This window comes from Arthrobacter paludis (assembly GCF_056782315.1).
The window spans coordinates 1-55,947 of sequence record NZ_JBXAEW010000014.1; the positions used below are offsets into that span (position 1 = coordinate 1).

Genomic DNA, 55,947 nt, shown 5'->3' on the forward strand with positions numbered 1-55,947 from the left:
CCTAGTACGAAAGTAGGTGGGTCATGCTGCGACGGTGGGGCTGAGGGTGACGTTGTAGCCGAGGGCCTTCAGGTGCCTGATCGCGTTGTTCTTGGCCCTGGCGGGATCCATCCTGGTGAGGGAGTCCGATCCGGGGTCTTGGTAGCACTCGCCTTGGGCGAGCATGTGCCAGGCGGCCTCGAGGATGGCGTGCTCGGTCGCGACGAGGGCCTTGGTCCGGCCGCGGCGGGCGGCGATCCGCTTGTAGCGGGCGCCGAGGTAGGTGTTTTTGGGGTGTCGGGCGATCGAGAGCGCGGCGGTGCCGAGGGCGCCCTTGAGGTAGCGGTTCCCGGGCCGGGTCTTGCTGGACTTGACCCGTCCGGCGGATTCGTTGTGGCCTGGGACGAGCCCGGCCCAGGAGCAGAGCCGGCCCGGGGTCTGGAAGCGGCTCATGTCGGCCCCGGTTTCCGCGACGACGGTGTCGGCGACGGTGGTGGAGACCCCGGGGATGGTGGCGAGGAAGTCCCTCGCGGCGCGAAAGGGGGACATCGCCTCCTCGATGCGGGCGGTGAGCTGGTCGATCCATTCCGTCATCGAATCGATCCGCTCCAGGTGCATCCGGCAGATGAACGCGTGGTGGTCCGTGAAGCGGCCGGTGAGGGCCTCGACGAGTTCGGGGAGCCGCCGGCGAAGGGTGCCCCGGGCCAGGTCCGCCAGGACCTGCGGGTCGCGTTCGCCGGCGACGAGCGCCTCGAGCATCGCGCGGGCCGAGACCCCGGTCAGCTCCGAGGCGGTCGAGGAGAGCTTGATTCCGGTGGACTCGAGGAACTTCTCCAGCCTGTGGATCTCCCGGGTGCGGTCCTGGGTCGCCAGCGTCCGTGCCCGGGTCAGGTCCCGCAGCTGCCGGACCGGCTCGGGCGGGACGAAGCAGGCGCGCAGCAGCCCGTGCGCGCCGAGCTGGGCCAGCCATGCGGCGTCGGAGACATCCGTTTTGCGGCCCGGGATGTTCCGGGCGGCCTTGGCGTTGACCAGCATCACCGGCAGCACGTCCTCGAAGAGGTAGTAGAAGGGCTTCCAGTAGTCGCTGGTCGCCTCCATCACCACCGTCGTGACCCGCTCGGCCAGCAGCATCTCGCGCAGGGCCAGGATCTCGTTCGTGGTCGCTCCCCAGGTGGTGACTGTGGTGGTGAAGGTCCCGGGCCGTTTGCCCGGGGCGCGGATGGCGACCTTCGCGTCGCGCTTGGAGATGTCGATCCCCGCGGACCTCTCGTGGATCAAATCCATGATGGCGAACCTCCCCTGACAGCAGTGGTCTTCGGTTGTGCGCCTGCCGTGGAGAGGGCTGTTGGGATTCAGGAATCTAGTACTCGTGCTCGAGGCAACAATCCACGGTGCCCGTGGGGGCCCTCCGCGCCACGCTAGCCCACGGGCCAAACCGATGCACCAAGGACGGACCGGCGTCACCGCGGCAGACACCACCATCATCGGTCCCAAACCGGCCCCGGCGATACGCCACGGGCGAGCCGAACCGGAACTTTCGACCGCCACGGCGCGCAGCGGCGCTGGCTCGCTAGCCCGGGGTCCACGGGGCGCCGCAGACGCCGGCGGCCCGGCCCCCGCGTGGGGGCCGGGCCGCGGGCCGCCGTGGCGGCGGTGGATGCGCGCGCTAGATGCTGTACTCCGGGGCCGCCCACACGACGACCTCGGGGTGCTCGTAGAAGCGGTACCCCTGGCCGCGGACGGTGCGCACCGTGTTCGCGAGCCGGCCGAGCTTCGAGCGCAGGCGGCGGATGTGCACGTCGATGGTGCGCTCGTTGGGGATCTCGTCCGCATTGCGCCACAGGTTCCCCAGCAGCTCCTCGCGGCCCACGGTGCGCGTGCCGTTCTCCACGAGGTAGTTCAGCAGCTCGAACTCCTTGAACGTCAGGTTCAGCGCCTCGCCGTCCAGCTGGACCTCGCGCCGGGACAGGTCGATCAGGACGCCGGAGGCGTGCTGGCCCGACTGCTGGCGCGACGGCGTCTCCGGGCGGGGGCGGCGGGCGACCGTCGGGTCGCCGAGGGCCTGGCGGACGACGTCGATGCTGTCGCCGGTGGCGTTGGCGGGGGCCAGCGCGACGGCGGCATGGGTCTGCGCCTCCGGGGACAGCGTCTGGAGGAACGCCCTCACCTGGGTCGCGAGCTTGCCCAGCGACGTGCCCTGGGCCTGCGCCGCCGCCTCGTCCAGGCCGACGTAGAGCACGAACCCGCGCGCCGTGGTGTCGCCGGAGACGGCCTGCGGCCCCGGGGTGCCGTTGGGGGCGACGACCGGCGTGGGCGCCGTCATCGGGTGCCGCTCCTGGGTCGGGGCGACGGCCTGCAGCGGGCGGTGCGCCTGCGGGGAGCGGTGGCCGGCACGGGCGGCGGCGGCCTGGCGCTGGGCCGCGGCGGCGCGGTTCTGCGCGTTGCGGACGGAGATGTGGACGTATCCGGAAGAGACGGACATGGGGTACCTCGTAACTGGCTCGTGCTGGTGAACGGAGTGGAATGCCGAGGGAACCGGGCGCGGCGCCGGATCGGGCGCCTGCCGGGCGGGCCTGGCCTCCCGGGGTGTGGGGCTAGACCGGCATTCGACAACAGCCATGCCACTCGACGGCCCCCCGGCCGCGCGGCGCTACTGTGGCGGTGACTGCTGTCGTCTTGTTCACAGTCCAAGCATGGTCGTAATAAATGGAACTCGCAAGTAATAATCCCCACCGGTGTCCGCATCGTGAGACACTTCGGGCTTTTTGTGAGGCACGTCATACTTGGGCACATTTTTGGAGTGCCCGCTTGAGGCGCCCCCAGTTGTTCAACTTTCCGTCGCGCGTTCGTCAATCTGACCAATCGGTCGGCCGGGAATGGGCAGGGGGTCGGTCTCGGACGTGCGCCGGCGCGTCCGGCAGGCGGGACCGCCGGCTTGACTCGCGCGCACGGAACGCCCACGCTCCCGCCTCCACAGCCGTTCCACAGCGCCGCCACAGGCGCCCCGTGCCGCGTGTGAGCACAATGGGGGCATGACCCAGGAGCCGTTCACGCCCGCGCAGCTGCCCCGCCTCCAACACGCCGACGGCACGCCCATCCGCGCGCTGGTCGTCGACGACGAGCCCTCCCTGGCGGACCTGGTCGCCATGGGCGTGCGGATGCTGGGGTGGGAGGCCCGTACGGCGCACGACGGGCCCAGCGCCGTGGAGGCCTCCAGGGAGTTCGTCCCGGACGTGCTCGTCCTGGACTGGATGCTCCCGGGCTTCGAGGGGCCGGAGGTGCTCCGCCGCGTCCGGTCGCGCCAGGCCGGCGTCCCGGCCCTGTTCCTCACGGCCAAGGACGCCGTCGAGCACCGCATCGAGGGGCTGGCGTCCGGCGGGGATGACTACGTGACGAAGCCCTTCAGTCTGGAGGAGGTCCTGCTGCGCCTACACCGCCTCGTCTCGAGGTCCGGGGCCACGGAGGCGAATCCCGCCCACGTCGCCGTCGGCGACCTGGTCCTGGACCTGGACCTCCACGAGGCCCGGCGCGCCGGCGAGGCGATCCCGCTGACCGCCACGGAGTTCGAGCTGCTGCACTACCTGATGGACAACGCCCGCCGCGTCGTGAGCAAGGCCCAGATCCTGGACAACGTCTGGGGCTACGGCTTCGACGGGCAGGCCAACATCGTCGAGCTGTACATCTCCTACCTGCGCAAGAAGATCGACGCCGGCCGGGAGCCGATGATCCACACGGTGCGCGGGGCCGGCTACATCGTGAAACCCGCGCCGTGACCCACCCCCGCCGCCGCCTGGCCCTCAGCACGCGCCTGCTGGGCGCCGTCGTCGCGCTCCTGGCCCTGATCTGCCTGCTCATCGGCCTGGCCACGCACGCGGCCATGCGGACGAGCCTGTACAACCAGCTCGACGTCGAGCTGCGCCAGGCCAGCGCGCGGGCGGCGGCGTTCGGGACGCCGTCGGGGGCCACGGACCCGCTCGACGCCCCCGGGCAGGCCTCGGGCACGCTCAACGCCCGCGTGGTCGGGCGGCTCGTGCTCGACGGCGGCGTCCTGGACACCGAATCCGGCGAGCGGCGCGGCCTCGAGGAGCGGGACGCGGCGGTCATCGCCGGCGTCCGCCCGGGCAGCGGCCCCGTGGATGCGGCCCTGTCCCTGGGCCCCTACCGCCTCGTGGCGGTCGACGACGGCCGCGGCCAGGGCTACCTCGTCACGGGCCTGCCCCTGGCGCCGCTGCGGGACACGCTCCAGGCGCTGGACGCCACGATGCTGCTCGTCTCGGCCGGGGGGCTCGCGGCGACGGCCCTGGCCGGCACGGTCGTCGTGCGCCGCTCACTCCGCCCGCTCGAGCGGGTCTCCGCCGTCGCCGCGTCGGTCGCGTCGCTGCCGCTCGAGGCCGGGGAGGTGGACCGGCTGCAGCGCGTCCCCGCCGAGGACGCCGTCCCCGGCACGGAGGCCGGCGACGTCGGGCACGCCCTCAACGCGCTGCTCGAGAACGTGGAGTCGGCGCTGGACGTGCGCCGGGCGACCGAGGAGCGGATGCGCCGGTTCGTCGCGGACGCGTCCCACGAGCTGCGCACCCCGCTCTCGGCGATCCGCGGCTATGCCGAGCTGCTCGCCGCCACGGAGCACCTGAGCGGCGACGGCCGGCGCTCCATCGAGCGCGTGGTGGGCCAGGCGCGGCGGATGGGCACGCTCGTGGAGAACCTGTTGCTGCTGGCGCGGCTGGACGAGGGCGCGGCGCCGCGCCGCGACGACGTCGACCTCGTTCGCCTGCTGGCCGACGCCGTGCGCGACTTCGAGGTCGCCGCGCCGGACCACGCGTGGCGCCTCGAGGCGCCCGGGGAACCGGTCCGCGTGCGCGGGGACGCGGACCAGCTCGCGCAGGTCGTGGCGAACCTGCTGGCGAACGCGCGCAAACACACCCCGGAGGGCACGCGGGTGACCGCCTCGCTGCGGGTGGCGGACGGCGGCTCCGGCCGCGCCGTCGTCGCGGTGGCCGACGACGGCCCCGGCATCGATCCGGACTTCCTGCCCCGCGTCTTCGAGCGCTTCACGCGGGCCGACGGCGCGCGGTCCGGCGCGGACGGGACGACCGGGCTCGGGCTGCCGATCGCCCGGGCCATCGTGCGGGCCCACGGCGGGAGCGTGGATGTGCGCAGCCGCCCGGGCGAGACGGTCTTCGAGGTGGCGCTGCCGCTGGCCGCGGCGGCGGTCCCTCCGCGGCCGGGCCGCGCGCCGCGGGTCGCGGGCCCCGCCGGGCCGGACCGGACGGGCCCGGGCGGCGGCGGGCCCCAGTAGACGAACTCAGTAGACGAACAGCGGGAAGACGCTGCGGTCGTGCGCGTGGACGATCGCGAGGAAGACGACGGCGTCGAACAGCAGGTGGATGAGGACCACGTACGTGAGCGACTTCGTCTTCGTGAAGATGTAGCCCTGCAGCAGCGCGAACGGGACGGTCAGCGCCGGGCCCCACGCCCGGTAGCCCAGCTCCCAGAGGAACGAGACGAAGATCGTGGCCTGCAGGAGGTTCGCCTGCCACAGCGGGAAGTGCCGGCGCAGCAGCGCGAAGCAGACGCAGATGAAGAACAGCTCGTCCCACAGCCCGACGGCGTTGACCCCGACGAAGAACCGGCCGAACTCGCTGGGCGCCCCGATCGCGGGCCAGTTCCGGTAGGCGCCGGAGTGGATGAAGTAGCCGGGCAGGATCAGCCACCCGAGCAGGGGCACGGCCACCAGGTACGTCCACTGCAGGCGCGTCCAGCGCCGCCCGGTCCGCCAGGGGAAGCGGATCGCCCGGCGCCGGTAGCCGTAGCGGTCCAGCAGGACGGGGACGGCGACGGCGGCCGCCAGGACGAGGCCGAGCCGGAAGAACATCGGCCAGCTGATGTCCGCCTCGACGGACGTGGTGGACACGATGGCCAGCCCGAGCGCGATCGGCAGCAGGTCCTTCGCCAGGGACCGGTCGGAGAACCACGCGGCCGCCAGGCTCGCGGCCAGGACCGCGTAGCTGGCCAGGCCGGCCTGCAGGCCGAAGAGCAGGACCGCGGAGACCGAGACCCCGGCCGCGGGCAGCAGGGGCGGAACGGTCGCGGGGGCCACGGGCCCCTCCCCTAGTGCGCCAGGCCGTACAGCCGGTCGCCGGCGTCGCCGAGGCCGGGGACGATGTAGGCGTGCTCGTCGAGCCGCTCGTCGAGCGCGGCGAGGACGAGGCCGACCCGGTCGTCGGCGCCGTGGGTCTGCTCCAGGCGCGCCAGGCCCTCCGGGGCGGCGATCAGGCAGAGGCACGTGACCTCGGCCGCGCCGCGGGCGAAGAGGAACTCGATGGCCTCGGCCAGGGTCCCGCCGGTGGCCAGCATCGGGTCCAGCACGAACACCTGGCGTCCGGTCAGGTCCTCGGGCAGGCGCTCGGCGTAGGTGACGATGTCCAGCGTCTCCTCGTTGCGGGCCATCCCCAGGAACCCGACCTCGGCGGTCGGCACGAGCCGGGTCATGCCCTCGAGCATGCCCAGCCCGGCCCGCAGGATCGGCACGACGAGCGGGGTCGGCTTCGCGAACGCCGTCCCGGTGGTGTGGGCGACCGGCGTCTCGACCTCCACCTGGACGGTCTTGACGCCCCGCGTGGCCTCGTAGGCCAGGAGCGTGACGAGCTCGTCCGTCAGCTGCCGGAACACCGGCGACGGCGTGCGGCGGTCGCGCAGCACGGAGACCTTGTGGGCGACCAGCGGATGGTCCACAACCTGAACTCGCATGGCGTCCAACCTACCAGCCGGCGCCCCGCGCACCCGGGCCGCTCGGTAGGGTGTTCGCGTGAAACACGACGCGTCCGCCCACGAGGCCTGGATGGGCCTGGCCCTCGACGAGGCGCGCGCCGCGCTGGGCACCGGGGACGTGCCGATCGGCGCCGTCGTCGTCGGCCCCGACGGACGCGTGCTGGCCACCGGCCGCAACGAGCGCGAGGCCCACGCCGACCCCACGGCCCACGCCGAGCTGGTGGCGATCCGGCGCGCCGCCCGGGCGCTGCGCGAGTCCGGCTCCGGGGACGGGTGGCGGCTCTCCGACTGCACGCTTGCGGTGACGCTCGAGCCGTGCGCCATGTGCGCCGGGGCGATCGTGCTGGCGCGGATCCCGAGGGTCGTCTTCGGCGCCTGGGATCCGAAGGCCGGCGCGTCCGGCTCGGTCTTCGACGTCCTGCGCGAGCCCCGCCTCAACCACTGGGTCCAGGTCTTCCCGGGGGTTCGGGAGGCCGAGTGCGGGCGCCTGTTGACGGAGTTCTTCCGCGCCCACCGCGAGGGGCGCGGGGACCCGATTTGAGCGCCCATCCCGCCCTCCGCTAGAGTGGACCAGTCTGGTGACGTGTCCGAGCGGCCGAAGGTGCAACACTCGAAATGTTGTGTACGGTAACCCCGTACCGTGGGTTCAAATCCCACCGTCACCGCGCATGAACGGAAGGCGCCCCTCCCCCTCGGGACGGGCGCCTTCGGCGTTCCTCCCCTCCCCGGCTGGGAGACTGGTGCCATGGCACTGCGCATCCTCACCGTCGGCAAGAAGCACGAGTCCTGGGTCGCCGAGGGCATCGAACGCTACGGCAAGCGGATGAAGAAGCCCTTCGACACCACGTGGCAGCTCCTCCCCCACTCCTCCCGCGAGGGCGACGCCGCCCGCGCCGAGGAGTCCGCCCGCATCCTGTCCAAGGTCCAGGACCGGGACTACCTCGTCCTGCTGGACGAGCGGGGGCGCAACATCGACTCCCCCGCCCTGGCCGCGACGCTGCAGCGCCCGCTGGACACCTCCCGCCCCGTCGTCCTGGTGATCGGCGGGGCCTACGGGGTCGACGACACCGTCCACGCCCGCGCGGACTTCACGTGGAGCCTGTCCAAGCTCGTCTTCCCGCACCAGCTCGTGCGCCTCATCCTCGCCGAGCAGCTCTACCGGGCCCAGGAGATCGCCGGCGGCCGGCCGTACCACCACGAATAGGGGTCACAAGACGGCATCGGACGCCGCCGGAACCGGCGCGGCGCGTTATCGTGGCTGGTACAAAGCGTCCACGCCGAGGGGGACCCCATGATCCGCGCACCACGCCCCACCGCCCTGCTGATCGCCGTTCCGCTGCTGGCCCTGGCCGCCTGCGGCACGCCCGCGCCGGAGGAGGCCCCGAGCCCGGGCACGCCGAGTTCCCAGGCATCGTCCCCGGCGTCGTCGTCCCCTGTGACGGCGTCGCCGTCGTCCTCCCCGGCGTCCGGTTCGTCGGCGGAGACCCCGTCCGGGTCGGCCTCCTCGCCGTCGCCCACGGCCTCCCCGACCCAGACCCGGTCCGGGAAGGCGGCCGCCGCGGAACCGTGCCACATCACCGATCTGGCCCTGTCCCTCGACCCCGTCCGGGGCGGGGCCGACGCGCAGGCGTCGACGAGCACGCTGTCGTTCGCGAACGAGGGCCCGGACTGCACCCTCTCCGGGCACCCGATCCTGACCTACCAGGAGGCCGAGGGCGACATCCTCGGCGCCCCGGCCCGCCACGCGGGCTCCGGCGGGAACTTCACGCTCGCGTCCGGCGCCACGGCCACGGCCGAGGTCCGGGCGGCGCAGGCGGGCAAGTTCGGCCCCGAGTGCGAGCCGGCCGAGGCCCACCTCCTGGCGGTCGCGCTGCGCGACGGCGGGGCCACCAAGTACCTGGACCACGAGGCCACGGCGTGCCGCTCCGCGGACGCGCCCCTGCTGGAGGTCGGGCCCTACACGCGGTAGACCTCCGCGCCGGGGCCGCCACGGTGGGACCCACCGCGGCGGCCCCACCCGCAGCCGCTAGGAAGACCGACGGGCCTCCGCCGCGCGCGCGATGTCGGCGAGGTCCCCGGCCAGGCCCTTGCGGGTGGCCCGCAGCGCCAGCGGGGCGAGGACGGCCAGCATGGCGCGGGAGAGGGGCCCCTCCCGGACCGGTTCCCCGCCGAAAACGGACTCCAGCCGCGTCGCGGACCCGTGGGGCGTGAGGACAAACGACGTGTCGTAGCGCATGCCGTGGGACTCGGCCCTGACGAGCGTCCGCCGCGGCGGCTCTGCCGTCTCGACCCACATCTCCTCGGTAGCCTGCCGGCCCATCATGGTCCGCGTCTCCCGCCACCGCACCCCGGGCGCGTAGCCGGTTCCGGCGAGCCGTTCAACGGAGTCCACGCCGCCGAGCGTCTCCGGGGCGCGGTCCAGATCGGTGATCACGTCCCAGACGGTCTCCGGCGGGGCCTCCACGATCCGCTCCACGCGCACTTCCCGACGCCCCATGGCCTGTCCTCTCCTCCGGCGGTGGTTGGCGCCAGTGTAGGCCCAACGCGTCGGGGGCCGGGCGTAGGCTGAGGCCGATGGCTGCCTCACCGGACACCGCAGCGGTCCTGGACCGGTTCACGCCCGCGACCCGCGAGTGGTTCACGGGCGCCTTCACCGCGCCGACCGCCGCGCAGGTCGGCGCGTGGGACGCGGTCTCGGCCGGGGACCACGCGCTCGTCGTGGCGCCCACGGGCTCCGGCAAGACGCTCTCGGCGTTCCTGTGGGCCCTGGACTCTTTCCTGCGCGCGGACCCTCCGTCCGACGGCGCGCCCGGCACGCGGATCCTCTACGTCTCGCCGCTCAAGGCCCTCGGCGTGGACGTGGAACGGAACCTGCGCTCGCCCCTGATCGGCATCACGCAGACGGCCCGGCGCCTGGGCCAGCCCGCGCCGGAGATCAGCGTCGGCGTCCGCTCCGGCGACACGCCCCAGGGAGAGCGGCGGCGCCTGCTGGCCCACCCGCCGGACATCCTCATCACCACGCCCGAGTCCCTGTACCTGATGCTCACGTCCCGGGCGCGGGAGACGCTGGCGGGCGTGCACACGGTCATCGTCGACGAGGTCCACGCCGTCGCCGGGACCAAGCGCGGCGCGCACCTGGCCGTGACCCTCGAGCGCCTCGACGCGCTGCTCCAGGAACCCGCCCAGCGGATCGGGCTCTCCGCGACCGTGGAGCCGCACGCGGAGGTCGCGCGCTTCCTCGGCGGCCCGCGCCCCGTGTCCGTCGTCGTGCCGGGCTCGCCCAAGGTCTGGGACCTGACGGTGACCGTCCCCGTCGAGGACATGACGAACCTGCCGGCCGCCGCGGCGGCACACGAGCTCGGCCCGGCCTCCGGGCTGCAGCCGCAGGCGAGCATCTGGCCGCACGTCGAGGAGCGGATCGCCGACCTCATCGAGGCCAACCGCTCCACGATCGTGTTCGCCAATTCGCGCCGGCTGGCGGAACGGCTCACGGGCCGGCTGAACGAGATCCACGAGAAGCGGCTGGCGGCGTGGGAGCCCGACCCCGGCCCGCCCGGCCCCGACGCTCCGCCGCGGCCCGGTCCCCCGGCGGAGATCATGGCCCAGGCGGGCTCCGTCTCCGGGGCGGAGCCGGTGCTGGCGCGCGCGCACCACGGGTCCGTGTCCAAGGAGCAGCGGGCCCGGATCGAGGACGACCTGAAGTCCGGCCGCCTGCGCTGCGTCGTGGCCACGAGCTCGCTCGAGCTCGGCATCGACATGGGTCTGGTGGACCTCGTCGTCCAGGTCGAGTCACCGAACTCCGTGGCGTCCGGGCTGCAGCGCGTCGGCCGCGCCGGCCACCAGGTCGGCGCCCCGTCCGTGGGGGTCTTCTTCCCCAAGCACCGGGCGGACCTGGTGAACACGGCCGTCGCCGTCGAGCGCATGCTGGCCGGAGCGATCGAGCCGCTCGCCATCCCCGCGAACCCGCTGGACATCCTCGCCCAGCAGACCGTGGCGGCGGCCGCCCTGGGCGAGGTCGATGTGGAGGAGTGGTTCGACCTGGTGCGGCGCAGCGCGCCGTTCGCGTCGCTGCCGCGCTCCGCCTTCGAGGCCACGCTGGACCTGCTGGCCGGAAAGTACCCCTCCGACGAGTTCGCGCACCTGCGCCCGCGCATCACGTGGGACCGGGACGCCGGGGTGTTCTCCGGGCGCCCCGGCGCCCAGCGCCTGGCCGTCACGTCCGGGGGCACGATCCCGGACCGGGGCCTGTTCGGCGTGTTCCTGGCCGGTGCCGAGGACACCGCGAAGGGCGGGCGACGCGTCGGGGAGCTCGACGAGGAGATGGTCTACGAGTCCCGGGTCGGGGACGTCTTCGCGCTCGGGGCCACCAGCTGGCGGATCGAGGACATCACGCACGACCGCGTCCTGGTCTCTCCGGCGTTCGGCCAGCCCGGCAAACTCCCGTTCTGGAAGGGCGACGCGGCCGGGCGCCCCGTCGAGCTCGGCCGGGCCGTGGGCGCGTTCCAGCGCGAGCTCGCCGACGCCGCGCCGGGCGCCGCCGAGGCCCGCCTGCGCGGCGCCGGCCTCGACGCGTGGGCCGCCGCGAACCTCGTCGCCTACCTGGCCGAGCAGCGGGACGCCACCGGCGCCGTCCCCAACGACCGCACGCTCGTCGTCGAGCGCTTCCAGGACGAGCTGGGCGACTGGCGCGTGGTGCTCCACTCCCCGTTCGGCCTGCCCGTGCACGCCCCGTGGGCGCTGGCCGTCGGCGCCCGGCTGCACGCCCGCTACGGGCTCGACGGGTCCGCGATGGCGGCCGACGACGGCATCGTGCTGCGCGTGCCCGCCATGGAGGACGAGCCCCCCGGCGCGGAGCTGTTCCTCTTCGACCCGGACGAGCTCGAGGAGACGGTGACCGCGGAGGTCGGCGGCTCCGCCCTGTTCGCGGCCCGGTTCCGCGAATGCGCCGCCCGGGCCCTGCTGCTGCCCCGCCAGAACCCGGCGAAGCGCACGCCGCTGTGGCAGCAGCGCCAGCGCTCCGCCCAGCTGCTCGACGTGGCCCGCAAGTACCCCACGTTCCCGATCGTCCTGGAGACGGTCCGCGAGTGCCTCCAGGACGTGTACGACCTCCCATCGCTGCGCGCCCTCGCCGGGGACGTCGCCTCGCGCCGGATCCGAATCGTGGAGACCGCCACGCGCCAGCCCTCGCCCTTCGCCCAGGCGCTGCTGTTCGGGTACGTGGCGCAGTTCCTCTACGAGGGCGACTCGCCGCTGGCCGAGCGGCGCGCCGCGTCCCTGTCGGTGGACCCGGCCCTGCTCAACGACCTGCTCGGCCGGGCGGAGCTGCGCGAGCTGCTGGACGAGCGCGTCATCGCCCGCACCGAAGCGGAACTCCAGCGCACGGCCCCGGACCGCCGGCTGCGCGGCATCGAGGGCGCCGCCGACCTGCTGCGGCTGCTCGGGCCCCTCACGGCCGCCGAGGCGGCCGAGCGGCTGCAGGCGGAGGACCGGGAGCCGGGCGGGGCGGACGACGGCGGCGCCCACTCCGGGGCGGACGACGGCGGGGCCGCCGGTCCCGCCGGCCCGGAGGCGGCCCGCGCCCACCTCGAGGCCCTCGTCGGCGCGAACCGCGCGCTGCGGCTGCGGCTCGCCGGCCGCGAGGCGTACGCCGCGATCGAGGACGCCTCCCGGCTGCGCGACGCCCTCGGGGTGCCGCTGCCGATGGGCGTGCCGGTCGCCTTCGTCGAGCCGGTGCGCGACCCGCTCGGCGACCTCGTCGGCCGGTACGCGCGCACGCACGGCCCGTTCACGGTGGCCGAGGCGTCCGACCGGCTGGGACTGGGCACCGCCGTCGTCGCCGCGGCCCTGCGCGCGCTGGCGGGCGAGGGGCGCGTGGTCGAGGGCGAGTTCCGGCCGACGGCCTCCGGCTCGGCCGCGGGCGCGGCCGCGCCGAGCGAATGGTGCGACGCGGAGGTCCTCCGCCGGATCCGGCGCCGGTCCCTGGCCGCCCTGCGCTCGGAGGTCGAGCCCGTCGACACCGCGACGTTCGGCCGCTTCCTGCCGGCCTGGCAGTCCGTGGGCGAGAACCTGCGCGGCATCGACGGCGTGGCCGCCGTGGTCGACCAGCTCTCCGGGGTCCCGGTCCCGGCGAGCGCCTGGGAGACGCACGTGCTTCCGGCCCGCGTCGCCGACTACCGGCCGGGGATGCTGGACGAGCTCATGGCCACCGGCGAGGTCCTCTTCTCGGGGGCCGGGGCGCTGGCCGGCAACGACGGCTGGCTCGCCCTCCACCTGGCCGAGCACGCGCCGTTGACCCTGGCCCCCGACCCCGACTTCCTGCCCGGGGACCTGCACGCCCGCCTGCTGTCCGCCCTCTCCGGCGGGGGCGGCTACTTCTTCCGCCAGCTCTCCGGCCTGCTCGCCGCCGGCCCGGACCCGGCCCCCACGGACGCGGACCTGCTGGCCGCCCTGTGGGACCTGGTCTGGGCCGGCCGCGTCGGCAACGACACGTTCGCCCCCGTGCGCGGCCTGCTCGGGGCCGGCCGCACCGCCCACAAGCGCCGCGCCCCCACCCCGCGGGCGCGGGCCGCGCGGTTGGGCCGCCTGCGCCCCGGCGCCGCGGGCGGCCTGCGCGCCGGCCTCGACGGCGCGGGCGGGACGGCGGGCGGCCTCCGGCCGGACTCCGCGGGGTCGGCCGGCCAGCAGGCGCTGCGGGCGGCGGCGTCCCCCGCGTCCCTGCCCAGCGCGGCGGGCCGCTGGTCCCTGCTGCCCGCGCCCGAGCCGGAACCGACCGTGCGGGCCCACGCCCTGGCCGGGTACCTGCTGGACCGCTACGGCGTGCTGACGCGCGGCTCGGTGGCCGCCGAGGGCGTCGTCGGCGGCTTCGGGCTCGTGTACAAGGTCCTGTCCCGCTTCGAGGAGTCCGGGCAGGCCCGCCGCGGCTACTTCATCGAGCACCTGGGCGCCGCCCAGTTCTCCACCCCCGCGACCGTCGACCGCTTGCGCGGCCACTCGCGGGACACCGACCTCGAGGCCGTGCACGCCCCCGGGACGGCCCGGCACCGCGAGCCCGCCGCCGTCGCCCTCGCCGCGACGGACCCCGCGAACCCGTACGGGGCCGCCCTGCCGTGGCCCGCCCCCGCCGGGGAGGACGGGACCGGACCCGCCAGCGGCCACCGGCCCGGACGCAAGGCGGGCGCCGTCGTCGTCCTCGTCGACGGGGCGCTGGCCCTCTATGTCGAGCGCGGGGGCAAGACGCTGCTCGTGTTCACGGACGACGGCGAGCGGCTCGGCGCGGCCGCCCGCGCCCTGGTCTCCTCCCTGCGCACCGCCGGGGTGGACAAGATGGCCATCGAGAAGGCCAACGGGCGCCCGGTCCCGGACACGCCCGTCGCGGCGGCACTGCTGGCGGCCGGCTTCTACTCCTCGCCCAGCGGGGTGCGCTTCCGGCCCTGACCCTCCGGACGCGGCGGTCCTTTCCGCGTCCGGACCACCACGGCCGCCCCGGTCCTGCTACGCTCAGGACAACGCGGCGGGCCGCCCACGTCCGAGGCGGAATCCGCGTGATTCGGGGGCGTTGGATCGAACGGGGAGGCAGAAACCGTGCCTGAAGGCGACAGCGTTTACAGGGCCGCAAGGATGCTGGACGCTGCCCTGACCGGCAGGGTCCTGGAATCCACCGACTTCCGGGTGCCGCAGTTCGCGACGCTCGACCTTTCCGGGGCGCCCGTCCACTCCGTGGTCTCCCGCGGCAAGCACCTGCTGATCCGCGTCGCGGACCTGAGCATCCACTCGCACCTGCTCATGGACGGGCACTGGGACGTCTACGCGCCCGGCGAGCGCTGGCGCTCCCCCGCCTTCAAGGCCCGCTGCATCCTGCGCAACGCCGACTTCCAGGCCGTCGGCTTCGAGCTCGGGTTCCTGCGGGTCATCCGCACCGTGTCGGAGCCCGAGGTGATCGGCCACCTCGGCCCCGATCCGCTGGGCCACTCGTGGGACCCGGCCGAGGCCGAGCGCCGGCTGCTCGCGGACCCCTCCCGCCCCATCGCGCTGGCCCTCCTGGACCAGCGGCTGATCGCCGGGCTGGGCAACATCTACCGGGCCGAGCTGCTGTTCCTGGCCCGGGTGCATCCGCTGACGCCCGTGGGCGCGGTGGAGGACCTGCCGCACCTGGTCTCGCTGGCCCACCAGCTCATGCAGGCCAACAAGGACCGCACCCGCCGGATGACAACCACGACGACCATCGCGGACCGCTACTGGGTCTACGGGCGCGCGGGCAAGCCGTGCCTGCGCTGCGGGACGACCGTGGCGCACACCCGGCTCGCGGACCCGGCCGCCCGGCGCGGGGCGGACCTGGAGCGGGACGTCTTCCACTGCCCGGTCTGCCAGGCCGAGGCCGACCAGGCCGCGGGCGCGCCGAGCGCCGTCTCCGACCACGCCTGAGCCATGGACGGGCCCCGGCCCGGCCGGTAGGTTGGCCGCACGGCCCGGGGCCGGACGCCCCGGGCACCATCCGACCCAGGAGGCACCATGGCCAACCACGTCTACAGCGTCAGCGAACTCGTCGGCTCCTCCCCGGAGGGCGTCGAGGCGGCCGTCAACAACGCGGTCGCCCAGGCGGGCAAGACCCTCCGCCACCTCGACTGGGTGGAGGTCACCCAGATCCGCGGGCACGTGGCGGACGGCAAGATCGCCGACTGGCAGGTCGGCGTGAAGGTGGGCTTCCGCGTCGAGGAGTAGCGCGCCGGGCGGCACCCCTCCGGCGTGGGACACTGGAGGGGTGCCCATGCGCTCCCCCCTCCCCGTCCGCGACGGCGTCAACGCCACGCGCCTGCGCCTGCCCGCCGACGGGCCCTGGGCGACGGCCCTGGACTACGTCCTGCACCGGTTCGGGCACGTCGACCCGGAGGGCATCGTCCGCCGCTTCGACGACGGCGAGGTCGTCGGGCCGGGCGGCGTCCCGCTGGACCGGGGCACCCCGCTGGGCGAGCACGAGTTCCTCTGGTACTACCGCAACCTCCCCGTCGAGGAGCCGGTCCCGTTCACGGAGCACATCATCCACCAGGACGAGCACCTGCTGGCCGTGGACAAGCCGCACTTCCTGCCGACCACCCCGGGCGGCCGCTTCGTCCAGGAGTCCACGCTCGTGCGGCTGCGCCGGCGCACCGGCATCGATGGGCTGATCCCCATCCACCGGCTCGACCGCGCGACGGCCGGCGTCGTCCTCTTCTCCACGAACCCCGCCACCCGCGGCGCCTACCAGACGCTGTTCGAGCGCCGCGCCATCGCCAAGGAATACGAGTGCGTCTCCGCCCTGCCGGGCCCGGGGGACGACGGCGGCGCCCCCGGCCCCTCCGGCGCCGCGTGGCCCGTGGTCTACCGCAACCGGATGACGAAGGCGAAGGGGCGGTTGCGCGCCGTCGTCGAGGACGGGCGGCCCAACGCGGAGAGCCGGATCGGGCTCGTCGGGACCGGGCGCAGCGCCGGGGCCCACGCGGGCCTGCCGGTGGGCCTGTTCCGGCTGCGCCCCCTGACGGGCAAGACCCACCAGCTGCGCGTGCACATGGCGGCCCTGGGCCTCGGGATCCTCAACGACCCGTTCTACCCCGAGCTCCTGGACCTGGCCCCCGACGACCACGACCGTCCGCTGCAGCTGCTCGCCCGCTCCATCGCCTTCACCGACCCCGTGTCCGGCCGCGAGCGCGCCTTCGAGTCCGGGCTGCGGCTGCGCGAGCGCCCCGCGTAGGGGCCGGGCCCAGCGCGCCCACCCCTCCGCGACCGGCGCCACACCCCCACGCCGCGCGGGCCTGCGCCGCGATCGGCGGGGCGTTCGGTAGGCTGGGGAAGTGGTTCCGGCGGGGGGATTGTCCATCCGGTCACAGCGGAAGGAGCAGCAGACTGATGGCTGAGACGCGCGAGCAGGCCTCGCCGGCTGCCGCTGCACTGGCCCGGATGAAGGCCGCCCACGACGAGGCGCCCACCACGACCCGGCCGCCCGCGGGTGCCGCCCCCGCAGGCCCGTCCGCGCGTCCCGCGCTCCCTGACGAAGCCCCTGCGGCCCCTTCGCGTCCGGAGGACGCCCCCGCCTCCACGTCGCTGCCCGGCGGGGCCCGGCCCCACCACCGCCGGCTGGCGGAGCCGGTCGACTTCAACGGGCTGCTGACCGTCCGGCCGGACCGCCCCCCGCTGCCCGCCGTGCCCCCGCGGCCGGCGGTGCCGCCGCGCCCGACCCGGGAACCCGCGCCGCGCCACTTCGCCCGGCCCGAGTCCCCGGCCCCGGACCGGCTCAACGCCTGGTTGGACCGGTTCCAGGACCCCGACTTCAAGTCGTGGCGCGCCAAGGCCGGCGCCGCCTGGGTCGCCCAGCGCCGCCGCTGGTCCGAGCGGTCCCACGCGCAGGTCGAGCGCCTTCGGGCGGCCGCCGAGGAGCGGGCGCTCCGGCGCGAGCAGGCCCGCGAAAGGGCCCGGGTCGAGGCCGCCGAGCGCGCGGAACGCGAGCGCCGCGAGGCGGCCGAACGCGAAGAGCGCGAGCGCCGGGAAGCCGCGGAGGCGGCCGAACGCGAGGAGCGCGAGCGCCGGGAAGCCGCGGAGGCGGCCGAACGCGAGGAGCGCGAACGCCAGGAGGCCGCGGAGCGGGCCGAGCGCGAAGGCCCCGCCACCGAGGACATCGCGTCCATCGTCGAGTCGGCGCGGGAGGCGATCGTCTCCCGCCGCGAGCGGCCGAGCGCCTGGCACGAGGAGGAGGAGCCGCTGTACGTGGCGCCCTACCCCCTGCCGTCCACCGAACCGGACCCCGAGGAGATCCCGGCGGACCGTCGGCGCCGCTGGCTGGTCACCGCCGCGGCCGCGGCGTCCCTGCCGATCGGCCTGATGTCGCTCGGCCTGTTCGGCGGGAGCACGGCGCACTCGTTCGCGGGCTCGCCGTGGCAGCCCGGCTTCAGCCTCTACTCGCTCGGCACGGACTCGTTCGCGATCTGGGGGCTCCTGCTCGCCGGCATCGCGGCCCACGCGGTCTTCCAGTGGCACCGGACGCAGCGCTCCTCCCGCCGCCAGCGCGCCCTCGGATACCCGATTGCGGTGGCCGGGCTCCTGAGCGCGCTGTGGGTGTGGACCGCGCGCTCGGCCCTGGTCCCGCTCAGCCTGCTGATCGCGCTGGCCCTGCTCGCCGTCGCCCTCTACGGGCTGCGCGAGGCCAACCAGCAGACGGCCCGGGACCGGGCCGAGCGGCTCCTGACGGACGCCCCCGTCGGCGCGCTGCTGGGCTGGATGCTCGTCGTCGCGCCCATGAACCTGTCCGTGCTCCTGACCCAGTGGGGTTGGAACTTCCTGCCGGGCACGTGGTGGGCGGCCGTCACGATCCTGGCCACCACGTGGGTCGCCGTCGTCCATTCGATGACCGAACGCGGCAGGATCGTCGTCGCCCTCGGCTTCGCCTGGGGACTGTTCTGGCTGATGCTCCCGCGCCTGATCGGCACCACCCCGTCCGCCCTCGTGGCGATCCTCGCCGGCCTGTGCGCCTTCATCACGATCCTGGCCACGGAAAACCGGCGCTACCAGATCGGCCACGCGGAGCGCCGCGCGGCCCGCGGCCAGACCACCGAGTTCTAGCCCGCCCCCCCACGGGCGGCCGCCGGCGCCGCCCCGGGGAGGATGGCCCCGCGCCGGGGGAATTGGCACACTGGGCCGCATGGACCCCGAAGAGACGTGGCACCGGTTCCGGCAACGGCGCGAGGAGGCCCTGGCCGCCGAATTCGGCTGGCTGACCCTCACGTCGTACACGTGGCTGCCCGAGCGGCCGGGCCCGCTGGAGTCGTTCCCGGGGCGCTGGAGCGCCGGGCCCGACGGCGCGCGGCTTGAGGCGGAGGAGGCCGACGGCGTCTTCGAGTACGATCCCGGCGCCCCCGTGGAGGGGTCGGCCGCGGCCCCGCTGACCGGTGCCCTGGAGTGCTCCCTGGACGAGGACGAATCCCGCTTCTGGGTGCGGACCGGCTCCACGATCGCGGAATTGGGCCGCCGGGACGGGCGGTACATGGTGCGCACCCGCGAGCGCCGCACCCCGCAGCTGGATGCCTTCGACGGCGTCCCCGTCTTCGCCTACGACCCGGCGTGGGTCCTGGAGGGCCGGTTCGAGCCCCTGCCCGAGCCGCGGCGCGAGCCGGTGGCCACGTGCCGCGACGACGCGTCGGCGGTCGCGACCGTCGTCGGGCACGTCGCGTTCTCCACCGGCGGCCGCGAGCACCGGCTGGCCGCCACGGCGGCCGGGAACGGGATGGCGCTGGCGTTCCGGGACGCCACCAGCGGGACGACGACGGCGGCGTGGCGGTTCCTGCCCCTGCCCGACGCCGACGCCTCCGGCGTCCTGGTCCTGGACTTCAACCGCACCCTGAACTACCCTATGGCGTTCACCGGGTTCGGCGTCTGCCCGGCCCCCGTGGAGGGGAACCGGATCGACGCCGAGGTGGCGGCGGGCGAGCGCCAGCCGTAGCCGGCGGGGGGCCGTTCACGGCGGGGCGCCACGGTGCTTTGTACAATGTGTGGGACCCGCACCTTGTACTGAGGACCTTCGTATGCCCTTCACCCGGCGCACCCGCTTCCGTTTCGTCCCCGCCCCGCTGTGCCTGGCCCTCGCCGCGTCGCTGGCCGTCGCGCCGTCCGCGGCCGCGGCCCCGTCGACACCCTCGGCCCCCGGCGCCCTCAGCGAGGAGACCGTGGCCCTGCTGGAGTCCGCCATTGCCGGGCCCGCCGCCGACGAGGCCCCGGCCGCCGTGCCGCAGAGGGCCCTCGAGGCCGCGGACCCCGCCGCCGCGACGCTCGCCGCGGAGGACATCCGCGGCGCCCTCGCGGCCGCGGGCGAGCCCGCCGCGGCCGAGCGCATCGCCCTCGCCGACCGCGCGCTGGACTCCCTGGGCATCGAGGCCCTCTCGGCCCGCATGGGCCAGGGCGTCGAGCGCGTGGAGGAGTCCGGAGACCCCCAGGCCCCCACCGTCGACGAGCTGTCCGCCCTGGCCGCCGCGGCCGACGACGTGGCGGCCGCCGCGCCCGCGGGCAGCACGCCGCCGGCCTCCCCCTCGCCCGCCCCGGCGTCCACGCCGACCGGGACGCCGGCGTCGGGCCCGTCGACCCCGGCCGCGCCGTCGCCCGCCTCCACGTCGCCGAGCGCGACGCAGCCGGCCCCCACGCCCCCGACCGCGTCGCCCTCGGCCCCTCCGTCCCCCGCGGCACCGCCGTCGGCCCCCTCGGCCCCGGCCGAGGACCCGGCCGCCCCCGCCGCGCCGTCGTCGTCCGCCACCCACTCGGCCCCGGCCGGGGCAAGCCCGTCCGGGGACGCCGCGCCCGCGCTCGACCTCGAGCGCACGAGCGTGATCGCACCGGCATCGTGGGAGGAGCTGCGCACGTGGCGGCCCCCGGGCGTGCACGGAGTGGACGTCGCCAGCCACCAGGGCGACGTGGACTGGTCCTACGCGTGGAACCAGGGCGCCCGCTTCGCCTACGTCAAGGCGACGCAGTCCTGGCCGAACTCGCTGTACAAGAACCCGTACTTCGGACAGCAGTACAACGGCTCCTACGACGTCGGGATGATCCGCGGGGCCTACCACTTCGCGATGCCCGCCGCCTCGAGCCCCTCCCTCCAGGCCCAGCAGTTCGTCCAGAACGGCGGCGCCTGGTCCGCGGACGGCCGCACGCTGCCGCCGCTGCTGGACATCGAGTGGAACCCGTACGACGCCGAGACCTTCCCCGAGGGCAAGGGCGACGCGTGCTACGGCATGACGCCCTCCGAAATGGAGTCCTGGATCTACAGCTTCGGCGTCAACGTCAAGAGCATGACGGGCCGGCTGCCGATGATCTACACGGCCCAGGCCTGGTGGGACGAGTGCACCGGAGACTCGACGCGGTTCCGCAACTGGCCGCTGCACGTGGCCCTCTACCCGACCTCCGACGCCATGCCGAAGAACCCGCGCGAGCTGCCCGAGGGCTGGAACACGTTCCGGATCTGGCAGTACACGTCCAACGCCGACTACATCCACCCGACCGCGGGCGTGGACGGCAACGTCTTCAACGGCGACATGCGCTCCCTGCGCGACTTCGCGCGGAACACCCGCTCCACGCCGCACCGGATGACGACCGACTACCTCGGGCGCTGGGTGACGACGTCCTCCGGCGCCTGGAACATCCGCCTCTCCGGCGTCCGCGCCGGCGCGTCGGACCGCTACGACACCCCCATCGCGGCGTCCCGCCGCCAGTTCCCGGGCACCGCGCCGACCGTCACCCTCGTCAGCGGAAGCAACTCCTACGACTCGCTGACCGGGTCGCCGGTCGCCGCGACGAAGGGCGGGCCGCTGCTGGTCACGCGCCCGGACTACGTTCCCTCGAACGTCCTGGCCGAGGTGCGGCGCCTGAACCCGGGCCGGATCTACATCGTCGGCGACACCGGCACGCTCTCGAGCCGGGTCGAGTCCGAGCTCGAGTCCGTCGCCCCGGTGACCCGCCTGGACGGCGCCGGGCGCTACGGCGCCAACGCCGCCGCCTCCAAGGTGTGGCGCACCTCGTCGATCGTGTACGTGGGCCACGGCGCCAGCTGGGCCAACTCGGCCTCCGTGGCCGCCGTCGCCGCCCGCGTCCACCGGCCGCTGCTGCTGACCCCGGACACGCGCATGCACTCGGTGACCCTCTCCCAGCTCAAGCGGCTGGACCCGAAGTACGTGATCATCGGCGGGAACTCCTCCCAGGTCTCCGCGAACGTCGTGGACCAGATCCGGGCCGCGGTGCCGAACGCGTCCGTCTCCCGGCGCGGAGGCACCGACGCCTACGGCACGGCGGCGCTGTTCTCCTACTCCAACTGGCCGGACGGCTCCCAGCGGACCGTCTTCGCGTCCGGGACGAACGCGTCCGGGGGCCTCGCGGCGCCGGTGGTCGCGGCGTACGACGGCGCGCCCCTGTTCCTCTCGCGCCAGACGTGCCTGCCGTCCAACACGGCGACGGCGCTCTACCGGGCCGAGGGATGGAGCTACACGCTGGTCGCGCCGAGCAGCGTGTTGTCCTCCTACGCGGTCTACGGCAGGGACGGGAACCGCAACATCTGCTGACGCACCGCGTCCGCCGACACCCCGGGAACCCCCGCCCGCGCCCGCGCGGCCGGGGGTTCCCGCGTCCTACTTGGGGGCCATCCGGATGGCGCCGTCGAGGCGGATCGTCTCCCCGTTGAGCATCTGGTTCGCCACGATGTGCTCCACCAGCGCGGCGTACTCGCCGGGGCGGCCGAGCCGGGACGGGTGCGGGACCTGCCGGCCGAGGGACTCCTGGGCCTCGGCCGGCAGCCCGGCCATCATCGGCGTCTCGAAGATCCCCGGGGCGATGGTCACCACCCGGATCAGGTGGCGGGCCAACTCGCGGGCCAGCGGCAGCGTCATCGCGGCGACCCCGCCCTTCGAGGCGGCGTAGGCGGGCTGGCCCACCTGCCCGTCGAACGCGGCCACGGAGGCCGTGTTGACGACGACGCCGCGCTCGGCGGTCCCGGTCTCCGGATCCTCCACGGGCTCGGTGGCGGCCATGGCCTCGGCCGCAAGCCGCACGACGTTGAACGTCCCGGTGAGGTTGACGGCGACGACTTGGGCGAAGCGCTCCAGCGGCAGGGCCCCGTCGCGGCCGAGGACCTTGCCCGGGGTCGCGATGCCCGCGCAGTTCACGGCGACCCGCAGGGGTCCCAGCTCCGCCGCGGCGGCGACGGCGGCGGACACCTGCTCCGGATCCGTCACGTCCGCGGCGGCGAAGCGGGCCCGCTCCCCCAGCGTGCGGGCGGCGTCCGCGCCGGCGGACGACGGCAGGTCGACGATCACGACCCGGGCGCCGCCGTCGTGCAACCTCCGCGCCGTCGCCGCCCCGAGCCCGGATCCGCCCCCGGTCACCAACGCCACCGCCCCGTCCAGCCGCATGCGATCCCCTCCGAATTCCAGTTAATGGCCATTAACGCGCACGCCCACCCTACTGCGGCGCGCGCCGGGCGCTCAAGGGGTGGTCCCGGTCCCTCCCCGGGCCAGCCGCTCCACGAACTCGGCGGCGAGCCGCTCGCGGGTCGAGGCCCGCTACGCCGTCGCGATCCGGTAGTAGATCGTGAAGCGCTCCGCGGCCCCCAGGCGCCCGTAGGCGGCCTTCGCGTCCGCGTTCGCCCCGAGCGCGGCCAGGAGCTCAGCGGGCGGCTCCGCCGTGGCGGACCCCGAATAGGCCGCCTCCCACCGCCCGTCCGCCCGGGCCGCGGCGACGGCCGCTTCGCCGGCCGGCGCCATCCGCCCGGCGGCGCGGAGCCGGTCCACCCGCTCGACGTTGCGCGCCGACCATGCGCTGCCGGGCCGGCGCGGGGTGAACCGGATCGTGTAGCTGCCGGCGTCGCGGCGCGCGAGCTGCCCGTCGATCCAACCGAAGCAGAGCGCCTCCTCGACGGCCTCCGCGTAGGCCAGGCGCGTCACGTCCCCGCCCTTCTTGTGCAGCACCAGGCGGACCCCGCGGCTGGCGGCGTGGTGCTCGTCGAGCCAGGCCCGCCAGGCGGGCGCGTCCGGCACCAGCAGTTCGTCGAGCGGCTCGGCCATGCGGCCATTCCAACAGCGGGCCGCCGCCCCGTCCAGAGGAGGGGCGGGCCGGCGGGCGGAATAGGGGCCGCCCGCGCCGGGTTGGCACCACCGTGAGCACACTCTTCGAGACCACCGTCCTCCCCACCCCCGACGGCGCGGGCCTGCCCGTGCGCAACCGCACCGTCCTGGCCCCGATGTGCCAGTACTCGGTCGAGGCCCGCGACGGGGTCCCCACCGCCTGGCACCTGGTCCACCTCGGGGCGCGGGCGGCCGGCGGCTTCGGGCTCGTCGTCGCCGAGGCCACCGCCGTCGCCCCGGAGGGCCGGATCTCCGACCGCGACACCGGGCTCTGGAACGACGCCCAGCGCGACGCGTGGGCCCCGGTCGTGGACTTCATCCACTCCCAGGGCGCCGCCGCGGGCGTGCAGCTGGCGCACGCGGGCGGCAAGGCGTCCACCTACGGGTGGCTGCCCGAGTTCCAGGAGTCGGGCCGCACCGGCTCGATCCCCGCCGAGGAGGGCGGCTGGCAGACCGTCGCCCCCTCCCCCACGGCGATCCACCGGCTCGCGGAGCCCCGCGAGATGAGCATGGCGGACATCCGGGACTCCGTGGCGGACTGGGCCGCGGCCGCCCGCCGCGCGGACGAGGCCGGCTTCGACGCCATCCAGATCCACGGCGCGCACGGCTACCTGATCCACCAGTTCCTCTCCCCGCTGACGAACCACCGCACCGACGCGTACGGGGGCGACTTCGAGGGGCGCACGCTGTACCTGCGCCAGATCGTGGAGGCCGTGCGCGCCGTCTGGCCGGACTCGAAGCCGCTGGGCATCCGGCTCTCCGGCGAGGACTGGGTCGACGGCGGCTGGCGGCTGGCGGACACGCTGCGCCTGGTCGGCTGGCTGGAGCGCCACGGCGTGGGCCTGTTCGACCTCTCGTCCGGCGGGATCGGGCGCTTCCACGGTCCGTCCGGCCCCGGCTACCAGGTGCCGCTCGCGGCCGCGGTCAAGGCCGAGCTGGCCGGGACGGGCGCGTACACGACCGCGGTCGGGATGATCACCGAGCCCGAGCAGGCCGAGGAGATCGTCGCGGAGGGCCGGGCCGACGGCGTCTCCCTGGCCCGGGCCGCGCTCGTGCAGCCCAACTGGCCGGCGCTGGCCGCCGCCGCCCTCGGCGCGGAGGTCCCGCGGGCCAGCCAGTACTGGCGCGGGGACTTCCGCGCGACCGCCCGGGTCTAGCCCCGGGGCCCCGGCCCCGGCCGCCGTGCCGGGGCCGGGGCGGGCTACCGCGCCGGGCCGGGCTACCGCGCCGGGGCCGGGACGGCGGGCTTGCGCAGCAGGGCTCCGATGACGATCACGCCCAGGCTCGCGATCGCCGCCGTGAGGAACCCGAGGCGGAAGCCCTCCAGCTGGGCGTCGAGCGGCGCGAGCCCCGCCGCGGCGCCGGCTGAGGCGCCCGCGGCCATGATGCCCACGAGCAGGGCCGTGCCCGTGGCGCCGCCGAGCTGCTGGAGCGTACTCAGGACGGCCGACCCGTGCGAATGCAGGCGGTGCGGCAGCGGGTTCAGGCCGGTGGTGAAGGCCGGCGTGAAGATCAGGGCCAGGCCCAGGGACATCACCAGGTGCAGGCCCACGAGCACCGCGACGGGCGTCGCCGCGTCGAGGGTCGTGTAGTAGGACAGGACGGCGGTCAGCAGCACCGCGCCGGGCACGACGAGCGGGCGGGGCCCCACCCGGTCGTAGATGCGCCCGACGAACGGGGCCATCACCCCCATCAGCAGGCCTCCCGGCAGCAGGACCAGGCCCGTGGCCAGCGTGCTGAGCCCGCGGACGTTCTGCAGGTAGATCGGCAGCAGGATGATCACCCCGAACAGCGCCATCATCGCCAGGACCATCAGGGCCAGGCTCATCGTGAACGCGCGGTAGGTGAAGGGGCGCAGGTCCAGCAGGGCCGCGTCCCGGCGCTGCAGGCGCAGCTGCAGCCACGTGAACGCGGCCAGGCAGACCACCGCGACGGCCAGGGCCACCACGGCGGAGGCGTCCGGCCCCGGGGCGGCCCCGGCGTCGTGCCCTCCCGAGATGCGGCTCAGCCCGAACACGAGCCCGCCGAAGGCGGGCACGGACAGCAGCAGGGACGGCACGGACAGGGGGCGCGCCTCCTCGGCGCGCCCGGCCAGCCGCGGGGCGCCGATGGCCAGGGCCGCGAGGGCGATCGGCAGGACCGCCACGAACATGAAGCGCCAGGACAGGTACTCGAGGATCAGCCCGGAGAGCGTGGGGCCGACGGCGGGCGCCACGGAGATCACGATCGACACGTTCCCCATGACGGCCCCGCGGCGGGACGGCGGGACGAGGTCCAGGACGGTCGTCATCAGCAGCGGCATCATGATCGCCGTTCCGCTGGCCTGCACGACGCGGGCCGCCAGGAGCACGCCGAACCCGGGCGCCAGCGCGGCCAGCAGGGTCCCCGCCGAGAACAGGGACATGGCCAGGATGAACGCGGCGCGGGTCGACAGGCGGCGCAGCAGGTAGCCCGTGGTCGGGATGACGACGGCCATGGTGAGCATGAAGGCGGTCGCCAGCCACTGGACGGTGTCGGCGGTCACGGAGAAGGCGTCCATGAGCCGCGGCAGGGCCACGTTCATGATCGTCTCGTTGAGGATCACCACGAAGGACGCGACGAGCAGCACACCGATCGTCGTCCTTGCCGCGGGCTCCAGCCGGGTCTGGGAGGTCGCGGGGGCAGCGGCGCGCGGCATGGGCGGTTCCTTCGGGAGAGAGGGGGGAGGTGTCCAGTCTACCGGCACCGGTTCGGCCCCCTCACGGCATGGGGGCGTGCTCCGGGTCCGGGGATGCGATAAACAAGAGGCATGAACGTGCGCACTCCCGACCCGTATCCCGGATGGCTGTCCGAGGAGGACCTCCACGAGGCGCGCCAGCGCCTCCCGATCCTCTACGTGGAGGCGATCCCGGTCCGCCAGGACCCGATGGGCTACGTGACGGAGCTCGGCCTGCTGTACAAGGCCGACGCCACCGCGAACTTCACCCGCACGTTCGTCTCCGGCCGCGTGATGTACCGCGAAACCGTCCGCGCGGCCCTGATGCGCCACCTCGAGAAGGACCTCGGGCCGCTCGCGATGCCGCACCTGCCCGCGTGCCCGGCCCCGTTCACCGTGGCCGAGTACTTCCCCTCCCCCTCGGAGACGGGTCTCGTGGACGAGCGCCAGCATGCCGTCTCCCTGGCCTACGTCGTGCCCGTCCGCGGCGAGTGCAGCCCCCGCCAGGACGCGCTCGAGCTGACGTGGCTGAGCCCCGCCGACGCCCTGAGCCCCGAGGTCCAGGCCGAGTTCGTCGGCGGCCGCGGCAACCTGGTGCGCCAGGCCCTCGCCCACGTGGGATGGTGCGAGTAGCCGCCATGGAACACAGCTACATCCGCTCCGTCCCGGCCGAGAAGGTCGCGCCGGGGCACCGGTTCATCACCCGCACGGGCGCCCCCAGCCTGCCGGTCACCGCGGTGCGCACCGTGAACGACAGCTTCGGGACCCCCGCGTACGTCGAGGCGACGCTGGAGAGCGGGCAGCGGGCCACCGTCGCGTGGGGCTCGAGCATCCGCGTGCACACGAACGAGCCGCCGCGCGAGGCCACGCTCGACGACCTGACGATCATCCCGGTCGAGGAGGGCTCGCCCGAGTCCATCCTGATCGGGATCGCCCGCGAGTACCCCTGGGACCAGCGCGTCCTCGAGCCGGTCGCCCGCCTCAGCCGCGGGTTCAACGTCAAGTCCGGCTCCCACCTGGAGTCCGTGCGCAACCTCGCGCACCTGCTCTTCGTCGAGCTGAACGACCGCACCAACGCGTGGCGGGCCCTGGGCATCCTCACGGAGCTGCCGTTCGACGGGAACTTCGGGCGCTGGAAGTCCATCCAGTCCGCGCTCGCCATGGCGGCCTACCTGGCGGACGACGACGGCGACCCCGCGGCCGCGAAGCGCTACAGCGACGCCCTGACCGCCACGGACCACGTCGAATCGGACCCGCTGAAGGCGAAGCTGAGCGCGGAGCTGCGCCAGCGCCAGCTCGACGAGCCGAACCTGTTCGACCGGGAGATCCACCGCGCCGTCGCGCTCCGCGACGCGGACGCCGAGCACGAGTGGCGCACCGCCCGCCTGGACGCCCTGCTCTACCTCCGCGCGCACGGCGGATCCCGCACATACGACGCCGACGAGCTGGCCCGGATGGTCCGCCACGAGCTGGGCCTGCTGCGCAGCCGCACCACCGACTCGGCCCCCGAGTCCGCCCCGGCCTCCGGCGGGCGCGACGACGGCGGCGCCGGGTAGCGCCCCGGGGGCGGACGTGACGGTGCGTCGAAGGACCTGGCTACTCGTGGCCGTCCTGGTCGCCCTGCCCGCGGTGCTGCTGGCCGTGCGTTGGGCCGAGCCCGCCCTGGGGCAGTTGCCCGGCGGGTGGCAGATGCACACGTCCTGTTGGAAACCGGATCCGGACCCGCGGTGCGGCTGACCGCCCACCGGGCGCTGGCCCTGCTCGCCGTCGTCTGGCTGGCCCGCGACGCCGTGGTCGTCGCGGGCCTGGACGGCGCGTCGCTGGTCCTCGGGATCGCGTGGACGGCGCTGTGGGCGTTGGCCGCCGTCCTGCTCTGGCAGGGGCAGCGGCCCGTCGTGGCGGGCCTGTCCCTGGCGGGGCTCTGCCTCGTCGAGCTCGCGGCCCTGGACCAGTGGCCCGAGTACGGGCTGATCCTGCTGGGGTGGGCGGGCGCGGCCCTGGCGGTCACGGCCGGCCGGCCCGCGGAGCTGGCCCTGTCGCTGCGGGTCCTCGTCTCCACCGTCTACGTCTTCGGAGCGCTGACGAAGCTCCAGCCCTCCTGGCTCGCCGGCGAGAACCTCCGCTACCTCCGGGCCACGCGGCCCCAGGCTGAGGCCGTCATGGGATTCGCGGACCCGCCCCTGCTCGCCGTGCTGGCCGTCGGCACGGTCGCGGCCGAGCTCGCCATCGGTGTGGGGCTCTGGCTCCGGCGCACGCGGGCGGCGGCCGCCGTCGGCGGCGCGGGCCTGCACCTCGGCCTCGTGGCCCTGGCGGTGCAGGGCGGGTGGCCCGGCCTGCTGCACCTCGTGGTGCTGAACTTCGGGCTCATCCTGCTCTACCCGGCGTTCTGGGCGCGGCTGCCGGGACGGAGGCCCCCCGCCTCGCCGTGAGCGCCCGCACGCGGAGACGCCGGAGGGCCCGGGGCACGGAGCCCCGGACCCTCCGGCGTGCCGGTTACCCGGCGATGTAGAGCAGCCGCTTGTTGACGAACTCGTCCATGCCCAGCGGCCCGAGCTCGCGGCCGAAGCCGGAGCGTTTGACCCCGCCGAACGGCAGCTCCGCGCCCTCGCCGGCGGGGGTGTTCACGTTGGCCATGCCGACCTCGAGCTGCTCCGCCAGGGCCCGGGCGCGGCCGGGGTCGGCGGAGAAGACGGCCCCGCCCAGGCCGAAGGCGGTGTCGTTCGCCAGCTGGAGGGCCTCGGCGTCTGACCGGACCTTGTACACGACCGCGACCGGCCCGAAGAGCTCCTCCGTGGCGGCCCGCATCCCCGGGGCGATGCCGGTGAGCACCGCGGGGGCGTAGTAGGCGGCCGGGCCCGGCTCCAGGGTGCCGCCGGCGTGCAGCACCGCGCCGCGGTCCACGGCGTCCCGGACCTGGGCGTCGAGCGCCTCGGCGGCCGCGCGGGAGGACATCGGCGCGTACGTGCCCTCGGCCTCCGCGAGCGGGTCGCCGGGGACCAGGCCGTCGGCCAGGGCCGCGAGCTCGGCCACGAACTCGTCGTGGATCCCCTCGGTGACGATGATGCGCTTGTTCGAATTGCACGCCTGCCCGGTGTTCTCCATCCGGGTCGCCCACGCCGTCGCGGCGGCCTCCTTGACGTCTGCGGCGTCCAGGACGACGTAGGGGTCGGAACCGCCGAGCTCCAGCACGGCCTTCTTCAGGTTCTCCCCGGCGAGCCGGCCCACGATGGCCCCGGCCCGCTCGGACCCGGTCAGCGAGACCCCCTGGATCCGGGGGTCGGCGACGATGTCCGCGACCTGCGCGTGGGAGGCGAACAGGTTCTGGTAGACGCCGGCCGGGATGCCGGCCTCGTCCATGATCTCCTGGATCGCCAGCGCGGAGCGGGGGCAGGACTCCGCGTGCTTGAGGACCACGGTGTTCCCCAGCACGAGGTTCGGGGCGGCGAACCGGGCCACCTGGTAGAAGGGGTAGTTCCACGGCATGATGCCGAGCAGTGGCCCGACCGGGCGGCGCTGGATCAGGGCCGTGTCCCCGGAGGCCGTCTCGATCGGGGTGTCCGCGGCGAACCGCTCCCCGTTCCGGGCGTAGTAGCCGAAGATCTCCCCGGAGAACTCCGCCTCCCCGACGGACTGGGACAGGGGCTTGCCCATCTCCGTGGTCGCGGTCCGGCCCAGCTCGGCCGCCCGCTGCGCGAACAGCTCGCCCACCCGGGCCACGCGGGCCGACCGCTCGGCGAGGCCCAGGGACGCCCAGGCCTCGAACCCGGACTGCGCCGCGGCCAGGGCCGCGGACACCTGCGCGTCCGTCGCGGTCTCGAACCGCTCCACCAGCGCGCCCGTGGCCGGGTTCACCACGCGGTAGCCCGGAGCCTCGGCCGCCGCCTGCGCGGGGGCCTCCGTCGTCGTCTCGGTCATGTCGTACTCCTTTCGGAAGGGCCCGCAGCGGCGGGCCGGGGGGGGTTGGTCAGCGGAGGCGCGCGAGCGTCTCGCCGCGGAAGAAACCGGGGTTGCGCCAGCGGGCGACGAGCATCAGCACCACGCCCAGCACCAGCACGGCCATGCCGAGGATGAACACCATGCCCACCCCGCCGATCTGGCTGCCGGAGCCGTACGACGGGTCCATGGAGTCGACGGCGGTCTTGGCGAACATCGCGATCAGCACGATCCCGCCGGCGAGCGGCGCGACGAGCCGGTAGGCCACGGTGCGCCAGCTGGTGAGCAGCCCGCGCCGGAAGTACCAGACGCAGGCCAGCGCCGTGATGCCGTAGTAGAAGCAGATCATCATGCCCAGCGCGGTGATGGTGTCCCACAGGGCGTTCTCGGACAGCAGCCGGGTGATGACGTAGAACCCGGCCGCGCCCGCGCCGGCGACGAGGGTGGCCGTCGCCGGGGAGCCGTGGCGGCTGACCCGCGCGAACGGGGACGGCAGGGCCCCGTAGTAGCCCATGGCCAGGACGGTGCGGGCCGGGGAGACGATCGTGGACTGCAGGGACGCCGCCGACGAGGACAGCACGGCCAGGGACATCAGCAGCGCGAACGGCCCCATGACGGGTCCGGCGAGCACCGCGAAGATCGACTCCTGGTTCTCCGGGTTGCCGGCGCCCAGGCCCTCCGTGCCGACGCCGGCGAACGCGATCACGGCCAGGGACACGGCGACGTAGACGGCCATGATGACCAGCACCGTGGCGGTGGCGGCGCGGCCGGGCGTGCGCTCGGGGTCCTTCGTCTCCTCGTTCAGGGTCAGGGTGATGTCCCAGCCCCAGAACACGAAGATGGACAGGGAGACGCCCGCGGCGAAGGCGGAGAAGTCGCCGACGCCCAGCGGGTTGAACCACTCCAGCGACGGCGGCGTCGCGTCGAACGCGGTCCCGGCGCCGGCGTGCGCGAACGCGGAGACGGCGAACCAGCCGAGCACGAGCAGCTGGAACCCGACCAGCACGTACTGGAAGGCCTTGGTGGCCTCCATGCCGCGGTAGGAGATCCAGCAGGCGCCGGCTATGAACACGAGCGTCGTCGGGATGTTGACCCACAGGTTCGTGGTCAGCTCCGCCAGCGCCGGGTTGCCGGTCACCTGGGCCAGGAGCAGGTAGAAGAAGTCGACGGCGACGGCCGCCAGGTTGGACAGGACGATGATCGTCGCCGCGACCATCCCCCAGCCCGCGAGCCAGCCGACCCAGGGGCCGAACGCCCGGGTGGCCCACGTGAAGGACGTCCCGGAGTCGGGCATCTCCCGGTTCAGCTCGCGGTAGCCGAGGGCGACCAGGAGCATCGGCAGGAACCCGGCCAGCAGGATCGCGGGCAGGTGGGTGCCGACCTCGGCGACCGTCGGCCCGAGCGCCGCGGTGAGCGTGTAGGCCGGGGCGATCGAGGAGACGCCGATGACGACGGCACCGAGGATGCCGACGGTGCCGCGCGCCAGGCCCTTCCCGCCGGGGACCGGAGCGTGGCCGGCGTCCGCGGCGGGGCCGACGGCGGCGTCCGCGGCGGACCGGCCGGTGCGCGGCGGCTCGGGCCGCGTCGTCAGCCCGGTCATGTCGCGGCGGGCGTCGCGGCGACGGGGGTCCCGCCGTCGTACGCGGGGTCGGCGGGGGTGCCGTCCAGGTCGGCCAGGAGCCGGGCCGCGGAGCGGCGGCCCATGCGCACCGCGCCGTCGACGTGCTGGTAGCCGGCGCCGGCGAGGTCCGAGGAGGAGAAGACCAGGGGGCCGACGGCGTCGTGCTGGCTCGGGCCGAAGCGGTGCAGTCCCCCGAGGTCGTAGCTGGTGGCGTAGGCGCCGCGGGTCCACTCCTCGGAGCCGAAGTCGGATTCGAAGTAGACGTCGGGCTCCAGGGCCTCGTGGCCGAGGAACGCGGCGAGGTCCGCCAGGACGCGGGCGCGGCGCTCGGCCTCGGGCAGTGCGAACAGCGCGTCGGCCTTCTCGTCGGACACGAAGCCGACCAGCGTGCCGCGCGCGTCCCCGTGCAGGGTGTTGTCGTAGACCTCCTGGACCATCGCCGTCGGGCTGAAGCCCGTGCCGGAGAGGCCCTTGTCCCGCCAGAACGGCGTGGGGTAGACGGCGTGGACCTTGATGACCAGGCCCATCGACTGGTGCTGGTGCGCGACCTGCTGGCGGCGCGGCAGCGGCGGGTCGTAGGAGATCCGCGAGTACAGGTTGGGCGGGACGGCGACGACGGCGCGCCGCGCGGCGACCGAGACGGTGGCGCCGTGGGCCACGACCCCGTCGCCGGACCACTCGAGGCGCAGCACCGGCTCGCGCAGGAACACGTCGGGGCCGAGGTCGTCGGCCATGGCCTGCGAGACGGACTGCATGGTGCCGATGACGCGGCGGTCCAGGATGAAGTCCTCGTCGACGAGGTTCGAGAACGAGCCGGCGGAGGCGGCCATGAGCACGGCCTGCAGCGCGGAGAACGTGTGGGCCGGCTTGGTCAGCATGCCGCCGGCGATGAAGAGCCCGATGTTGTCGCAGGCGTCCTGGTCCGCCGACTGGGCGCGCAGCCAGTGGTGGAACGAGACGGAGTCGAGCTCGGCGGCCCGCGGGTGCCCCCAGGGCCGGTCGGGGTCCGTCTCGGCGGCCAGCTCGTCCAGGAGCGCGGCGAGGCGGCCCATCTCGGCGACGGTGGACGCGGCGACCGGGAAGTCCTCGCCCACGTACTCGGTGCGGGTGCCGTCCGGGGCGATGAAGACGCTCTTGCCGGCCCGGTAGCGCTCGTAGGTGCCGATCCCGAGCTCGGCGAGCAGGTCCAGCAGCGCCGTCTGGTCCGGGGAGACCCACTGCCCGCCGATCTCCAGGGTGGCGCCGTCGATCTCGCGCGTCCAGGTGCGGCCGCCGACGCGGTCGCGGGCCTCCAGGACCGCGACCGTCTTGCCCGCCTTGCGCAGCTCGCGGGCGGCGCTCAGGCCGGACGGGCCGGCGCCGATGATGACGACATCGCGTTCAAGCGTTGCCATGCGTATCACTTGCCTTCTGTGTCTCGGGAGTAAATGAATAGCGTTCATTTATAGACTGATCGTAAGGCACCGAACGGGGCCTTGTGAAGTGGCCCACAGGAATCCGGAGGACAAGTGGCGGCTGACCAGTCCCGACGCGGCGGATCGACGGCGGCCCCGCAGCGCCTCCGGCGGGCCGGGCGCCCCACCTCGGCCGTCCTCTCCCCCGCCCAGATCACCCGCTGCGCGCTGGAGCTGATCGCGGAGAAGGGCTACGGGGCCCTGACCATGGCCGCCCTGGCCCGCCGGCTCGGCGTGGCCCCGTCCGCGCTGTACAACCACGCGGCGTCGAAGCAGCAGCTGATGCAGTGGATCCAGGACGACGTCATGGCCCGCGTCGACCACGCGTGCTTCGGGCGCCTGCCGATCGCCGACGCCCTGCGCCGGTGGGCGACCAGCTACCGCGACACCATTGCCGAGCACGTGCCGCTGATCCCGGTGATCGCGGTCCTGCCCGTCGTCGGCTCGCCGCGCACCATCGACATGTACGAGGCCGTGGCGGCGGGGCTCGCCGCGGCCGGCTGGCCGCAGGAGCGCATCGTGCCCACCATCGTGGCGTTCGAGTCGTTCATCTTCGGTTCCGCTCTCGACACGACGGCGCCCGGGGACATCTTCGACACCGCCGGGCACCCGCGGCCGACGCCGGTCTTCGACGGCGCGCGCGAGGCGCAACGGGCCACCGGCGAGCACCCCGCCGAGGCGAGCTTCCGCGTGGGCCTGGAGGGGCTCATCGCGGGCGTCGTGGGGGCCCCGGCGGGGTAGCAGGCGGGGTAGCCGGCGGGGACGACGGCGGGGGGCCCGGGCGCGGGGCGCCCTAGGCCGGCAGGACCCCGACGCGGCGCAGCCGGTTCCCGTACGCGGTCCCGGCGAGCGCGACGGCGACGCCGACGGCGGAGCCGACCACCGTCTCGACGATGCGGTCGTAGAGCAGCGACGGGTCGGGCCCGGTCAGCAGCGAGGTCCCGAGCAGGGCCAGCGGCGTGACGCAGACCTGTGCCCAGAAGTAGTTGCGCGCGATGAGCATCTCCGCGCCGAACTGGGCCAGCCCCATGATCAGCACCGTCTGCCAGGGGCTCGGCGAGAGGAGGACGATGGCGGCCATGACCCCGAGCCCGACGAACGTGCCGAGCACGCGGTGGAGGCCCCGAGCCATGCGGTGGCGGCTGGAGTGGCCGACCAGGGGCACGACGGCGGAGACCATCGCCCAGTAGGTGTGGTCCGTGGACAGCAGCGGGGCGAGCAGCTGCGCCAGGACGCCGGCCAGGCCGGGGGCCAGCAGGTACCCGATGGACTCGACCCAGACGGCCGTGCGCACGAGCGGGTTCACGCCGGGCTTCTCGGCCCCGCGCCAGGGCGTCCGCCGGTGCGGCAGGAGCCAGCCGGACAGGCCGATGGCGATGGCCAGCGCGATCGTCGCGGCGGCGGTGCCCAGCGCCTGGCCGGCCGGCGGCGGCTCGGGCAGGGAGGCGATGGCCGCGAAGGCGAAGATGTGGAACAGGGAGCCGGCCGGGCGGATCCGCAGGTGCCCCGCGGCGACGGAGCAGACCCACGCCACGACGGTCGTGAGCCCGACGATCGCCCACCCGCCGGCGGCGGTCCCGTGCTCGACGACGCGGGCCGACGCCAGGTAGCCGGCCAGGATCACGATCCAGAACAGCAGCCCGGCCCGCGCCTGCAGGACCAGGCGCGCCCGGTGGCCCGGAACGCGGCCGTAGACGCCCGTGAACGCGCCGAAGATGGCGAAGACCGCCAGGTCGATCCGGTCGGCGGCCATCAGGACCGCGAGGGGGATGAAGACGCCCAGGGCCGCGCGCAGTGCCACGCGGTGGTCCCCGTCGGAGGGGCCGAGGCGGACCAGGTGCCGCCAACTCAGGGGGTTGTCCATGCGTCCTTTCGGTGGGGCCGTGCCGCGGGCGGCCGCGCCGCACACGGCCACGCTACGCCGGAACGGCGCCCTCGACAGCGATCGCCGTCGCACGCCGGGGCACTTGTGGGGAAGCGAACGCGGGTGCGTGACGCGCGCCGCCCCGGGGCGGGCGCGGCGCCGCCGTCGTCCCGATCGGGCAGACTAGGAAGGTGCCCGATGCGACCGTGTCCCCCTCCCATCCCCGCCAGTCCGACTTCTCGTTCGAGGTCGGCGCGCGCCTGACCCGTCCGGACGGCTCGGTCGGCCTGGGCCGCACGGGGACGCTGACGACACCCCACGGGACGATCGCGACCCCGGCGTTCGTGGCGGTCGGCACGAAGGCCACCGTCAAGGCGGTGCTGCCGGAGGCCGTCGCGGAGCTGGGGGCGCAGGCGGTGCTCGCCAACGCGTACCACCTGTACCTGCAGCCCGGCGAGGAGGTCGTGGACGCCGCGGGCGGTTTGGGGCGGTTCATGAACTGGCCGGGGCCGACCTTCACGGACTCCGGCGGCTTCCAGGTGATGAGCCTGGGCTCCGGGTTCAAGAAGGTCATCGACATGAAGCAGGCCGACTCCTCGGGCGACGACGACGCCGTCGCACCCGGCAAGGAGCGCCTCGCGAACGTGGACGACGACGGCGTGTGGTTCAAGAGCCACCTCAACGGCGACCGGCACCGCTTCACGCCCGAGGTGTCGATGCGGGTGCAGCACCGGCTGGGCGCTGACGTGATGTTCGCGTTCGACGAGCTGACCACGCTGCACAACTCGCGCGGCTACCAGGAGGAGGCCCTCGAGCGGACGCGCCGCTGGGCGGAACGCTGCGTCGCCGAGCACTTCCGGCTCACGGACGAGCGGGCGGGCAAGGCCTACCAAGCCCTGTTCGGCGTCATCCAGGGGGCGCAGTACGAGGACCTGCGCCGCAAGGCCTGCCGGGACCTCGCGTCCATGGGCTTCGACGGGTTCGGCATCGGCGGCGCCCTGGAGAAGGAGAACCTGGGCACCATCGTGGGCTGGTGCGCCGAGGAGCTGCCGGAGGACAAGCCCCGGCACCTGCTGGGCATCTCGGAGCCGGACGACGTGTTCACGGCGATCGAGAACGGGGCGGACACGTTCGACTGCGTCTCCCCCACCCGCGTTGCCCGCACGTCCGCGTTCTACACGGAGCACGGCCGCTTCAACCTCACGGGCGCCCGCTACAAGACGGACTTCACGCCCCTGCAGGAGGGCTGCGACTGCTACACGTGCGCCCACTACTCGCGCGCCTACATCCACCACCTGCACAAGGCGAAGGAGATGCTCTCCCACACGCTGATCTCCATCCACAACGAGCGCTTCGTGGTGCGCCTGGTCGACCAGTGCCGGGCCGCGATCGAGGACGGCGGGTTCCACGACCTCAAGGAGCGCACCCTGTCCGCGTACTACGCGGGAGCACCGGACCCCCAGGGCGCCTAGCCGCCGCCGGCGCGGCTACGCGACGGAGCGCCGCCAGGGCGGGCCGGGGTCATTCCGGCGCCGGACGCGGCGCACGGCCCAGACGACGGCGGCGACGGCCGCGGCCAGGAGCACGAGCACCAGCGCGGGCAGCAGCAGCGCGGCCAGGGCCAGCCCGGCGGAGAGGCCGTCCTCCGCGGTGCTCGCGACCGGCGCGGCGAGGCCCGCGGACCCGGCGTTCAGGACGGGCCGGGTGGCCATCTTGGCGAGGTGGACGGCGAGCGCGATCGCGACGCCGAGGGCCACCGGCACCCACTGGTCGGTGGCGAAGAACGCGTCGGGGTCGGACACGGTGACGGTCTCGGCCCCCAGCCCGGAGGCGAAGACGATGCCGCCGGCCGCCGGGCGGACGAGCGTCTGGACGATGTCGTTGACGCTGTCCACGACCGGGATCTTGTCCGCCGCGACCTCGAGCACGAGCAGCACGGCCAGCAGCACGAGCATCCACCCGTTGGACAGCCACCCCCAGCCGGGCGGCAGGTCCACGAGCGGCGTGTACCGGTCCAGCAGGCCCAGGGCCAGCATCGGGATGTAGGCGTTGAGGCCGGCCGCCGAGCTGAGCCCCGCCGCGGTGAGGAACTCCATGCGCCCAGCGTAGGCGGGCGGCGGGACGGGCGCACGGGCCCGCGCGGGGCTACGCCGCCGTCGTCCCGTAGCTCGGCTCGCGCCGCTTGAACCAGGCGATCACGGCGGCGGTCACCGGCACCAGCAGCACCTCGACGGCGGACTTGTAGAGGAAGCCGACGACGACGTAGTTCAGGAAGTCCAGCACGGTCGCGATGCCGATGACGCCCGCGGCGATGGAGCAGAAGACCAGCGTGTCCGCGAACTCGCCGACGCCGGTGGACCCGAGCAGGCGCACGACCAGGCGCCGCTCCCCGAAGCGCTCCTTCATCCGCACGAGGACCCACGAGTTCAGGGTCTGGCCGAGGAGGAAACCGAGCACCGAGGCGAGGACGATCAGCCACACCGGGCCGAGGGTGCGCTCGAGGGCGGCCTGCCCGTCGTACCACTCGGCGCCCGGAAGCGCGATGATCACCCAGAAGCAGAGCACGGAGAACACGGACAGGGCGAACGACGTCAGGATCGCGCGGCGTGCGGCCCGGAACCCGTACACCTCGGACACGACGTCGCCGAGGATGTAGGCCAACGGGAACAGGAAGAAGCCGCCGTCCGTGAGGACCGGGCCGAACGCGACGCCCTTCGACGCGCCGATGTTGGAGAGGATCACGACGACGGCCATCAGGGCCAGGACGACCGGGAAGTACGGGCCGCCCGCGGACGCGAAGGCGGCCCGCGCGCGCGGCCGGGCGGCGGTGGCGGGGGTGTCTGGCATGGGGCCCATTCTCGCACCGGGGCGCCTATGCTCTGGGCATGTTGTCCGCCGAATGGGACCCGGAGGACCGCGAGCCGCCCACCGACGAGGACCGGCTCGAGCTGTTCCGGGACGTGGCCGCCCAGTACCGGGACGCGACCGCGCCGCTGCGCCACGCCGACGCCGACCCGGGCGCGACGGACGCGGAACTGCTCCACCACCGGTTTGTCCGGGCGGCCCTGATCCGCAAGTTCTTCTTCGGCGGGGCGACGCAGGTCCACCTGGACCGCGTCGCGGCCGCCGTCGAGGCGGAGGCCCGCCGGCGGCGCCTGCTGGGCTTCGAGTACCGGTTCGAGGCGTGGCGCCTGCGCGAGGGCTTCGCGCTGGTCCACTCCCGGGCCGGCCGCCCGGCGGCGGGCACGGGCGCGGGTGGCGGGGCGGGGCCCGGCGTGGCCGGGGCCGGGGCCGCGGGACCGGGCCCGACGGCGGCCGAGGTGTTCCGGCTCGTCGCGTACGGGCACGTGCTGCACGCCGACTACGGCAAGTGGCGGCGGAGCCTGGCCGGGGGCGGTGCGCGGTTCATGGTGCCCCTGGGCCGGACGCTCGCCGACATGGAGCGGGTGCTCCTGCCGTCGGTGGACCCGGTCGCGCGCCTGCTGGACCTCCCGCCGCGCCCGGGCGCTGCCCAGCCGGCGCCCGGCGGGCGGTCACCGGGCGTCCATCGCGATCGTGAATAATGGCGCCATGCGCCGCAGCTACCGCCTGGTCCTGCCCCTGACCCTGACGGGTCTCCTGGTGGCCCCGTTGGCCGCCTGCTCCACGACCCCCTCCCCGAACGAGGCCGCCCGCGCCGTGGCCGAGGCGGTGCAGAGCGGCGACTTCTCGGCCGTTCCGCTCGCCGCCGAGGACGCGAAGCCCGGCCAGGACGCGGAGACCGCGTTCGCCCGGATGGGCGGCATCGCGCGAACGGTCGAGCTCGTCGGCGTCGAGGAGGCCGACGGCGACGGCGCCCCGGCCGCGAACGCCACGCTGCGCACCACGTGGGACGTGGACGCGAGCGACAGGGACTACACCTACGAAACGACGGCGCCGCTGCGCTTCGACGGCGAACAGGACCGCTGGGAACTGGCGTACGAGCCCGCCGTGCTCGCCCCGGGACTGGCCGCCGGCGGGTACCTGGACGCGACGCGGACGCAGCCGGACCGGGGCGACATCCTCGGCGGCGACGGCAAGGCCATCGTCACCGAGCGGCCCGTGGTGCGCGTGGGCCTGGACAAGTCGCATGTCGGCCAGGGCGAGTGGGAGTCCTCCGCGCGGGCGCTGGCCGAACTCGTCGGGATCGACCCCGCTGCCTACGCCGAGTCCGTCGCCTCCGCCGGCGAGCGGGCCTGGGTCGAGGCGATCGTGCTGCGCGACGAGCCCGGCCGCGACGCCTCCGACGCCGAGATCGCCGCCATCCCCGGCGCCACCACCCAGGAGGACGAGCTGCCGCTCGCCCCGACCCGCGCGTTCGCCCGGCCCCTGCTCGGGACCGTCGGGGACGCCTCCGCCGAGCAGGTCGAGGCCTCCGGGGGTGACCTGAAGGCCGGCGACCGGGTCGGGCTGTCGGGGCTGCAGGCCGCGCACCAGGACACGCTGGGCGGCACCCCCGGCACCACCATCACCCGCCACGGCGGCGACGCCCAGCGGCCCGAGGAGGTCTTCACGACCGCCGCGACCGCCGGGCGCGACCTGTCCACCACGCTCGACGCGCAGCTGCAGGGCATCGCCGACGGCGTCGTCGCCGACTCCGACGTCCCGGCGGGGCTCGTCGCGATCCGCCCCTCCGACGGCCACGTGCTCGCCTCCGCGTCCGGCCCCGAGGACTCCGGCTACAACACGGCCATGCTCGGCCGCTACGCGCCCGGGTCCTCGTTCAAGGTCGTCAGCTCCCTGGCGATGCTCCGCGGCGGCACGACCCCGGAGACCGGCGTCCAGTGCCCGCCGACGGCGACGGCGGACGGCCGCTCGTTCAAGAACTACGACGGCTACCCGGAGTCCTCGCTCGGCTCGATCCCCTTCGCCGAGGCCGTCGCGCAGTCCTGCAACACCGTGTTCATCCGGGCCGCCGCCGACGTCCCGGCCGGGGACGTGGCCGAGGCCGCGGAGTCGCTCGGGCTGACCGGCAACCAGCTGGCCGGGTACGACGCGTTCATGGGCTCCGTTCCGGCGGACTCCACGGGAACCGAGCACGCGGCCAACCTGATCGGCCAGGGCGTCGTGCAGGGCTCGGTCCTCGGGATGGCCACCGTGGCCGCCTCCGTCGCCGCCGGCGAGCGGGTCGCACCGGTGCTGGTCCCCCCGCGGGACGCCGAGGGCGCCGCCGCAACCTCCGCGGCGGCCGGGGAACCGGCGCAGCCGCTGACGGACCAGGAGGCCGCGGACCTGCGCGGCCTGATGCGCGGCGTCGTCGCCGACGGGACGCTGAAGCGGTACCTCGGCGACGTGCCGGGCGGACCGGTCCACGGCAAGACCGGCACCGCCGAGTACGACGCCGAGCGCAATGCCCACGCCTGGGTCATCGCGTTCCAGGGCGACCTCGCCGTCGCGGCGTTCGTCGAGGACGGCCAGGGCGGCGCACAGACGGCCGGTCCGCTGGTCCGCGAGTTCCTCACCCAGGCGCAGGAGGGCCGGTAGCCGCGGCGCGCGGCCTAAAATGGGGCGCATGACTGCCACGGACCACGCCCCCGCGCCCTCCCTCACGCTCACGATCGCCGGCTCCGAGGCGACCGGCGGGGCGGGCGCCCAGGCCGACCTCAAGACGTTCCAGGAGCTCGGGACCTACGGGATCGCGGCGCTGACGTGCATCGTCTCCTTCGACCCCAAGGAGAGGTGGAACCACCGGTTCGTTCCGGTCGAGTCCCAGGTCATCGCGGACCAGCTGGAGGCGATCCAGACCTGCTATTCCGGGTCCCTGGACACCGTGAAGCTCGGCATGATGGGCTCGCCCGCGACCATCGACACGGTCGCGGCCGCGCTCAAGTCCCAGCAGTGGCGCCACGTGGTCCTGGACCCCGTCCTGATCTGCAAGGGCCAGGAGCCCGGCCACGCGCTGGACACCGACGAGGCCCTGAAGGCCAGCCTGCTGCCGCTGGCGACGTTCGTCACGCCCAACCACTTCGAGGCGGAGTCCCTGGCCGGCATGGCGATCTCCACCGTCGACGACCTCGCCGAGGCCGCCCGGCGCATCCACGAGGCCAGCGGGGCCGCCGTCCTGGCCAAGGGCGGCGTGCGTCTGGCCGGGGCCGATGCCGTCGACGTCTTCCACGACGGCGCCACCACCGAGGTGCTCAGCGCGCCGAAGGTCGGGGAGGCCGCCGTCTCCGGCGCCGGCTGCTCCCTGGCCGCGGCGATCGCGGCGGAGCTCGCCCAGGGCGCCGCCCCGCTCGACGCCGCGCGCCGGGCCAAGGAGTTCGTGACCGCCGGCATCCGGAACCGCGTCGCGTCCGCGGCGCCGTTCGACGCGCTGTGGCAGGGCGGCCCGCGCTAGCCCTCCCCGCTCCACACACCGGCCCCGGATTGACAGATCCGGGGCCGGTTTTTTGTCGTTTTCCTGTCAAACACCGACTTGTCAAACGATCCCTTGACAAGTGAAGTCCGTCACTTAAGCTTTTCCCCAGGAGCGCTCTGTAGCCGGATCCCGCTGTGCGGCGGACCCGGCGCTCCCCCATCCAGTGCCACCGAGGAGCATCATGATCAACTCGCACCGCCCGCGCTTGGCGCGGAGCGTCGTGGCGGCGGCGTCGGGGGTGGCCCTGGCGGCCACGCTCGGCCTGCCCGCCGCCGCGGCACCCACCACCGAGGACGCCCGGGGCGCGTCCCAGGCCCTCACGGGCGAGGCCCTGGAGGGGGTGAAGGTCACCGGCCCGCTGGAGACCGCCCAGGGCCAGGTCTCCGTGTACGTCCGCTTCGCCGGCGAGGGGGCGTTCGAGCAGACGCAGCCCGACGCCGTCGCTCAGGGCAAGCGCCAGCCCGTCAAGGCCAAGGAGCGGGTCAAGGAGATCCGCCGGGCCATCGAGTCGAAGGGCAAGTCCGCGGCCGGTCAGGCCGACGCGGACGTCATCTACACGACGACGAACACGATCCCCGGCGTGGCCCTGCGCGGCGACGCCGAGGCGCTGCGCTCGCTCGCCCAGCGGGCGGACGTCGTGGAGATCAGCGCGATCGTGCCGAAGAAGCCCACGAACAAGGGGGCCGTCGTCGACACGGGCACGCTCGCGGCGTGGCAGGGCCTCGACCAGACGGGCGACGGCGTGACGATCGCCGTGCTGGACACCGGCGTCGACTACACCCACGCCGACTTCGGCGGCCCGGGCACGCTCGAGGCCTACGAGGAGGCGCAGGCGTCCGCGGAGCTTCCCTCCGCCGAGTCCGGGCTCCGCGACCCGGCCAAGTTCATCGGGGGCTGGGACCTGGTCGGCGACGACTACAACGCGAACCCGTCCTCGGACGCGTTCCAGCCCGTCCCGCATCCGGACCCCAACCCCCTGGACTGCGCCACGGCGGGCCACGGCACGCACGTCGCCGGCTCGGCCGCCGGCTACGGCGTCAACGCCGACGGCTCCACCTTCACCGGCGACTACCAGTCGCTGACGGCGGAGCAGGTCAGCGCCATGCGCATCGGACCCGGCACGGCGCCCGAGGCACAGGTGGTCGGCCTCCGCGTGTTCGGCTGCGCCGGATCCTCGGCGGTCGTGGGACAGGCGCTGGACTTCGTCCTGGACCCCAACAACGACGGCGACTTCGCCGACCGCGCCGACGTCGTGAACATGTCGCTCGGCTCGGACCACTCCCCCGTCGACGACCCCGAGAACGCGATCGTCAACGAGCTGACCCGGCAGGGCGTCCTCTCGGTCGTCGCCTCCGGCAACGCGTCCGACGTCACCGACGTCGGCGGCGCGCCCGGCAACGCGGCGTCCTCGCTGACCGTCGCCAACTCCATCGGCTCGCAGATCACGCTGACCGGCGTCGAGGTCCTGTCGCCGGAGTCCGTGCAGGGCACGGAGGCAGGCCAGTACTCCGTGAACTTCGACTACGCCGCGGCGACGCCGGAGCAGCTGACCGGCAAGGTCGTCATGGCCCCGGCCGGCAACGAGTTCGGGTGCCAGGCCTTCGACACCGACCTCGGCGGCAAGTGGGTCTGGCTGCAGTGGGAGAACGAATCCGGGTTCCCCTGCGGCTCCGGCCAGCGCTTCAACAACGTGGAGGCCGCCGGCGGCGCGGGCGTCATCCTCGACTCCCCGCGCAGCGTGTTCGACGCGGGGATCGCCGGGAACGCGACCATCCCGGGCGCGCAACTGAACAACGAGTCCTCGGACGCGCTGCGTCCGGCCGCCGAGGCCGGCACGCTGACCGTCCGCCTCGACCCCGCGCTGATCGCGACGACGGCGGCACCCTCGGACGCGCTGGACACCCTGAACACCAGCTCGTCCCGCGGCGTCCACGGTTCCGAGGGGATCGTCAAGCCGGACGTCGCCGCCCCGGGCACGATGATCGGCTCGGCCGCCGTGGGCACCGGCGACGCGCCGGCCGCCATGACGGGCACGTCGATGGCCACCCCGCACGTGGCCGGTATTGCGGCCCTGGTCGCCGCCTCCGGCGACTACACGCCCGCGGAGATCAAGGCCCGGGTCATGAACACGGCCGCGGCCGACGTCCGCGACGCGGACGGCGACGTGTACGGCCCGCAGCGCGTGGGCTCCGGCCGCGTCATGGCGGACTCCGCCCTGTCCACGCCCGCGATCGCGTTCGACGCCGAGCGCCCCGACCTGACGTCGGTCGTCTTCGGCGTCATCGAGGCCGGCGCTGACCGGTACACCGCGACGCGGGAGGTGACCGTGCGCAACGACTCCGACGAGTCGGTGACATACGCGGCGTCCTACGCCGCGGCGACCGCGATGCCGGGCGTCGAGTACCGGCTCAGCGACGACTCCGTGACCGTGCCCGCCGGCGGCGAGGCCACGCTGTCCATCACGCTGCGCGTCGACCCGGACGAACTGGCCAAGACGCAGGACCCGACCATGGACCGCCTGCACCTGGGCGTGCCGCGCGCCTGGCTCGCGGACGCCACCGGCTGGATCAAGCTGACGGCGGCGGAGCGTCCGGAATTGCGCGTGCCCGTCCAGGCCGCGCCGAAGCCGACGTCGGAGCTGAGCCTCGGCGACGGGGTCGTCAGTCCGCGCACCAAGACCGCGACGCTCACCCTCGAGGGCCGCGACATCCTGCAGGGCGACGGGGCCGCGCAGTACCGGTCGCTGCTGTCCGCGTTCGAGCTCGGCGCGGAATCCGACCGGCTCCCGGCCACCGCCGACGAGGTCCCGGGCGCCCGGGAGATGGACCTGCAGTACGTCGGCGCGCTGTCCACCGTGCCCACGGCCGGCCGCGAGGACGGCGCGGTGAGCTTCGGGGTCAGCACCTGGGGCAACTGGGCCCATCTGGCCGGCGGCACTGCGATCGAGGTCCTCATCGACACCAACGGGGACCGGGAGGCGGACTTCGTCACGTTCACCACGAATATCCCGGACGCGGACCTCGACCTGGTCGCGACGTACGACCTGGCCACGGGGACGCAGGTGGAGCTCCGGGGGCTGAACGATGTGTTCGGCGGCGTGGACACGAACACGTTCGACACGAACGTCGCGTCGCTGCCAGTGTCCTTCAGCGCCCTCGGCGTGGACCCGGAGCGGGACTCGGCGCCGATCAGCTACCAGGTGTCCACGTACTCCTGGTACAACACCGACGCCGCGGGGAACATGGTCCCGGTCGACTCCACCGACTGGATCGGATTCAATCCGCTGAAGCCGGACGTCTTCTTCCCGAACGGCGGCACCGTGAACACCGCCCAGGAGGGTGAGACGCTCACCGCGAGGGTCAAGAAGCCCTCGGGCGACAAGGCGCTGGTGCTGCACTACCACAACGCCACCGGGGATCTCTCCGGGGAGAACGGCGACGGCGGCCGCGCGGAGGTCGTCGAGTTCACGACCGCCAAGGGCCGCAAGTAGGCCCGGCGCCCCGGCGGCGCCCGGGCGGGAGGATCCTCCCGCCCGGGCGCCGCCCGCGTTTAACCACTCACGCCTCCGACATGGCGCCCGACGCCTCCACCGTGAGCGGGCCGGGTCCGGCCGGCATTAACGCCGGGCCTTGGCGGGCCTACACTTCCGGCATGGGCCGGACGATCTTCTTCACCGCCTCGTCGGTGGACGGCTTCATCGCCACCCCCGAGCACTCCCTGGACTGGCTGCTGACCCGGGCCATCGACTCCTCCGCGGGGACCCAGGGCTACGACGGGTTCATCGCGGGGGTCGGCGCCATGGCCATGGGGTCCACGACCTACCGCTGGGTCCGCGAGCACGACGACGGGCCCTGGCCCTACGCCATGCCGTGCTGGGTCCTCACCCACCGGACCGACCTCGAGGCGCCGGACGGCGGGGACGTCCGCTTCACCGCGGAGCCGGTCCCGGAGCTGCACGCGCGGATGACCGACGCCGCCGGCGACGCGGACCGCTGGGTTGTGGGCGGCGGCGGGGTCGCGGCCCAGTTCGCCGCGGCCGGGCTGCTCGACGAGTTGTGGGTGCAGTACGCCCCGGTCGCCCTGGGCGCCGGCGCGCCCCTGCTGCCGGCGCACGTGGAGCTGCGGCTCGAGGAGGTCGAGCGCAACGGGGACTTCGCCTGCGCCCGCTACACCGTGGTGCGCTGAGCGCCCCGCGCGGCCGGGCCCGGCCGCGGCCTACTCGCAGCCGACCCCGTCGCCGTCGCCGTCCAGGTGCCGGGCGTAGCCGGGCTGGCCGGCCCGGATCGGGTCGGCGCCCGCGGCGCGCACGGCGCTGCAGTTCTTGTAGTACACGTCCCCGCCGGACGTCCCCGCTCCGGGCGCCGCCGTCGTCCGCGGGGCGGAGGGACGCGGCGACGTCGTCGCCGGGGCCCCGGTGCGCGCGGGCCCCGGGTCCTGGACGCCGCGCGCGGGCACGACGGCGGCGGCCGCCCCGGCCGGCACCCGCTGCTGCGGGCAGGCGGCGAGGACGCGGCGCATCGCGTCGCCCTCGGCGGCCGTGACCCACAGGTCGTACTTGTGCTTGACCCCGATCTGCCGGGCGACGTAGGCGCAGCGGTGCGCCTTGTTCGGCGGCAGCCACGTGGCCGCGTCGCCGTCGCCCTTGCGCGCGTTGGTCGGCCCGTCCGTGGCCTGGAGGTTGAGCGGGTCGTTGGCGAACGCGGCCCGCACGCCGGGGCCGAGCCGCTGCGCGCCCTTCTGCCACGCGTCCGAGAGGGCCACGACGTGGTCGATCTGGACGGCGGTGCTGGTGCGCTGGCCGCGCACGAAGCCGATCACGGCACCGGTGTAGGGGTCGTCGAGCGTTCCGGAGGCGACCTTGCAGGGCACGGAGTTGGCGAAGACGATGTCCGTCAGCTGCCGCCGCAGCATGTCGTTGCGGGTGTCGCAGCCGTTGCGGTCGACGTCCAGCCACGCCTGCCCGAACCGCTCGCGCTCGTACCCGGTCTTCGGGGCGCGGCCCTTCACGGGCAGGTCCGCGAGCACCGCCAGGGCGGTCCCGGCCGCCGGGGCGCGCGGGGGCCGCGGCGTGGGCGTGGCCCTGGGGCCCGGGGCGGACGCGCTGGTCGCCGGCGCGGGTGCCCGGGTGGGCGCAGGCGGCGACGACGGCGGCGCCGACGTCGTCGGGGCCGGCGCGGCGGAACCGGCCGGCGCGGAGGCAGGGGCCGGGGCGGTCGCGGCGGCCGGGTCCGGGTCGGCCCCGCCCGGTGCGGCGGTCAGTCCGACGAGCGCGCCCCCGACCAGGGTGACGGCGACGCTGCCGGCCAGGACGCGCGCCGCGGAGGCCCGGCCCGGGATGCGGGCCCAGGTCCGCCGGCCGAAGACGAGGGCGTAGAGGGCGGTGGCGCCCAGGACCACGGAGATCAGGATCAGCGCGGCGCCGATGCCGGAGTCGGCGGCCGCCCAGAGGGCCAGCAGCCCGACGGTCCCGCCGGTGGCGAGCGTGGCGGCGCGGCCAGGACGGCGCGCGGGCGCGCCAGGGCGCGGTGGAGTGTTCATGGTGTGGTGTTCCCCCCGGACGTCTCGCGGCCGGGTGTCCCCCACCGGCCTCCACCAGTCTACCGGGGCTACAGCGGGAGGGCCGCGCCGTCCTTGACGTTCTTCATGACGATCGTGGAGGTCAGCTTCTCGACGCCCGGGAGTCCGACGAGGACCTCGTCGTAGAAGCGCTGGTAGGACGGGAGGTCCACCGCAATCACGCGCAGCAGGAAGTCGGGCTCCCCGAAGAGCCGCGAGGCCTCGACGACCTCGGGGATCGCCCCGACCTGTTCCTCGAAGTCCAGCAGGTGCTGGCGGTCGCGGAGCGTGACGAAGACGAGGGCCTGGAAGCCGAGCCCGACGGCCTTCGGGTCGACCACGGCCTGGTAGCCCGTGATCGTTCCCGAGCGTTCGAGTTCGCGCAGCCGGCGGTGGCACGGGGCCACGGTCAGGCCGACCCGCTCGGCCAGTGCGGTGGCCGTCATTCGCCCGTCCCGCTGGAGCTGGCGCAAGATTTCCCGGTCGATGCTGTCGATCACGCAAAGAACATATCGCATACGGGCGGATTGGGGATCGAATCGGAGAGCACATTTCGCCGGTTTCCGCCTACTGTCGGGGCCATGGATCCCCACCAGCTGCTCGGCTTCGCCGCCGTCTCCGTCACCCTGGCCATGACCCCTGGCGCGGACTGGGCGTACTCGATCGCCGCGGGCCTCGGCGCCCGCCGCATCGCGCCGGCCGTGGCGGGCCTCTGCGCGGGGTACCTGCTGCACACCGCGCTGATCGTGGCCGGACTGGCGGCGCTCATCGCGGCCCGGCCGGAGCTGCTCGCGCTGCTGACGCTCCTGGGCGCGGGCTACCTGCTGTGGCTCGGGGCCTCGACCGTGCGCTCGTGGCGGTCGGCGGGCTTCGCCGCGGAGCCGGCCGCGGACGGCGGGGCGGGCGCGGGTGACGCGGCCGCTGCCGCGGCCGTCCCGGCGCCCGCCCGCGGGGCGGCGGGCGGGGCACCAGCCGGGGCCTCCCCCAGGAGGGCCGACGCGGCCGCCGCCGTCCTCGAGCGCCACCCGGCGCGGCAGACGCGGCGGGCGGACCGACTGGCCTCCCGCCAGGCCTTCCTCAAGGGCCTGGGCACGAGCGGCACCAACCCGAAGGCCCTCCTGCTGTACCTGGCCCTGATCCCGCAGTTCGTGGATCCGGCGGCCGCCCTGCCGGTCCCGGGGCAGACGCTGGCCCTGGGGCTGCTGCACTTCGCGGTGTCGGTCGGCGTCTACTCGGGCGTCGCGCTCGGGGCCCGGCGGCTGCTGCGCTCGCGGCCCGGCGCGGCCCGCGCCGTGACGCTGGCCAGCGGGGTCATCATGGTCGGCCTGGGCGTCGCGCTCGTGGCGGAACAGGCGGCGGCCCTGCTGCGCTAGCCGCGGGACCGGCGGTGCGGCTCCCCGACCGGGGGCCGCCTGCGGAAACGGCATCGGCCGGCCCCGGCGATCCCGGGACCGGCCGATGCCGTGCGCGCGGCGGCTAGGCCGTGGCGAGCGGCTTCTTGGCCTTCTTCTTCCGGCGCTTGACCGGGGACAGCACCAGGGCGCCGGCGATGGCGGCCAGGAACACGTCCTTGGACAGGGCCATGCCCTGCTCGGACGGGCGGACGCCATCCTCCTGCGTCATCTCCGGGTTGCGGAAGTACATCGAGAGCAGTCCCGCGGAGAACACGCCGAGCGCCAGGCCGGCGAGGCGCTTGTTCACGAACGGGGCCAGCAGCGCGGCACCAATGCCCAGTTCCGAGTAGGTCACGATCTTCCCGAACGTCTTGGGGTCAAGGTCGTCGATCTGCGGGATGCCCGTCGCGGCGAACTGCTGCAGGCCGGCGGCGGCCTCCTCGGGCATGTTCATCTTGCCGTAGCCCGACTGCACCAGGTAGGCGCCGGAGACGCCCCGCAGAAGCGCGTTGGAGAGGCTCATCGGTGGTCCTTTCGTAGGTTGCGCTGTCCCGGCCATCCTATGGGCACCGCGCTCGGGAGGACACGTCAGGCGCGGACGCGGGGCAGGTCGGACCACTCGGTCGTGTACCGCGGCGAGGAGAACTCCCGCTTCATGGTCCACGCGGCGGGCTCGGCCATCCCGCCGGGCCCCAGTCCGATGGACCTCTCCCCGAAGCGGGCCCGCACTGCCCCGAGGACGCCCCCGAGCCCGGCGCCGCCGTCGTCCTCCCCCGGGCCCGCCGCGGGATCCCCGAACCCGGCCAGGGCCTCCTGCACGCCCGCGGCCGGCTCCAGCCCGGAGAGCAGCACGCCGGCGCGCACGTAGGACGCCCCGGGCGCCAGGCGCCCGCGCATCGCGGCGACGGCGGCGCGGGTCAGGACGATCGGGTCGTCGGTGGGCCGCGGCAGCGCGACGGAGGCGGAGGGGTTGGACGCCTCCCCGGACGCGAAGCGGCTCGTCCCCGCGGTGACGGTCAGGACGGATGCCCGCAGCCCGTCGGCCAGGAGCCGGGCCGCGGCCTTCTGCGCGTACACCGCCATGACCTGGTCCATCTCCGCCGGGTCCGCCACGGGTACCGCGAAGCTGCGCGAGAACATGATCTGCTGCTTGTCGGCCCGCTCGGACAGCGGCGGCAGGCACGGCGTCCCGTTCAGTTCAAGGACCGTGCGCTGCAGGACCACGGAGAACCGCTTCCGGATGGCCAGCGGGTCGGCGGCGCGCAGGTCGGCGATGGTGTCGATCCCCATCCCGGCCAGCCGCTCCCCCGTCCGCCGGCCCACGCCCCACAGGCCCGTCGCCGGGACCCGGGACTGGATCCGCTCCACCTCGCCCGGCGGCATCCCGTCCAGCACGCACACGCCGTCCATGCCGGGGTTGCGCTTGGCAACGTGGTTCGCGAACTTGGCGAGCGTCTTCGTCCGCGCGACCCCCACGCACACCGGCACGCCGACGTGCCGGGCCACCGCGCGGCGGACCTCGGCGGCGGTGCGGGCCAGCGCGGCCGGGTCCGCCGCCGGCAGGCCCAGGAAGGACTCGTCGATCGAATAGACCTCCTGCCACGTGCCGAACCGGCCGATGACCTCCATCGTCCGCGCCGACAGGTCCCCGTACAGCTCGTAGTTGCTCGACCGGGCCACCAGCCCCCACGCCGCGGCGTGCGGCGCCACCTGGAACCACGGGGCGCCGGTTGCGATCCCCAGCGCCTTGGCCTCCTCCGAGCGGGCGACGACGCAGCCGTCGTTGTTGGAGAGCACCACGACCGGGCGCCCCTCCAGCCGCGGGTCGAACGCGCGCTCGCAGGAGACGTAGAAGTTGTTGACGTCCACCAGCGCGATCGGCGCCGCGGCGCGGGGGCCGCTCACAGCCGGTGCAGGCATCGGGTCGCCACGCCCCAGACCGTCAGCTCCGCCAGCCCGGCGACCCGCAGCGGCGCGCCGCCGTCGTCCGCCTCGAGCGCCGCGCCGGCCGGCCCGAGCCGCAGCCGCCGCAGCACGAACTCCCCGTCGAGGACGGCGACGACCACGGAGCCGTCGCGCGGCTCGAGCGCCCGGTCGACGATGATCTCGTCCCCGTCGCAGACCCCCGAGGCGGCCAGCGCGTTGCCGTCCACGCGCAGGATGAACGTGGAGGTGTGGTCCCGGATCAGGTGCCGGTTCAGGTCGATCCCGCCGGTGAAGTAGTCCCGCGCCGGGGACGGGAAACCGCTGGCCTCGAGCACGGCACCTCCCTAGAACACGTCTTCGAATCCCAGCGTAGCGCAGGGGAGGACGCCGGCGCGCGGGGTCAGTCCGACGCGACCAGCCAGATCGCGACGGCGCCGAGGATCACGACGGCGGCGGCCATCCAGGCGACCGCCACGGCATCGGCCCGGGCCCGGCCGGCGACGATGCCGGCCGCGTGCCGGGCGTACCGGGCGCGCTGCGTGGCGTAGATCGCCAGGGCCGCGAGGCCGGCGAGCGCGACGAGCAGGACGATGCCGAGCCCGTAGTGCGGCAGCCAGCGCAGGAACACGGCGCTGGCCACGAAGAAGGAGACGGTGGTGCGGCCCCACGCCAGGACGGTGCGCTCCGGCTGCAGGCCGGCGTCGGGGTGCGGGCGGACCGGCATCAGGCGGCGAGGATCATCGCCACGGTCACGGCCGCGGCGACGGCCGCGCCCAGGCCGAGCAGCGGGACGATGGGAGGCAGCGGCAGCGGGCGCCCGTGGCGCATGCTGGCCTCCACGCGGACCCAGCGGAACGCGGCGCCGGCCGCGATGAGCATGCCGATGGCGACGACGGCGACGGCGAGCCCGTGGCGCAGCGGCCCGGGGAATGCGGCGGTGGCGAAGGCCTCGAGCGCGACGCCGCCCGCGACGAACGCCAGGGACGTGCGGATCCAGGCCAGGAACGTGCGCTCGTTGGCGAGGGTGAACCGCGGGTCGGGCTCGTCACCCCCGGGGAGCACCCGCTCAGCGAACCATCCGCGTTCCGATCCCACACTGCCTCCGAGGTGCCGTCCGGCCGCGGGACTTCCGGTCTTCCGCGGGGCGGCCGGTGGACCGCCGCCGGACACTCTACCCGGCGGTGCGCTCCACGACGTCGGCGACGACGTCCTCGAGGCGCTCGCGGTGGCGGAAGGCGGCGAGCTGCGCGTCCGCTCCCCCGCCGCTGTCGAGGATGTCCCGCAGCCCGGTTTCGACGGCGTCGCGCTCGCCGAAGGCGTCCAGGGCGGGCCCGATGTGCTCGAGCAGGCCCGCGACCGCGTCCTGCGCGGTGGCGGCCCGCCGGGTGCGGGCGTCGACGAGCGGGCCGCGGGCGCCGGCCCGGCTCGCCTGGAAGTGCCAGACGCGCAGCACGTCCGCCGTCGTCTGGTCGGGCGCCGTGCCCTCGCGCCAGCGGCGGGAGGCCGTCTCGACGAGGGCGCGGATCGTGGCGGCGAGGGTCGCGGCGTGGTGCGCGTCCGTGCAGACGTCGGCGACCCGGATCTCGACGGTGGGGACCTTGTCCGAGTAGCGGGCGTCGAAGTAGACCATGCCCTCGTCGAGCGGGACGCCCGAGTCCATCAGCAGGGCGACCCGGTCGCGGTAGGCCTGGGCGGAGCCGAAGATGCCGCTGGGGCCCGTCGTCGGCCAGCGCCCCCAGGCCTGGTAGCGGTAGCTGGCGAACCCGCTGGGGGCGTCGTGCCAGAAGGGCGAGTTCGCGCTCAGGCCGAGGACGATCGGCAGCCACACGCGGATCCGGTCCAGGACGGCGACGCCCTCCTCGAGGCCGGACACGGCGACGTGCACGTGGAACCCGCAGGTCAGCGTCTCCTCGAGGATGCGGCCGAAGTTCTCCGCCATCCGCAGGTACCGCTCGTTCGGGACGACGTGCGCCTGCTCCGCATAGGGCGAGGTCCCCAGGGCGGCCACGGTCGCGTCGGCCGCGGCGGCGGCGTCGATCGCCATGCGGCGGCCGCGGCGGATGCTGCGCTCGAGGTCCGCGAGGCTCGTCGCCGGGGGCGAGACGACCTCGATCTGCTCCTCCTTGACCTCCAGGGTCAGCTCGGGGGCACCCGCCGCCGGCCGTGTCCCGTGCTCCGCGAGGTAGCTCTCGATCGTGGCGTGCGCGCCACGCGTCGGCCGGAACGTCCGGCGGTTCACGAGGAGCATCTCCTCCTCGACTCCGAACGTGCGCGGACCGGCCCCCTCGGGGGCGCCAGCGGGGGTTGCGGGCACTCGGCATCCTTCCTGCGGGTACGGGATGCGGCCAACCTAGCACCGGGCCCGCCGCGCGGACAGGGGTGCGCGCGGCACCCGCGGCCGCGGCCCGGATCACGTTCCGGACACGCCTCTTCACCCGCCGCCGCGGGCTCGGTACGGTGGCGGGAAAACACCCCGACCGATGCAAGGAGCCCACCGCCATGGAATCCCAGGAGAAGCCCGAGGGCGCCCGCGAGGCCCTCATCCACAGCCTCGGCACGCCGGATCCGGACTCGCCGCCCCTGGCCGAGGGCGTGGACGAGGACGTGATCCCGCCGCTGTACGGCAAGCCCGCCGGCGGCGGCTCCTAGACGGAGCGGACGGCCGTCGCGGCCTCGAGCCGCGGGAGGCGGTCGAACCAGGGCTCTTCGCCCGGTGTGCCGACGTTCACGACGAGGAACGAGCGGTGGCCGGTCTCCGCGTTGAACTCGGCGTCGATCCCGGCCGCGTCGAACCCGCCCATCGGCCCGGCGTTCAGCCCGACGGCGCGGACCGCCATGATGAAGTAGCCCGCCTGGAGCCACGCGTTGTTCCTGGCCGTCTCGATCCGGAGCGCCTCGTTGCCCTCGAACATCTCCCGCCGCTCGGGGGCGTGGGGGAAGAACGTGCCGAAGTGCTCGTGCCACTGCGGGTCGTAGGAGAGGACGGCGACGGCGGGTGCGGTCCGCGCCTTGGCGGCATTGCCCGGCAGCAGGTGCTGGCCGAGCCGCTCCCGGGCCCCGCCGGACTCGACCCACGTGATCCGCAGCGGCTGGTTGTTCATCATGGTCGGCCCCATCTTGGCCAGTTCGTAGATGGCCTCCAGCTTCTCGCGCGGGACGGGATCCGCGGAGAAGGTGTTGGCGGTGCGGCCCTCGAGGAAGAGCGCGGCGGCCGCCGCGTGGTCGATGTCGAGGACGGCTTCCAAGTCGCGGACGGCGTTCTGGCTCACGGCGGGCTCCTTCGGGTCGGGGACGTTCAGCCCATCGTCCGCCACCCGACGGCCCGGCCGCCAGCGGGTGTGTCCGGTTCCACGGTCCGCCGTCGCCGATGCCGGGGAATAGATCCAGCCCCTTCAGCGCTAACTTGAGTCGAAGGCACTCAAATTACCTGAGGAGGAGTACATGCCTGCATTCTTCGGACCGGCTGCCTTCAACGGCGGACCGTTCGACGAGTTCCTCGCGCGCTACCTGCAGGGACAGCGCGCCCCAGCGGGCCGTCCGGTGGACCTGATGCGGGTCCTCAGCCGGCGCACGCACGAGACCGTGGAGGCGGCGGGGCGGTACGCGCTCGGCCACGGCCATGCCGAGGTCGATGCCCTGCACCTGCTCCACGCCCTCGTCCAGGCCGAGCCCGCGGCGTCCATCGCGGCCGCGGCCGGCGCGGACCCGAAGGCGATCGCGGCCGACGCCGAGCAGCGGCTGCCCGCCGCCGGCGAGGCCCGCCCGGACGCCGCGGTGTCCCTGACGGGCTCGGCCCGGCGCGCCCTGCTCGACGCCTACCAGGTCGCGCGGGCCTCCGGGTCGACGTACATCGACCCCGAGCACCTGTTCTTCGCGTTCGTCCTGGGCCAGGACGCCCCGGCCGGGCAGTTGCTGGCCGCGCGCGGCGTGACCCCGCAGGCGCTGCAGTCCGGGGCCCAGCCGGCCGCCGGCCCCGCGCCGCAGTCCGAGGCCGCCGAGGGCACGGGTCAGTCGTCCGGCGCCACCCCGAACCTCGACCGGTTCGGGCGCGACCTCACCGCGGAGGCCCGCGAGGGCCGGCTGGACCCGGTGATCGGCCGGGCCTCCGAGATCGAGCAGGCCGTGGAGATCCTGGCCCGGCGCACGAAGAACAACCCGGTCCTGATCGGCGAGGCCGGCGTCGGCAAGACGGCCGTCGTCGAGGGCCTGGCCCAGGCGATCGCCGACGGGTCCGTGCCGGCCCGGCTGAAGGACCAGCGCGTCGTGGCCCTGGACCTGCCCGCGATGCTGGCGGGGACCAAGTACCGCGGCGACTTCGAGGAGCGGCTGACCGGCACCCTGGACGAGATCGCGGCCCAGAACGGCGGCGTGATCGTGTTCATCGACGAGCTGCACACGGTCGTCGGCGCGGGCGGCGGCGGTGAGGGCGGCATGGACGCCGGGAACATCCTGAAGCCGCGGCTGGCCCGCGGCGACCTCCACCTGGTCGGGGCGACCACGCTGGCCGAGTACCGCAAGGTGGAGAAGGACCCGGCCCTCGAGCGCCGCTTCCAACCCGTGACCGTCGGCGAGCCGTCCCTCGAGGACGCCGTCGCGATCCTCGACGGGCTCAAGGACCGCTACGCGGAGCACCACGGCGTGGAGTACGCGCCGGAGGCGATCCGCGCCGCCGTCGAGCTCTCCGCCCGCTACGTCACGGACCGGCACCTGCCGGACAAGGCGATCGACCTCATCGACCAGGCCGGCGCCCGGCTGAGCCTGGCGCGCGGGCCCGTGGTGGACACGGCGGCCCTGCGGGCGCGGCTGGCCGAGCTGGAGGCGGAGAAGAACGACGCCGTCGCCGGCGAGGACTACGAGCGTGCCGGCGAGCTGCGCGACGAGCTCGCGCGCGTCGCCGCCCGGCTCGAGGGCGCCGGGGCGGACGACGGCGGCGCGGCCACGGGCCCCACGGTCGGCGAGGCCGAGATCGCGGACGTGATCGCGCGGGCCACGGGGATCCCCGCCGCGCGCCTGACCGAGGACGAGAAGTCCCGCCTCGCCCGCCTCGAGGAGGAGCTGCACGGGCGCGTGGTCGGACAGGACGACGCCGTCGCCGCCGTCGCCAAGGCGGTCCGCCGTTCGCGCACCGGCCTCGGCGACGAGGGCCGTCCCGTGGGCAGCTTCCTGTTCCTGGGCCCGACGGGCGTCGGCAAGACGGAGCTGGCCAAGGCGCTCGCGGCGTCCCTGTTCGGGGACGAGTCGGCGATGGTCCGGGTGGACATGAGCGAGTTCGGCGAGCGCCACACGGTCTCGCGCCTGGTCGGCGCCCCTCCGGGGTACGTCGGCTACGACGAGGCCGGGCAGCTGACCGAACGCGTGCGGCGCCGCCCCTACTCCGTCGTCCTGCTGGACGAGGTCGAGAAGGCGCACCCGGACGTGTTCAACCTGCTGCTGCAGGTGCTCGACGACGGGCGCCTGACCGACGGGCAGGGCCGCACCGTCGACTTCCGGAACACGGTGGTCATCATGACCAGCAACCTCGGCTCCGAGTTCCTGGCCAGCCGCGGCGCCCCGCTCGGGTTCGCGGCCGGGGACGCGGCCGGGTCCGAGCGCGAGCTGCGGGCCAAGGTCATGGGCCGCCTGCGCGAGGTCATGCGCCCCGAGTTCCTGAACCGGATCGACGAGACCGTCCTATTCCGCAAGCTCGAGCCCGGGCAGCTGGCCGAGATCGTGCGGCTGCAGCTGCGCCGCACCGCGGAGCGGCTGGCCGCCCAGGGCTACGG

The 55,947-nt window shown here is 74.6% G+C and carries 49 protein-coding genes and 1 tRNA gene (1 of these 50 only partly in view); 27 read left to right on the top strand and 23 right to left on the bottom strand.

From position 1 onward, the window contains the following. Positions 1-21 precede the first annotated feature (21 nt). Both AC1Q5D_RS12670 and AC1Q5D_RS12675 read right to left on the bottom strand, forming a co-directional pair. Entirely contained in the window at positions 22-1,263 is a 1,242-nt protein-coding gene (locus AC1Q5D_RS12670) for an IS110 family RNA-guided transposase (protein ID WP_481737057.1), read from the bottom strand. Between the two features lie 382 nt (positions 1,264-1,645). Continuing rightward, positions 1,646-2,461 (bottom strand): winged helix-turn-helix domain-containing protein, encoded by an 816-nt coding sequence (locus tag AC1Q5D_RS12675; protein ID WP_481738819.1) that lies wholly within the window; start codon positions 2,459-2,461, stop codon positions 1,646-1,648. Between the two features lie 550 nt (positions 2,462-3,011). On the opposite strand from AC1Q5D_RS12675, the gene AC1Q5D_RS12680 reads away from it, so the two are divergent. Continuing rightward, complete coding sequence (locus tag AC1Q5D_RS12680; protein ID WP_481738820.1) at positions 3,012-3,752, top strand: response regulator transcription factor; 741 nt, start codon at positions 3,012-3,014, stop codon at positions 3,750-3,752. Further along, complete coding sequence (locus AC1Q5D_RS12685; protein ID WP_481738821.1) at positions 3,749-5,275, top strand: sensor histidine kinase; 1,527 nt, start codon at positions 3,749-3,751, stop codon at positions 5,273-5,275. Before AC1Q5D_RS12680 ends, AC1Q5D_RS12685 begins: the two co-directional genes overlap by 4 nt. A 6-nt stretch (positions 5,276-5,281) precedes the next feature. Here the strand turns inward: AC1Q5D_RS12685 and AC1Q5D_RS12690 are convergent, their stop codons facing one another. Next, positions 5,282-6,076: a CPBP family glutamic-type intramembrane protease gene (locus AC1Q5D_RS12690; RefSeq protein ID WP_481738822.1), complete on the bottom strand. Its 795-nt coding sequence runs from the start codon at positions 6,074-6,076 to the stop codon at positions 5,282-5,284. 11 nt (positions 6,077-6,087) lie between these two features. After that, positions 6,088-6,726 carry a uracil phosphoribosyltransferase gene (gene upp, locus AC1Q5D_RS12695; protein ID WP_481738823.1) on the bottom strand — a complete coding sequence of 213 codons (639 nt, stop codon included), beginning with the start codon at positions 6,724-6,726 and terminating at the stop codon, positions 6,088-6,090. 58 nt (positions 6,727-6,784) lie between these two features. On the opposite strand from upp, the gene tadA reads away from it, so the two are divergent. The 4 genes from tadA (at position 6,785) to AC1Q5D_RS12715 (ending at position 8,716) form a co-directional block, all read left to right on the top strand. Next, positions 6,785-7,288, top strand: a complete 504-nt coding sequence (tadA, locus tag AC1Q5D_RS12700) for a tRNA adenosine(34) deaminase TadA (protein WP_481738824.1) — start codon at positions 6,785-6,787, stop codon at positions 7,286-7,288. Between the two features lie 36 nt (positions 7,289-7,324). Beyond that, positions 7,325-7,412 (top strand) — tRNA-Ser (locus AC1Q5D_RS12705). A gap of 80 nt (positions 7,413-7,492) precedes the next feature. Continuing rightward, positions 7,493-7,951 (top strand): 23S rRNA (pseudouridine(1915)-N(3))-methyltransferase RlmH, encoded by a 459-nt coding sequence (gene rlmH / locus AC1Q5D_RS12710; RefSeq protein ID WP_481738825.1) that lies wholly within the window; start codon positions 7,493-7,495, stop codon positions 7,949-7,951. A gap of 87 nt (positions 7,952-8,038) precedes the next feature. Continuing rightward, entirely contained in the window at positions 8,039-8,716 is a 678-nt protein-coding gene (locus tag AC1Q5D_RS12715; protein WP_481738826.1) for a DUF4232 domain-containing protein, read from the top strand. A gap of 57 nt (positions 8,717-8,773) precedes the next feature. On the opposite strand, the gene AC1Q5D_RS12720 is transcribed toward AC1Q5D_RS12715, so the two are convergent. Continuing rightward, positions 8,774-9,244: an SRPBCC family protein gene (locus tag AC1Q5D_RS12720; RefSeq protein WP_481738827.1), complete on the bottom strand. Its 471-nt coding sequence runs from the start codon at positions 9,242-9,244 to the stop codon at positions 8,774-8,776. A 77-nt stretch (positions 9,245-9,321) separates the two neighbouring features. Between AC1Q5D_RS12720 and AC1Q5D_RS12725 the strand changes: the two genes are divergently transcribed. The 7 genes from AC1Q5D_RS12725 to AC1Q5D_RS12755 all read left to right on the top strand — a co-directional run bounded on the left by AC1Q5D_RS12725 (position 9,322) and on the right by AC1Q5D_RS12755 (position 21,809). Continuing rightward, positions 9,322-14,181: an Lhr family ATP-dependent helicase gene (locus tag AC1Q5D_RS12725; RefSeq protein WP_481738828.1), complete on the top strand. Its 4,860-nt coding sequence runs from the start codon at positions 9,322-9,324 to the stop codon at positions 14,179-14,181. 147 nt (positions 14,182-14,328) lie between these two features. Continuing rightward, positions 14,329-15,168 carry an Fpg/Nei family DNA glycosylase gene (locus AC1Q5D_RS12730; RefSeq protein WP_481738829.1) on the top strand — a complete coding sequence of 280 codons (840 nt, stop codon included), beginning with the start codon at positions 14,329-14,331 and terminating at the stop codon, positions 15,166-15,168. A gap of 87 nt (positions 15,169-15,255) precedes the next feature. Further along, positions 15,256-15,465, top strand: a complete 210-nt coding sequence (locus tag AC1Q5D_RS12735) for a dodecin (RefSeq protein ID WP_481738830.1) — start codon at positions 15,256-15,258, stop codon at positions 15,463-15,465. A gap of 46 nt (positions 15,466-15,511) precedes the next feature. Further along, positions 15,512-16,471, top strand: a complete 960-nt coding sequence (locus AC1Q5D_RS12740; RefSeq protein ID WP_481738831.1) for a pseudouridine synthase — start codon at positions 15,512-15,514, stop codon at positions 16,469-16,471. Positions 16,472-16,626: 155 nt separating this feature from the next. Continuing rightward, positions 16,627-18,333 carry a hypothetical protein gene (locus AC1Q5D_RS12745; protein WP_481738832.1) on the top strand — a complete coding sequence of 569 codons (1,707 nt, stop codon included), beginning with the start codon at positions 16,627-16,629 and terminating at the stop codon, positions 18,331-18,333. Positions 18,334-18,412: 79 nt separating this feature from the next. Continuing rightward, positions 18,413-19,210 carry a DUF1684 domain-containing protein gene (locus tag AC1Q5D_RS12750; protein ID WP_481738833.1) on the top strand — a complete coding sequence of 266 codons (798 nt, stop codon included), beginning with the start codon at positions 18,413-18,415 and terminating at the stop codon, positions 19,208-19,210. An 82-nt stretch (positions 19,211-19,292) separates the two neighbouring features. Further along, the gene (locus tag AC1Q5D_RS12755) at positions 19,293-21,809 is read left to right on the top strand and encodes a GH25 family lysozyme (protein ID WP_481738834.1); all 2,517 of its coding nucleotides are present in this window, start codon (positions 19,293-19,295) and stop codon (positions 21,807-21,809) included. Between the two features lie 66 nt (positions 21,810-21,875). Here AC1Q5D_RS12755 and AC1Q5D_RS12760 read toward each other — a convergent pair whose 3' ends face one another. Further along, positions 21,876-22,655 carry an SDR family NAD(P)-dependent oxidoreductase gene (locus AC1Q5D_RS12760; protein WP_481738835.1) on the bottom strand — a complete coding sequence of 260 codons (780 nt, stop codon included), beginning with the start codon at positions 22,653-22,655 and terminating at the stop codon, positions 21,876-21,878. Between the two features lie 150 nt (positions 22,656-22,805). Next, positions 22,806-23,306: a YdeI/OmpD-associated family protein gene (locus AC1Q5D_RS12765; RefSeq protein WP_481738836.1), complete on the bottom strand. Its 501-nt coding sequence runs from the start codon at positions 23,304-23,306 to the stop codon at positions 22,806-22,808. Between the two features lie 92 nt (positions 23,307-23,398). Here AC1Q5D_RS12765 and AC1Q5D_RS12770 point away from each other — a divergent pair, with 92 nt between their 5' ends. Next, entirely contained in the window at positions 23,399-24,523 is a 1,125-nt protein-coding gene (locus AC1Q5D_RS12770; RefSeq protein WP_481738837.1) for an NADH:flavin oxidoreductase/NADH oxidase, read from the top strand. Between the two features lie 62 nt (positions 24,524-24,585). On the opposite strand, the gene AC1Q5D_RS12775 is transcribed toward AC1Q5D_RS12770, so the two are convergent. After that, positions 24,586-26,043, bottom strand: coding sequence for an MDR family MFS transporter (locus tag AC1Q5D_RS12775; RefSeq protein WP_481738838.1), 1,458 nt, complete (start codon positions 26,041-26,043; stop codon positions 24,586-24,588). Between the two features lie 111 nt (positions 26,044-26,154). Here AC1Q5D_RS12775 and AC1Q5D_RS12780 point away from each other — a divergent pair, with 111 nt between their 5' ends. The 3 genes from AC1Q5D_RS12780 (at position 26,155) to AC1Q5D_RS12790 (ending at position 28,490) form a co-directional block, all read left to right on the top strand. Further along, entirely contained in the window at positions 26,155-26,694 is a 540-nt protein-coding gene (locus AC1Q5D_RS12780; protein WP_481738839.1) for an NUDIX hydrolase family protein, read from the top strand. A 5-nt stretch (positions 26,695-26,699) separates the two neighbouring features. Next, positions 26,700-27,617, top strand: coding sequence for a DUF6707 family protein (locus AC1Q5D_RS12785; protein ID WP_481738840.1), 918 nt, complete (start codon positions 26,700-26,702; stop codon positions 27,615-27,617). A gap of 126 nt (positions 27,618-27,743) precedes the next feature. Continuing rightward, positions 27,744-28,490 (top strand): HTTM domain-containing protein, encoded by a 747-nt coding sequence (locus AC1Q5D_RS12790; RefSeq protein WP_481738841.1) that lies wholly within the window; start codon positions 27,744-27,746, stop codon positions 28,488-28,490. Positions 28,491-28,554: 64 nt separating this feature from the next. Here AC1Q5D_RS12790 and AC1Q5D_RS12795 read toward each other — a convergent pair whose 3' ends face one another. Genes AC1Q5D_RS12795 through AC1Q5D_RS12805 form a run of 3 tightly spaced genes read right to left on the bottom strand, consistent with a single transcriptional unit; the run spans position 28,555 to position 33,009 of the window. After that, a complete protein-coding gene (locus tag AC1Q5D_RS12795; RefSeq protein WP_481738842.1) occupies positions 28,555-29,976 on the bottom strand; it encodes an NAD-dependent succinate-semialdehyde dehydrogenase in 1,422 nt (473 codons plus the stop codon). A gap of 49 nt (positions 29,977-30,025) precedes the next feature. Beyond that, complete coding sequence (locus tag AC1Q5D_RS12800) at positions 30,026-31,594, bottom strand: APC family permease (protein WP_481738843.1); 1,569 nt, start codon at positions 31,592-31,594, stop codon at positions 30,026-30,028. Continuing rightward, the gene (locus AC1Q5D_RS12805) at positions 31,591-33,009 is read right to left on the bottom strand and encodes a flavin monoamine oxidase family protein (RefSeq protein WP_481738844.1); all 1,419 of its coding nucleotides are present in this window, start codon (positions 33,007-33,009) and stop codon (positions 31,591-31,593) included. The genes AC1Q5D_RS12800 and AC1Q5D_RS12805 overlap by 4 nt, the downstream gene beginning before the upstream one ends. A gap of 114 nt (positions 33,010-33,123) precedes the next feature. Here AC1Q5D_RS12805 and AC1Q5D_RS12810 point away from each other — a divergent pair, with 114 nt between their 5' ends. Continuing rightward, entirely contained in the window at positions 33,124-33,810 is a 687-nt protein-coding gene (locus tag AC1Q5D_RS12810) for a TetR family transcriptional regulator (protein ID WP_481738845.1), read from the top strand. 52 nt (positions 33,811-33,862) lie between these two features. Here AC1Q5D_RS12810 and AC1Q5D_RS12815 read toward each other — a convergent pair whose 3' ends face one another. Beyond that, complete coding sequence (locus tag AC1Q5D_RS12815; RefSeq protein ID WP_481738846.1) at positions 33,863-34,933, bottom strand: FUSC family protein; 1,071 nt, start codon at positions 34,931-34,933, stop codon at positions 33,863-33,865. A gap of 191 nt (positions 34,934-35,124) precedes the next feature. Between AC1Q5D_RS12815 and tgt the strand changes: the two genes are divergently transcribed. Next, entirely contained in the window at positions 35,125-36,405 is a 1,281-nt protein-coding gene (gene tgt, locus AC1Q5D_RS12820; RefSeq protein ID WP_481738847.1) for a tRNA guanosine(34) transglycosylase Tgt, read from the top strand. A gap of 15 nt (positions 36,406-36,420) precedes the next feature. Here tgt and AC1Q5D_RS12825 read toward each other — a convergent pair whose 3' ends face one another. Further along, entirely contained in the window at positions 36,421-37,029 is a 609-nt protein-coding gene (locus AC1Q5D_RS12825; protein ID WP_481738848.1) for a DUF4126 domain-containing protein, read from the bottom strand. A 49-nt stretch (positions 37,030-37,078) separates the two neighbouring features. Then, positions 37,079-37,780 carry a queuosine precursor transporter gene (locus AC1Q5D_RS12830; RefSeq protein ID WP_481738849.1) on the bottom strand — a complete coding sequence of 234 codons (702 nt, stop codon included), beginning with the start codon at positions 37,778-37,780 and terminating at the stop codon, positions 37,079-37,081. A gap of 38 nt (positions 37,781-37,818) precedes the next feature. On the opposite strand from AC1Q5D_RS12830, the gene AC1Q5D_RS12835 reads away from it, so the two are divergent. The 5 genes from AC1Q5D_RS12835 (at position 37,819) to AC1Q5D_RS12855 (ending at position 45,494) form a co-directional block, all read left to right on the top strand. Further along, entirely contained in the window at positions 37,819-38,496 is a 678-nt protein-coding gene (locus AC1Q5D_RS12835) for a hypothetical protein (protein ID WP_481738850.1), read from the top strand. A gap of 7 nt (positions 38,497-38,503) precedes the next feature. Next, on the top strand, positions 38,504-40,435 hold the full coding sequence (locus tag AC1Q5D_RS12840; RefSeq protein ID WP_481738851.1) for a penicillin-binding transpeptidase domain-containing protein: 1,932 nt from the start codon (positions 38,504-38,506) through the stop codon (positions 40,433-40,435). Between the two features lie 28 nt (positions 40,436-40,463). Further along, a complete protein-coding gene (locus AC1Q5D_RS12845) occupies positions 40,464-41,288 on the top strand; it encodes a PfkB family carbohydrate kinase (protein ID WP_481738852.1) in 825 nt (274 codons plus the stop codon). A gap of 202 nt (positions 41,289-41,490) precedes the next feature. Further along, positions 41,491-44,799: a S8 family peptidase gene (locus AC1Q5D_RS12850; protein WP_481738853.1), complete on the top strand. Its 3,309-nt coding sequence runs from the start codon at positions 41,491-41,493 to the stop codon at positions 44,797-44,799. Between the two features lie 161 nt (positions 44,800-44,960). Next, on the top strand, positions 44,961-45,494 hold the full coding sequence (locus AC1Q5D_RS12855; protein WP_481738854.1) for a dihydrofolate reductase family protein: 534 nt from the start codon (positions 44,961-44,963) through the stop codon (positions 45,492-45,494). 30 nt (positions 45,495-45,524) lie between these two features. Here the strand turns inward: AC1Q5D_RS12855 and AC1Q5D_RS12860 are convergent, their stop codons facing one another. Together AC1Q5D_RS12860 and AC1Q5D_RS12865 are read right to left on the bottom strand one after the other, a co-directional pair. Then, positions 45,525-46,847, bottom strand: coding sequence for a GmrSD restriction endonuclease domain-containing protein (locus AC1Q5D_RS12860; RefSeq protein WP_481738855.1), 1,323 nt, complete (start codon positions 46,845-46,847; stop codon positions 45,525-45,527). A 68-nt stretch (positions 46,848-46,915) separates the two neighbouring features. Next, positions 46,916-47,365 carry an Lrp/AsnC family transcriptional regulator gene (locus AC1Q5D_RS12865; protein ID WP_481738856.1) on the bottom strand — a complete coding sequence of 150 codons (450 nt, stop codon included), beginning with the start codon at positions 47,363-47,365 and terminating at the stop codon, positions 46,916-46,918. 81 nt (positions 47,366-47,446) lie between these two features. Here AC1Q5D_RS12865 and AC1Q5D_RS12870 point away from each other — a divergent pair, with 81 nt between their 5' ends. Continuing rightward, positions 47,447-48,238 carry a LysE family translocator gene (locus AC1Q5D_RS12870; RefSeq protein WP_481738857.1) on the top strand — a complete coding sequence of 264 codons (792 nt, stop codon included), beginning with the start codon at positions 47,447-47,449 and terminating at the stop codon, positions 48,236-48,238. 103 nt (positions 48,239-48,341) lie between these two features. Here AC1Q5D_RS12870 and AC1Q5D_RS12875 read toward each other — a convergent pair whose 3' ends face one another. From AC1Q5D_RS12875 to AC1Q5D_RS12900, 6 genes are all read right to left on the bottom strand, one after another. Further along, positions 48,342-48,782, bottom strand: a complete 441-nt coding sequence (locus tag AC1Q5D_RS12875; protein ID WP_481738858.1) for a hypothetical protein — start codon at positions 48,780-48,782, stop codon at positions 48,342-48,344. Positions 48,783-48,847: 65 nt separating this feature from the next. Then, a complete protein-coding gene (locus AC1Q5D_RS12880; RefSeq protein ID WP_481738859.1) occupies positions 48,848-50,179 on the bottom strand; it encodes a Y-family DNA polymerase in 1,332 nt (443 codons plus the stop codon). Continuing rightward, positions 50,161-50,520, bottom strand: coding sequence for a LexA family protein (locus AC1Q5D_RS12885; protein ID WP_481738860.1), 360 nt, complete (start codon positions 50,518-50,520; stop codon positions 50,161-50,163). The genes AC1Q5D_RS12880 and AC1Q5D_RS12885 overlap by 19 nt, the downstream gene beginning before the upstream one ends. Before the next feature lie 65 nt (positions 50,521-50,585). Then, the gene (locus AC1Q5D_RS12890; protein WP_481738861.1) at positions 50,586-50,909 is read right to left on the bottom strand and encodes a DUF202 domain-containing protein; all 324 of its coding nucleotides are present in this window, start codon (positions 50,907-50,909) and stop codon (positions 50,586-50,588) included. Next, positions 50,909-51,247 carry a YidH family protein gene (locus AC1Q5D_RS12895; protein ID WP_481738862.1) on the bottom strand — a complete coding sequence of 113 codons (339 nt, stop codon included), beginning with the start codon at positions 51,245-51,247 and terminating at the stop codon, positions 50,909-50,911. Before AC1Q5D_RS12895 ends, AC1Q5D_RS12890 begins: the two co-directional genes overlap by 1 nt. A gap of 109 nt (positions 51,248-51,356) precedes the next feature. Then, a complete protein-coding gene (locus AC1Q5D_RS12900) occupies positions 51,357-52,499 on the bottom strand; it encodes a carboxylate-amine ligase (RefSeq protein WP_481738863.1) in 1,143 nt (380 codons plus the stop codon). A gap of 185 nt (positions 52,500-52,684) precedes the next feature. Here AC1Q5D_RS12900 and AC1Q5D_RS12905 point away from each other — a divergent pair, with 185 nt between their 5' ends. Next, complete coding sequence (locus tag AC1Q5D_RS12905) at positions 52,685-52,834, top strand: hypothetical protein (RefSeq protein ID WP_481738864.1); 150 nt, start codon at positions 52,685-52,687, stop codon at positions 52,832-52,834. On the opposite strand, the gene AC1Q5D_RS12910 is transcribed toward AC1Q5D_RS12905, so the two are convergent. Further along, on the bottom strand, positions 52,831-53,454 hold the full coding sequence (locus AC1Q5D_RS12910; RefSeq protein WP_481738865.1) for a malonic semialdehyde reductase: 624 nt from the start codon (positions 53,452-53,454) through the stop codon (positions 52,831-52,833). The two genes, AC1Q5D_RS12905 and AC1Q5D_RS12910, sit on opposite strands and share 4 nt — an antisense overlap. A gap of 172 nt (positions 53,455-53,626) precedes the next feature. Here AC1Q5D_RS12910 and AC1Q5D_RS12915 point away from each other — a divergent pair, with 172 nt between their 5' ends. Further along, a protein-coding gene (locus AC1Q5D_RS12915; RefSeq protein WP_481738866.1) for an ATP-dependent Clp protease ATP-binding subunit crosses the window boundary here: on the top strand, positions 53,627-55,947 show its 5' portion. 223 nt of this gene lie beyond the right edge of the window; the window shows 2,321 of its 2,544 coding nt (coding positions 1-2,321); its start codon is at positions 53,627-53,629; the stop codon falls past the right edge of the window.

What these genes read in the sequence shown, in the direction of transcription:
- AC1Q5D_RS12670 (WP_481737057.1), bottom strand. Translation starts at nt 1,263, where the DNA reads ATGGATTTGATCCACGAGAGGTCCGCGGGGATCGACATCTCCAAGCGC.
- AC1Q5D_RS12675 (WP_481738819.1), bottom strand. Translation starts at nt 2,461, where the DNA reads ATGTCCGTCTCTTCCGGATACGTCCACATCTCCGTCCGCAACGCGCAG.
- AC1Q5D_RS12680 (WP_481738820.1), top strand. Translation starts at nt 3,012, where the DNA reads ATGACCCAGGAGCCGTTCACGCCCGCGCAGCTGCCCCGCCTCCAACAC.
- upp (WP_481738823.1), bottom strand. Translation starts at nt 6,726, where the DNA reads ATGCGAGTTCAGGTTGTGGACCATCCGCTGGTCGCCCACAAGGTCTCC.
- rlmH (WP_481738825.1), top strand. Translation starts at nt 7,493, where the DNA reads ATGGCACTGCGCATCCTCACCGTCGGCAAGAAGCACGAGTCCTGGGTC.
- AC1Q5D_RS12715 (WP_481738826.1), top strand. Translation starts at nt 8,039, where the DNA reads ATGATCCGCGCACCACGCCCCACCGCCCTGCTGATCGCCGTTCCGCTG.
- AC1Q5D_RS12720 (WP_481738827.1), bottom strand. Translation starts at nt 9,244, where the DNA reads ATGGGGCGTCGGGAAGTGCGCGTGGAGCGGATCGTGGAGGCCCCGCCG.
- AC1Q5D_RS12725 (WP_481738828.1), top strand. Translation starts at nt 9,322, where the DNA reads ATGGCTGCCTCACCGGACACCGCAGCGGTCCTGGACCGGTTCACGCCC.
- AC1Q5D_RS12735 (WP_481738830.1), top strand. Translation starts at nt 15,256, where the DNA reads ATGGCCAACCACGTCTACAGCGTCAGCGAACTCGTCGGCTCCTCCCCG.
- AC1Q5D_RS12740 (WP_481738831.1), top strand. Translation starts at nt 15,512, where the DNA reads ATGCGCTCCCCCCTCCCCGTCCGCGACGGCGTCAACGCCACGCGCCTG.
- AC1Q5D_RS12745 (WP_481738832.1), top strand. Translation starts at nt 16,627, where the DNA reads ATGGCTGAGACGCGCGAGCAGGCCTCGCCGGCTGCCGCTGCACTGGCC.
- AC1Q5D_RS12750 (WP_481738833.1), top strand. Translation starts at nt 18,413, where the DNA reads ATGGACCCCGAAGAGACGTGGCACCGGTTCCGGCAACGGCGCGAGGAG.
- AC1Q5D_RS12755 (WP_481738834.1), top strand. Translation starts at nt 19,293, where the DNA reads ATGCCCTTCACCCGGCGCACCCGCTTCCGTTTCGTCCCCGCCCCGCTG.
- AC1Q5D_RS12760 (WP_481738835.1), bottom strand. Translation starts at nt 22,655, where the DNA reads ATGCGGCTGGACGGGGCGGTGGCGTTGGTGACCGGGGGCGGATCCGGG.
- AC1Q5D_RS12765 (WP_481738836.1), bottom strand. Translation starts at nt 23,306, where the DNA reads ATGGCCGAGCCGCTCGACGAACTGCTGGTGCCGGACGCGCCCGCCTGG.
- AC1Q5D_RS12775 (WP_481738838.1), bottom strand. Translation starts at nt 26,043, where the DNA reads ATGCCGCGCGCCGCTGCCCCCGCGACCTCCCAGACCCGGCTGGAGCCC.
- AC1Q5D_RS12780 (WP_481738839.1), top strand. Translation starts at nt 26,155, where the DNA reads ATGAACGTGCGCACTCCCGACCCGTATCCCGGATGGCTGTCCGAGGAG.
- AC1Q5D_RS12785 (WP_481738840.1), top strand. Translation starts at nt 26,700, where the DNA reads ATGGAACACAGCTACATCCGCTCCGTCCCGGCCGAGAAGGTCGCGCCG.
- AC1Q5D_RS12795 (WP_481738842.1), bottom strand. Translation starts at nt 29,976, where the DNA reads ATGACCGAGACGACGACGGAGGCCCCCGCGCAGGCGGCGGCCGAGGCT.
- AC1Q5D_RS12800 (WP_481738843.1), bottom strand. Translation starts at nt 31,594, where the DNA reads ATGACCGGGCTGACGACGCGGCCCGAGCCGCCGCGCACCGGCCGGTCC.
- AC1Q5D_RS12805 (WP_481738844.1), bottom strand. Translation starts at nt 33,009, where the DNA reads ATGGCAACGCTTGAACGCGATGTCGTCATCATCGGCGCCGGCCCGTCC.
- AC1Q5D_RS12815 (WP_481738846.1), bottom strand. Translation starts at nt 34,933, where the DNA reads ATGGACAACCCCCTGAGTTGGCGGCACCTGGTCCGCCTCGGCCCCTCC.
- AC1Q5D_RS12825 (WP_481738848.1), bottom strand. Translation starts at nt 37,029, where the DNA reads ATGGAGTTCCTCACCGCGGCGGGGCTCAGCTCGGCGGCCGGCCTCAAC.
- AC1Q5D_RS12830 (WP_481738849.1), bottom strand. Translation starts at nt 37,780, where the DNA reads ATGCCAGACACCCCCGCCACCGCCGCCCGGCCGCGCGCGCGGGCCGCC.
- AC1Q5D_RS12835 (WP_481738850.1), top strand. Translation starts at nt 37,819, where the DNA reads ATGTTGTCCGCCGAATGGGACCCGGAGGACCGCGAGCCGCCCACCGAC.
- AC1Q5D_RS12840 (WP_481738851.1), top strand. Translation starts at nt 38,504, where the DNA reads ATGCGCCGCAGCTACCGCCTGGTCCTGCCCCTGACCCTGACGGGTCTC.
- AC1Q5D_RS12845 (WP_481738852.1), top strand. Translation starts at nt 40,464, where the DNA reads ATGACTGCCACGGACCACGCCCCCGCGCCCTCCCTCACGCTCACGATC.
- AC1Q5D_RS12850 (WP_481738853.1), top strand. Translation starts at nt 41,491, where the DNA reads ATGATCAACTCGCACCGCCCGCGCTTGGCGCGGAGCGTCGTGGCGGCG.
- AC1Q5D_RS12855 (WP_481738854.1), top strand. Translation starts at nt 44,961, where the DNA reads ATGGGCCGGACGATCTTCTTCACCGCCTCGTCGGTGGACGGCTTCATC.
- AC1Q5D_RS12860 (WP_481738855.1), bottom strand. Translation starts at nt 46,847, where the DNA reads ATGAACACTCCACCGCGCCCTGGCGCGCCCGCGCGCCGTCCTGGCCGC.
- AC1Q5D_RS12870 (WP_481738857.1), top strand. Translation starts at nt 47,447, where the DNA reads ATGGATCCCCACCAGCTGCTCGGCTTCGCCGCCGTCTCCGTCACCCTG.
- AC1Q5D_RS12875 (WP_481738858.1), bottom strand. Translation starts at nt 48,782, where the DNA reads ATGAGCCTCTCCAACGCGCTTCTGCGGGGCGTCTCCGGCGCCTACCTG.
- AC1Q5D_RS12880 (WP_481738859.1), bottom strand. Translation starts at nt 50,179, where the DNA reads ATGCCTGCACCGGCTGTGAGCGGCCCCCGCGCCGCGGCGCCGATCGCG.
- AC1Q5D_RS12890 (WP_481738861.1), bottom strand. Translation starts at nt 50,909, where the DNA reads ATGCCGGTCCGCCCGCACCCCGACGCCGGCCTGCAGCCGGAGCGCACC.
- AC1Q5D_RS12905 (WP_481738864.1), top strand. Translation starts at nt 52,685, where the DNA reads ATGGAATCCCAGGAGAAGCCCGAGGGCGCCCGCGAGGCCCTCATCCAC.